This window comes from Streptacidiphilus cavernicola (assembly GCF_042510955.1).
Classification (GTDB): Bacteria; Actinomycetota; Actinomycetes; order Streptomycetales; family Streptomycetaceae; genus Streptacidiphilus; species Streptacidiphilus cavernicola.
Window position 1 is genome coordinate 56,808 of the sequence record NZ_JBHFAB010000026.1, and the last position, 54,294, is coordinate 111,101.

Here is a 54,294-nt window from a genome sequence, read left to right on the forward strand (position 1 = left end):
GCGATCATGGAGGAGCTGCGCGACAGCTCCCAGCTGATCGTGATCACCCATCAGAAACTGACGATGGAGTGCGCCGACGCGCTCTACGGCGTCTCCATGCGCGGCGACGGCATCTCCCAGGTGATCAGCCAGCGACTGCGGGACGAGCCCCGGAAGCCGCCGCGCCGCATCCTCCCCGCGCAACAGGCCCAGCCGCCCGCACCGCCCCAGCCGACAGAACCCGAGCCCCCGCACGACCAGCAGCCGGCTCAGTCGTCCAACGAGTAGGCCGCCGCCTGCAGTCCGTAGAGCTCGGCGTAGCGGCCGTTCAGGGCCATCAGCGTCGCGTGGTCGCCGGACTCCGCCAGCCGTCCCCGGTGCAGGACCAGGATCAGGTCCGCGCCGGTCACGGTCGAGAAGCGGTGCGACACGATCACCGTCACCGCCCCGGTCCGCGCCCCGAGTTCCGCCGCGCGAGCCATGTACCGCTCGAAGATGGCCTGCTCGCTGACCGCGTCCAGCGAGGCGGTGGGCTCGTCCAGGACGAACAGCAGCGGGTCGGGCCGCATCGAGGCGCGGGCCAGCGCCGCCCGCTGCCACTGGCCCTCGGACAGCTCCACGCCGCCGAGTTCGCGGCCGAGCTGGGTGTCCAGGCCGTCCGGCAGCCCGGCCACGATGCCCTCCGCGTCCGCGGCCCGCACCGCGGCCTCGACCGCGGCCCGGTCCTCCAGCCGGGCCACGTCGCCGAGGCCGACAGTGTCCGCGAACGTGGTGCGGAACCGGCCGAAGTCCTGGAAGGCGGCGCTGGACCGGGCCCGCCAGGCCTCGGTGTCGATGCCCGCCAACGGGACCCCGTCCACCAGCACCGTGCCGCTGTCCGGCCGGTAGAACTTCGCCAGCAGCTTCACCAGGGTGGTCTTGCCAGAGCCGTACTCGCCCACCACCGCGACCACGGACCCGGCCGGGAGCCGGGCGCTGAAGTCCGCCAGGGCCGGCTGCCCGGTGCCGGGGTAGGTGTAGCCGACGCCGGTCAGCGTGATGCCGTCGCGCAGCACCGCCGGGGGAGCGGCCCCGCCGCCGGCCCCGGCCCGCGCCGCGGCGGCGTAGTCCCGCAGCCACAGGTACGGCTCGACGATCCGGGCCGAGGCCGCGGTCGCGGCGGTGGCCGTGACCACGCCCTGCAGGCTCTGCCGCACCGTTGCCGCGACGGTGACGGTCAGCACCAGGTCGCCGACCGTGCCCTCGCCGCGCGAGGTGCGGTGGGCGACCAGTGCCAGCGCGGCGGTGAACCCGGCGGCGAACACCGTCCAGCCGCCCAGCCCCCATGCCGCCGCCCGGAACGCGGCACCGGCCCGCAGCCGCACCACCGCGTCCCAGCCCGCCGCCTGACGGTCAATCAGCCCGTCGGCGCTGCCGGTGGTCAGCACCTCCTTGGCGGTGGCCGGCTGCACCGCCAGGTCCAGCAGGTGCTGCTGCAACCGGTACTCCTCGGCGGTCTCCACCTCGGTGGTCCGCACCGCGCGCTGACCCCGGTGATCGGCCCAGGTCGGCGCCGCCGCCAGCGGCAGCAGCAGGAGCAGCCAGGGGTTGACCGCGCCGAGCAGCAGCAGGGTCACTCCGAGCCGCAGCACCCCGGCCACCGTCCGCGCCGCGCTCCACGGCGCGGCGGCCAGCTCGGCGGTGGACGAGCGGACCAGGGTCACCCGGTCCAGGAAGTCACTGCGCTCCAGGTGCTCCAGACCCTCCAGGGCGGCGATCTCGTGGTGCACCCGGGGGTGCAGCACCAGCCGTCCCAGCCGGTCGTTGGTGGTGTTGGTGAGCCGGCTGACCAGGGTGGTCAGCGAGGCGCTCAGCGCGTACGCCACCCCGGCGCAGACGGCGGCGGCCACCGCGGCCGGCGCCGCGCCCCGGATCGTCGCGTCCACGGCCGCCTTCAGGCTGAGCCCGGTCGCCGCCACCACCAGCACCGATCCGGCCAGGGCGGCCAGCGAGGCGGCGGTGAGGCCGGGCAGCTCGCGCCGGCTCAGCACCATCAGCTCCCACCACAGCCGCAGCGTGCGGCGGGCCCCGGGCGCCCCGCCCGCGCTACCTGCCCCGTCTGCCCCGCTGACACCGTCGGACGTCATTCGGTCACCCCCGCCGCGGCGAACCGCTCCGCCTGCACCGTGAACAGGTCGGCGTAGCCGCCGCCCCGCGCCATCAGCTCCTCGTGCGTCCCTGACTCGGTGATCCGGCCGCCGTCCAGCAGCACGATCCGGTCGGCCCGACGGACCGTCGACAGCCGGTGCGAGATCAGCACCACGCTGGTTCGGCCGCGGTGCTCGGCCAGCCGCCGGAACACCTCGAACTCGGTGCGGACGTCCAGGTGCGCGGTCGGCTCGTCCAGCACCAGCAGCTGCGCCCCGGTCCTGACCGCGTACAGGGCGCGGGTCAGCACCAGCTGCTGCCACTGGCCGCCGGACAGGTCCACCCCGCCGGTGCGGGAGCGGGCCAGCGGGGTGTCCCAGCCGTCCGGGAGCCGCGCCAGCACCGGCGCGAAGCCGGCGTCGCGCGCGGCCAGGTCCAGCGCGGCGCGGTCGTGCGCCGCGCCCAGGACCACGTTGTCGGCGGCGGAGAGCTGGTAGCGGACGAAGTCCTGGAACACCACCGCGATCCGGGACCGCCAGGACCCGGTGTTCCGCGCCGTCAGTTCGGCGCCGTCGACCGTGATCCGGCCGGACGTCGGCCGGTAGAGCCCGGACAGCAGTTTGATCAGCGTCGACTTGCCCGCGCCGTTCAACCCGACCACGGCCAGCAGCTCGCCGGGCCTGATCTCCAGGTCGAGCCGGTCCAGCACGGCACGCGCGCCGCCCGGATAGCCGAACCCCACCTGTTCGAAACGCACCAACGGCGGCCCGCCCCCGGCCGGCTGACGCGGCGACGGCAGCGCGCCCCGGTCCGGCAGCGCCGCGGCCTCGCCGCCCAGCGTCCCGCGCAGGCGGTCGTACCCGGCCAGCGCGCTGTTGGCGCCGGTGATCTGCAGCAGTTCACCACCCGAGCCCAGGGCCTGGACCAGCGACCACCCCGCCGCCAGCACCGCCGTCTGCACCGCGACCGTGCTGTGCCCGTGCACCGCGCTCCAGGTCACCGCGGTGTACGCGGGCACCAGCCCGGCCGACACCAGCAGCAGCGGCAGCCACTCGCCCCGGGCGATCCGCAGCATCACGGTCCACAGCGGGGCGTTGGCCACGTCGATGTGCCGCTGCAGCCGCCGCACCAGCCAGTCGGCCAGGCCGAACACCCGGATGTCCTTGCCCTCGCTCGGCGACACCACCGCCTGCCGCCAGACGTCCGCGTGCAGCTCCTCCCGGTCGGCGAAGCGCCAGGTCTCGTTGACCGCCACGCCCTGCCGGAACCGCAGGTAGCCGCAGGCCCCGGCCGGGACCAGCAGCACCGGCAGCAGCCACCAGGCGTAGCCGGCCAGCACCGCGCAGGAGGCCACCGCCCCGGCCAGCGCCGCCAGCCGCCGCAGCGCCGCGACCGCGCCCAGCCCGACGGTGCGGTCCGGGCCGCGGTCCGGATCGCCGATGGCGCCGCGCACGGCGGCCTGCACCTCGGGGGTCTCCAGTGCGCCGACCGTGGGCCCGGCCAGCACCAGCCGGGCGATCCGGGCCCGCTGCGCGCCGTCCACCCGGGACCTGGCCAGGTACTCCAGCGGCGTGGCGGCGGCGTCGCCGAGGTGGCCGAGCAGCAACACGCCGCCGAACAGCGCCAGCGGCAGCAGCGCGGCGTCGAACAGGGTGCTGCCGGTGGCCGCGGTGTCGAGCCGCGACACCAGCAGCGCGAGCACCGCGGCGGTGGCGGCCGGGGTGACCGAGCCCAGCAGCAGCGCCGACGCGTAGCCGAGCAGCACCGCGGGCCCCGCCTCGCGCAGCATCCGCAGCAGCTGGAGCCGACGGGCCGCGGCGGTGCCAATCGAGGTGATCATGACAGTGATGATGCCGCGGGCGCCGGAAGCGGTTCCACCGAATTCCGCCCCGCCGGGGGCCCGGTTCTGCCTGCTTCTCCCGTACTCGCACACCCGTCCCTGATACTGGGAGGCGTCATGGAATACATCATCATTGCCGTAGTCATCGCCGTCGTCCTCCTCGGAGCCGCCACCGGCCTCGTCGTCACCGGCAGGCGCCGCAAGGAGCTGCCGCCGAAGGCCGCTCCGACGCAGGTCGCGCCGCCGCGGGCCGAGCCGGCCGCCGAACCGGGAGCCGAACCCGCCGCCGAGCCCCGACCGGAACCGGCGGCCGAGGCCCCGGCCGCCGAGGCCCCCGCCGCACCCGTGCTGGACGTGCCCGAGCCGACCGCCGGACGCCTGGTCCGGCTCCGCTCCCGGCTGGCGCGCTCGCAGAACACCATGGGCAAGGGCCTGCTCGCCCTGCTCTCCCGGGACCACCTCGACGAGGACACCTGGGAGGAGATCGAGGAACTGCTGCTGGTCGCCGACGTCGGGGTGGCGCCGACCCAGGAGCTGGTCGAGCGGCTGCGCTCGCGGGTCAAGGTGCTGGGCACCCGCTCGCAGGAGGAGCTGACCGCGCTGCTCCGCGAGGAGCTGACCACCCTGGTCGACCCGACCATGGACCGCACCCTGCACACCGCCCGGCACGCCGAGGAGGAGCCGCCGCGCCCCGCGGTGGTGCTGGTGGTCGGCGTCAACGGCGTCGGCAAGACCACCACCAGCGGCAAGCTGGCCCGGGTGCTGGTCGCCGACGGCCGTACGGTGCTGCTCGGCGCGGCCGACACCTTCCGGGCCGCCGCCGCGGACCAGTTGCAGACCTGGGGCGAGCGGGTCGGCGCCCGTACCGTCCGCGGCCCCGAGGGCGGCGACCCGGCCTCGGTGGCCTTCGAGGCGGTCAAGCAGGGGATCGCCGAGGGCGCGGACACCGTGCTGGTGGACACCGCCGGGCGGCTGCACACCAAGACCGGCCTGATGGACGAGCTGGGCAAGGTCAAGCGGGTGGTGGAGAAGCACGGCTCGGTGGACGAGGTGCTGCTGGTGCTGGACGCCACCACCGGCCAGAACGGCCTGGTGCAGGCGAAGGTCTTCGCCGACGTGGTGGACATCACCGGCATCGTGCTGACCAAGCTGGACGGCACCGCCAAGGGCGGCATCGTGGTCGCGGTGCAGCGCCAGCTGGGCGTCCCGGTGAAGCTGATCGGCCTGGGCGAGGGCGCGGACGACCTGGCGCCGTTCGACCCCGCGGGCTTCGTGGACGCGCTGATCGGCTGAGCCGCCCGGAACGAACGGCCGAGGGCCGGGACCACCACTCACTCACGTGAGTGAGTGCCTTGTCCCGGTCCTCGGCCGTTGCGCTGTGCCTTTGGTCGCCCTCGGCCGACACCCCAGCCGTCGCCCTGCGCCTACGCTCCAGTCGTTCCCCTGCGGCGGAGCCGCGTCAGCGCCGCCCGACCAGCTCCGCCACGCCCCCGTGGCACGCGTACGCCAGTGCGCCGAGCAGCAGCCTGGCCTCCGGCGGGCGGCTCGCGGTCTCCGCGCCGGGGCGGCGCAGCCAGCGGGTCAGCGGCGTCGGCGGCGCGGGGACGGACGAGCCGACGCCGTGGCAGGCCAGGTCGAGCTCCGCGTCGTCCCAGCCGGTCTTGTAGAGCAGCTCGGGCAGGGCCTCCGCGGTGTGCGGCGCGACCAGGAACAGGGCCCGGTCGCCGGGGCCCGCCAGCACCGGGCCCGGCCGGACGCCCATCCGCTCCATCCGCACCAGCGCGCGGCAGCCGACGTCCTCGGGCACGTCGAGCGCGTCGAAGCCCAGGCCGGTGACCAGGCGCAGCTCGGAGCCGGCCAGGGCCACCGTCCACCCCCAGCGCCGGGTGTACTCGGCAGCCGTCTGGCACCGGGTGGCGTGGGCGCGCCCACGCGGGCCGAGCGACCGGCCGCTGAAGATCGGGTTGCCGAACAGGATGTCCAAGTCCACTCACCACCAACCGAAATCGAGTACCGATGGTTACGCCGCGGAGCGCGGAAAGGCGTACGGGCTCCCTGCGGGGCGCGTCGCCGATGCTTTCGCGCCCCCTGATGGGGTGAGATTCCCGGATCCCGTTGCCGGACCGTCGGGATTGCGCGAGGCTCGCCCTGAGATCCAGATCAAGTGAAGCGCGCCGAAGAAGCCCGAAGTTCACTCGCAGGGGTGGCGAAAGGTGGCGTTTCTGAGGCTCGACTCCCTCGTACGGCGGAATCCGCGCTACGTTCGCACCGCAAGCAACGGGCCTGAAGCCAACGATCGTGCACCCAAAGATCTCTGACGGTGTGAAAGATCTGTGTGCAAGATCCGTGCCAGCATAATCCAATATTTTTTGGACGGCATCGGGCCGTCCCGGGATGGGGGCGTTCCGGTGGGTGAGAAGCAACCCAATGAGCAGCTGGCGACGTGGTTCGTCAGGAGCGGTTGGTCGAAGGGCGAGTTGGCTCGCCAGGTCAACCGGCGGGCCCGGCAGATCGGCGCCAGCCACATCAGTACCGACACCTCACGCGTGCGCCGCTGGCTGGACGGCGAGAGCCCGCGGGAGCCGATCCCCAAGATCCTCTCGGACCTCTTCTCGGAGCGCTTCGGCTCCCTGGTGACGATCGAGGACCTCGGCCTCAAGGCGGTCCCCAACCTCGCCCCGGGCTCGGGGGTGGACCTCCCCTGGAACGGCAGCCAGACGGTCCAGCTGATCTCCGACTACTCGCGCAGCGACCTGATGCTCAACCGTCGCGGCTTCCTCGGCACCTCGCTGGCGCTGACCGCGGGCTCCGCGCTGATCGAGCCGATGCAGCGCTGGCTCGCCCCGGCCCCGGCCTCCGGCGGGCTGCCGACCGGCGCCCTCGCCACCGCCCGCGGCGGCCGCCCGCCGACCGGCCGGATCTCCCCGCCGGAGCTGGCCCTGCTGGAGTCCACGGTCCGGATGTTCCGCCAGTGGGACGCCCAGAACGGCGGCGGCCTGCGCCGGAAGGCCGTGGTCGGCCAGCTGCACGAGGTCTGCGACCTGCTCCAGGAGACCTACCCGGCCGACGTCACCCGCCGCCTGTTCCAGACCACCGCCCAGCTGGCGCACCTGGCCGGGTGGATGTCCTACGACATAGGGATGCACCCCAGCGCGCAGAAGTACTACGTGCTGGCGCTGCACGCGGCCAAGGAGGCCGGCGACCGCCCCTTCGGCGCGCTGATCCTCTCCGACATGTGCCGGCAGATGATCCACCTCAACCGCAGTTCCGACGCCCTGGAGCTGGTGCACCTCGCCCAGTACGGCAGCCGCGACACCGCCACCGCCAGGACCAGCGCCCTGATGCACGCGCTGGAGGCCCGCGCCTACGCCAACCTCGGCGAGGTCAACAAGTGCTACCGGGCGGCCCGGCTGGCCGAGGACTCCTTCACGGACATCAGCGTCCCGCTGGAGCAGGAGCCGGACTGGATCACCTTCTTCTCCGAGGCCGAGCTCAACGCCGAGAACGCGCACTCCTACCGCGACCTGAGCTACCACGCGGGCCGCAGCGAGGTGTACGCGCTGCAGGCGCAGCCGGTGATGGAGCGCGCGGTGGAGCTGTTCGCCCAGGACCCGGACCACCAGCGCTCCTACGCGCTGAACCTGATCGGCATGTCCAGCGTCCACCTGCTGCAGAAGCAGCCGGAGGAGGCGGCGGCGTCCGCGCAGCAGGCCCTGGAGATCGCCATCCGGATCCGCTCCGAGCGGGTCAACACCCGGGTCCGCAAGACCACGGCCGCGGCGACGGACGAGTTCCGCGGGGTGGCCGAGGTGATCGAGCTGCGCGACCGGGTCAAGCAGGAACTGCCGGAGTACACCCGCAACCAGGCCGTGTGAGGCGGTTTCCAGCCATCGCCTGAACACGGACAAACGAGACTCCGACCGCGGAAACCCTCGAAACTCGGCTCCCCCATGCCAGTTCCGCGGGTCGGTTTCCGCGGTCGGTCACGTTCCGCCGCTCCGGCATCGCAGGGCGTCAGGGTAGCGGTGCGTACCCGCTCCGGTTCCCCTGTTCACGGGCGCGTAACACTGCCGTCAGCTTCGTCACTGCCGCGAAACACGCTCACCGATCGGCCGAAACCGCCCTCGGTCAATCTCCTCATCAACAGCCGACGCTTCCGGGGGCACGGGACGGATACCCGGAAGACGGAGCGGCCCAACACTCGAGGAGACGCCGAATGCCTAGCGGCTTCAGCGGCGGGGACACCGCTTTTGTACTCATAAGCGCGGCATTGGTCATGTTGATGACGCCGGGCCTCGCGTTCTTCTACGGCGGCATGGTCCGCGTGAAGAGCGCCCTGAACATGCTGATCATGAGCTTCCTCGCCCTCGGGATCGTCACGGTCCTGTGGGTGCTGTACGGCTACTCGCTCAGCTTCGGCACCGACTCGTTCCACGGCCTCATCGGCAACCTGCACATGTTCGGCATGCGCAACATCGGCATGAACGAACTCAGCGGGAGCATCCCGGTCTTCGCCTTCGCCGCCTTCCAGTTGATGTTCGCCGTCATCACCCCGGCCCTCATCAGCGGCGCGATCGCCGACCGTGCCAAGTTCTCGGCCTGGGCGCTGTTCCTGGCGCTCTGGGTCACCATCGTCTACTTCCCGGTCGCGCACTGGGTCTTCTACTTCAACGGCGGCCAGGGCGGCTGGCTCGGCGACCGGATGCACGTGCTGGACTTCGCCGGCGGGACGGCGGTCCACCTCAACGCCGGTATGGCGGGTCTGGCGCTGGCCTTCGTGCTGGGCAAGCGGATCGGCTTCAAGAAGGACCCGATGCGTCCGCACAGCCTGCCGCTGGTGATGCTGGGCTCCGGTCTGCTGTGGTTCGGCTGGTTCGGCTTCAACGCCGGCTCCGCCCTGGCGGCGAACGGCCTGGCCGGCATCGCCTTCATGAACACCCAGATCGCCACCGGCGCGGCCATGATCGGCTGGCTGGCCTACGAGAAGATCAGGCACGGCTCGTTCACCACGCTGGGCGCCGCCTCCGGCGCGGTCACCGGCCTGGTCGCGATCACCCCGGCCTGTGCCTTCATCAGCCCGCTGGGCTCGATCGGCCTCGGCCTGTTCTGCGGCGCGCTCTGCGCCTGGGCGGTCAGCCTCAAGTACCGCTTCGGCTTCGACGACTCGCTCGACGTGGTCGGCGTCCACGCGGTCGGCGGCGCCACCGGCGCCCTGCTGATCGGCCTGCTCTCGACCGGCCACGCCGGCTCCTCCTACGCCGGCCTGTTCTACGGCGGCGGCTTCACCCAGCTCGGCCGGCAGGCCCTGGGCGTCGTGGTGGTCGGCGCGTACTCCTTCGTCCTCGCCTACGTCATCGGCAAGATCATCGACAAGACGATGGGCTTCCGGGTCTCCGAGGACGTCGAGGTCGCGGGCATCGACCAGGCGGAGCACGCCGAGTCCGCCTACGACTTCAGCGCCGTGGGCGCCGCGCTCTCCAAGGCGCTGGTACCGGCCGGCGGGGTGGCCCAGGACGACGAGGCGACGTCGGACGCCGACGCGGGAACGAAGGTCGAGGCATGAAGCTCATCACCGCAGTCATCAAGCCCCACCGCCTGGACGACGTGAAGGAGGCCCTGCAGGCCTTCGGGGTCCACGGACTCACCGTCACCGAGGCCAGCGGCTACGGTCGGCAGCGCGGCCACACCGAGGTCTACCGGGGTGCGGAGTACACCGTGGACCTGGTGCCCAAGGTCCGGGTCGAGATCCTCGCCGAGGACGACGACGCGGAAGGCCTGATCGACGTCCTGGTCAAGGCCGCCCGCACCGGCAAGATCGGGGACGGCAAGGTCTGGAGCGTCCCGGTGGAGACCACCGTCCGGGTGCGCACCGGCGAACGCGGTCCGGACGCGCTGTAGGGAACAATCTCATCTCGTAAAGGGGCGGGGGAGTCGGGCTCACACCCGACTCCCCATTCCGGCGTTCTTCATTCAGGGGAGCAGCGTTGACGGATCGGCAGCAGGCGACGCCCGGCCAGGACTCCAGCGACCCGGCCTCCGAACCCAGCGGCTACGCCGCCCAGCGGCTGCATCTGCTGCGCGAGGACGGCAGGGTCGGCGCGGCCCGTCGCACCGCCCTGTCCGAGCTCACCGACCGCTGGCTCTCCGGGCTTTTCTCCACCGCGGCGGACGGCCTCGGCGGGGTCGCCCTGGTCGCGGTCGGCGGCTACGGGCGCGGCGAGCTGTCCCCGCGCAGCGACCTCGACCTGCTGCTGCTGCACGACGGCGGCGCCAGGGGCCGGGCGGTGCCCGCGCTGGCCGAGCAGATCTGGTACCCGGTCTGGGACAACGGCATCGCCCTAGACCACTCGGTCCGCGACCTGCCCACCGCGCGCAGGATGGCCGCCGAGGACCTCAAGGTCCAGCTGGGCCTGCTGGACGCGCGCCACATCGCCGGCGACCCCGGCCTCACCACCGGGCTGCGCTCGGCGATCCTGGCGGACTGGCGGGCCGACGCCGTCAAACGCCTGCCCGAGCTGCACGAGATGGGCCGGGACCGGGCCGAGCGGCACGGCGAGCTGGGCTTCCTGCTGGAGCCCGACCTCAAGGAGGCCCGCGGCGGGCTGCGCGACCTCACCGCACTGGACGCGGTCGCCGCCTCCTGGATCGCCGACGCGCCGCGGACCGGCCTGGCCGAGGCGGCGGCGAAGCTCCGCGACGTCCGGGACACCCTGCACCTGGTCACTGGACGCGCCACCGACCGGCTCAGCCTGCAGGAGCAGGACCAGGTCGCGCTGGAGCTGGGCGTGCTGGACGCCGACATCCTGCTGCGCCAGGTCTACGAGGCGGCCCGCACCGTCGCCTACGCCTCGGACGTCACCTGGCGCGAGGTGGACCGGGTGCTCCGGGCCCGCAGCGGCGGCCGGGTCCGCCGCACCGTCAGGTTCGGCTTCGGGTCGAGCACCGCCACCCGCAATGTCGCGGCCAGGGGCGGGGTGGAGCGCAGCCCGCTGGCCGAGGGCGTGGTGGAGCAGGACGGCGAGGCGGTGCTGGCGCACGCGGCCCGACCGGCCGCCGACCCGGTGCTGCCGCTGCGCGCCGCCGCGGCAGCGGCCCAGGCGGACCTGCCGCTGGCCCCGGCCACCGTGCGCCGGCTGGCGGCGGAGACCCGGCCGCTGCCGGTGCCCTGGCCGGACGAGGCCAGGGACCAGCTGGTCACCCTGCTCGGCGCGGGCGAGAGCGCGGTCGCGGTGTGGGAGGCGCTGGAGGCCGAGGGCCTGATCGCCCGGATGCTCCCGGACTGGGACCGGGTCCGCTGCCGTCCGCAGCGCAACGCGGTGCACCGCTGGACCGTGGACCGGCACCTGGTCGAGACGGCGGTACGGGCCGCCGCGATGACCCGCCGGGTGGCCCGTCCCGACCTGCTGCTGGTCGCCGCGCTGCTGCACGACATCGGCAAGGGCTGGCCGGGGGACCACTCCGAGGCCGGTGAGGTGATCACCCGGGACGTCGCGGCCCGGCTCGGCTTCCCCAAGCCGGACGTGGAGGTGCTGGCGCTGCTGGTCCGGCACCACCTGCTGCTGGTGGAGACCGCGACCAGACGCGACCTGGACGACCCGGCCACCGTCGCCGCGATCACCTCGGTGGTCGGCGGCACCGGCGTGCTGGAGCTGCTGCACGCGCTCACCGAGGCCGACGCGCTGGCCACCGGGCCCGCCGCCTGGAGCAGTTGGCGGGCCGCCCTGGTCGCCGACCTGGCCGAGCGGGCCGCCGCGGCGCTGGACGGCGCGCACGGGACGCCGGAGGCGGCGACCCCCGAGCCGTCCGCGGAGGAGGAGCGGCTGGCCGTCGAGGCGGCCAGGACCGGCGGCCCGGTGCTGTCGGTGCACGCCGAGGCCGAGCGCCCGGCCGAGCCGGGCGCCGAGCCGATGGGGGTCACCCTCACCCTGGCCCTGCCGGACCGCCCCGGGGTGCTGCCGACCGTGGCCGGGGTGCTGGCACTGCACCGGCTGACGGTACGGGCGGCGGCGATCCGCGAGCTCGACCCGATCGGCGCGGGCCCGGTGCTCGCGCTGACCTGGCAGGTCGCGGCCGAGTTCGGCGAGGTCCCGGAGGCCGCGCGGCTGCGCGCGGACATCCGCCGGGCCCTGGACGGCGGCATGGACGTCACCCGCAGGCTGGCCGAGCGGGACGCCGCGGCCCCGCGCCGCCGCGGCATCGCCGCCCCGCCGCCGCGGGTCACCGTGGCGCCCGGCGGCTCGGCCAGCGCGACCGTGCTGGAGGTCCGCGCGCACGACGCCCCCGGGCTGCTGCACCGGATCGGCCGGGCGCTGGAGGACACCGGGGTCCGGGTCCGCACCGCGCGGATCTCCACCCTGGGCGCCGACGCCGTCGACGCCTTCTACGTCACCGGACCGGACGAACTGCCGCTGTCGCCGCTGCGCGCCGCCGAGGTGGCCCGCGCGGTGGAGCTGGCGCTGTCCTGACCCGGGCCGGGGCCGCCCCGCACCCGGGCCGAGGCTGTGCTGACCCGGGTGGAGCCTCTACCGGGTACGGGCGGATACCCTGGAGGGCGACGACCCATCCGTTCCCGAGCCACGAGGACCCGCGACCGACGTGTTCGACACCCTTTCCGACCGCCTCGCAGCGACGTTCAAGAACCTCCGTGGCAAGGGCCGGCTGTCCGAGGCGGACATCGACGCCACCTGCCGCGAGATCCGCATCGCCCTGCTGGAGGCGGATGTCGCGCTCCCGGCCGTGCGGGCGTTCATCAAGCAGGTCAAGGACCGCGCGCTCGGTGCCGAGGTCTCCGGTGCGCTGAACCCGGCCCAGCAGGTCATCAAGATCGTCAACGACGAGCTGGTGAGCATCCTCGGCGGGGAGACCCGGCGGCTGCGCTACGCCAAGACCGGCCCGACCGTGATCATGCTGGCCGGCCTCCAGGGTGCGGGCAAGACCACCCTGGCCGGAAAGCTGGGCCACTGGCTCAAGGAGCAGAAGCACACCCCGCTGCTGGTGGCCTGCGACCTGCAGCGCCCCAACGCGGTCACCCAGCTCGGCGTGGTCGCCGAGCGGGCCGGGGTGGCGATCTACGCCCCCGAGCCGGGCAACGGCGTCGGCGACCCGGTCAAGGTCGCCGAGGACTCGATCGAGTACGCCAAGCAGAAGCAGTACGACGTGGTCATCGTCGACACCGCCGGACGCCTGGGCATCGACGAGGAGCTGATGCGGCAGGCCGCCGACATCCGCGCCGCGGTCGACCCGGACGAGGTCCTCTTCGTCGTCGACGCCATGATCGGCCAGGACGCGGTCACCACCGCGCAGGCCTTCCTCGAAGGCGTCGACTTCACCGGTGTGGTGCTCTCCAAGCTGGACGGCGACGCCCGAGGCGGCGCGGCGCTGTCGGTGGCGCACCTCACCGGCCGTCAGATCATGTTCGCCTCCAACGGCGAGAAGCTGACCGACTTCGACGCCTTCCACCCGGACCGGATGGCCTCGCGCATCCTCGGCATGGGCGACATCCTCAGCCTGATCGAGACCGCCGAGAAGACCTTCAGCCAGGACGAGGCCGCCAAGATGGCCTCCAAGCTGGCCAGCAAGGGCGGCAAGGAGTTCGGCCTCGGCGACTTCCTGTCCCAGCTGGAGCAGGTCTCCAAGATGGGCTCGTTGTCCAAGCTGCTCGGGATGATGCCCGGCATGGGGCAGATGCGGGAGCAGATCAACAGCATTGACGACCGGGACGTGGCCCGGGTCGGCGCGATCATCAAGTCGATGACACCGGCCGAGCGGGACGACCCCAAGCTGATCAACGGCTCCCGCCGGGCCCGGATCGCCAAGGGCTCCGGGGTGCACGTCTCCGAGGTCAGCAGCCTGGTCGAGCGCTTCTTCGAGGCCCGCAAGATGATGTCGGCGATGGCCGGCGGCCGGGGCATCCCCGGGATGCCGGGCATGCCCGGCTCGGGCGGCGGGGGCGCCCGCAAGGCCAAGCAGCAGAAGCAGGCCAAGGGCAAGCAGAAGTCCGGCAACCCGCTGAAGCGCGCCGCCGAGCAGAAGGCCGCGCTGGAGCGCAAGGCCGAGGGTCCGGCCGCCGGCTCCAGCCCGTTCGGCCCCGGCGCGGGCAAGCTCCCGGAGGACTTCGAGCTCCCCAAGGAGTTCAAGGACCTCATCTGAGGCGCCCCACTCGCATGCGCCATGATGTGCGCATGCGAGTGGAGATCCGTACCCCCAGACTGTCCGACGCTCCCACCTACGCGGCGGCGGTGCGCCGTTCCACCGAGCACGTCGGCCGGTGGAACCCGCTGGAGCCGGACGGCCTGGTGGACCTGGTCCGCCGTCAGGGCGAGACCCTGCGCACCTACCTGGTCTTCGACATCGAGGACGGCGGCCTGGTCGGCTGCTGCAACGTGGCCAACATCGTCCGCGGCCGCTTCCGCAACGGCAGCCTGGGGTACAACTCCTACCTCCCCTACAACGGCACCGGCCGGATGACCGAGGGGATGCGGCTGGTGCTGGACCGCTGCTTCGCCGCGGAGAGCGACGGCGGCCTGGACCTGCACCGGCTGGAGATCAACGTCCAGCCGGCGAACGAGCCCTCGATCGCGATGGCGAAGCGGCTCGGCTTCCGGCACGAGGGCTACACCCCGCGGATGCTGTTCCTGCAGGACGCCTGGCGCGACCACGAGCGCTACGCCCTCACCGCCGAGGAATGGCCCGGCCTCTAAAGGCGTACTCGGTGGCGCGCACGGTGGATTGACGGATCATATGTCCGTATTGTCACAAAGGTGACTACTCCCGTGCCGCCCCGCGAGAACCCGGACCAGCTGTGGCGGTCGGAGGGCACCCCGCCGTCGCCGCCCCCGACACCACCGCCGAACCGGGGGCCCCGCGGCGGCTGGCTGCGGATGCTGCTCACCGCGCTGGTCGTGTTCGTGCTGGTCGACCTGCTGCTGAACCTGTTCAGCGGGGCCGGCAGCACCAGCATCACCTACACCGAGTTCACCAAGCAGCTGACCGCGGGTCACGTCTCCGAGATCTACGCCAAGGGCGACAGCATCCAGGGCAAGCTCAAGGAGGCCCAGCCCAAGCCGGACGACGGCAAGGGCAGCTACACCGACTTCAGCACCCAGCGGCCGGTGTTCGCCGACGACGGGCTCTGGAGCACGCTGACCGCCCAGGGCGTCGTGGTGGACGCCCGCCCGGTGGTCCAGGAGCGCAGCTTCCTGGTCAACCTGCTGCTCTCGCTGGCGCCGATGCTGCTGCTGGTGGTGCTCTGGCTGGTGATCGCCAGGCGGATGGGCGCGGGCGGCGGGATGGCCGGGCTCGGCCGCAAGGCCCCGCCCAAGCCGGTCGCCCTGGACGGCCCCGGCGCCCGGCGCACCACCTTCGCCGACGTGGCCGGGATCGACGAGGTCAAGGCCGAGCTGACCGAGGTGGTCGACTTCCTGGAGCGGCCCGACGCCTACCGCAGGATGGGCGCCAAGATGCCCCGCGGCGTCCTGCTCGCGGGCCCGCCGGGGACCGGCAAGACCCTGCTGGCCCGAGCCGTCGCGGGAGAGGCCGGGGTGCCGTTCTTCTCGGCCTCCGCCTCCGAGTTCATCGAGATGATCGTCGGCGTCGGCGCCTCCCGGGTCCGCGAGCTGTTCGCCGAGGCCCGCAAGGTCGCCCCGGCGATCGTCTTCATCGACGAGATCGACACCATCGGCCGGACCCGCGGCAGCGGCGGCGGCATGGGCGGCCACGACGAGCGCGAGCAGACGCTCAATCAGATCCTCACCGAGATGGACGGCTTCTCCGGCTCCGAGGGCGTGGTCGTGCTGGCCGCCACCAACCGCGCCGAGGTGCTGGACAAGGCCCTGCTGCGGCCGGGCCGGTTCGACCGCACGGTCACCGTCAGCCCGCCCGACCGGGACGGCCGCGAGGCCATCCTGAAGATCCACACCAGGGACGTCCCGCTGGCCGAGGGCGTCGACCTGGCCCAGGTCGCGCGGACCACCCCCGGGATGACCGGCGCCGAGCTGGCCAACCTCGCCAACGAGGCCGCGCTGCTGGCGGTGAAGCACGACCGGGCCGAGGTCGGCCCGCGCGAGTTCGCCGAAGCCCTGGAGAAGGTCCAGCTGGGCGCGGTCCGCTCGCTGGTGATGCCGGAGGAGGAGCGCCGCAGGACCGCGTACCACGAGTCGGGGCACGCGCTGCTGGGGATGCTGCAGCCCGGCGCCGACCCGGTCCGCAAGATCACCATCGTGCCGCGCGGACGCGCCCTCGGCGTCACCCTGTCCACCCCGGACGCGGACCGCTACGCCTACACCGAGGAGTACCTGCGCGGCCGGATCATCGGCGCGCTCGGCGGGATGGCCGCCGAGCAGGTGGTCTACGGCGTGATCACCACCGGCGCGGAGAGCGACCTGGAGCAGGTCACCGGCATCGCCCGGGGCATGGCCGGCCGCTGGGGGATGAGCAGCGTGGTCGGCAGGCTCACCGCCGTCCCCGCCGACACCCAGGGCGCGTACGGCCTCTCCGCCGCCCCGGCCACCCTGGACGCGGTGGACGGCGAGGCCCGCCGCATCGTCGCCGAGTGCTACGAGGAGGCCTGCCGCAAGCTCACCGAGCACCGCCCCCGGCTGGACGCGCTGGCCGACGCGCTGATGGAGCACGAGACCCTGGACGAGGAGCACGCCTACCGCGCGGCCGGGCTGCCCCGCGCCGCGAAGACCCTGTGAGCCTCAGCGCAGCCGGGGCCGCTCGGCCACGGTGTAGCGGAAGACGTTGAGCATCCGGACCGAGCCGTCGTCGCGCCGGTAGGGGTGCAGCGCCTCGGTGACCTCCTTCTCCACCTGGCGCTGGCCGGAGTAGTCCGCCGCCGCGTCGAAGACGCCCATGGACAGCAGGCCGCGGACGGCGCTCTCCAGGTCCGGGTAGGCGAACGGGCAGAGCACCCGCCCGCCGCCGCCGAGCCGCAGTCCGGCCCGCGCGACCATCTGCTCCACCGCGCCGGGCACGCTCAGCGCGAACGGCGCGTAGGGACCGCGCCTGAGCGGGTCCGCGAGCCGGCGCGCGATCCCCAGCACCGGGGCGCTCTCGCAGCGCTCCGGCGGGCCCCAGGTGGCCAGCGCGACATGCCCGCCGGGCAGGGTCAGCCGGGCCGCGTCGCGGACCAGGGCCTGCGGATCGGCGGTGCAGGAGAGGTGCTCGAACGCGGTCACCAACGAGTGCGCCGCGGGGCCGCCGCCCGCCGGGCCGCCGCCCGCGGAGCCGCCGCCCGCCGAACCGCCCGGTCCGCCGCCGCGGCCGGTGCCGTCGCCGCTGTCGGCCAGCTCCCGGTAGACGTCGGCCATCACCCGCAGTGAGCGGTCCTGGGCCAGCGAGCGCAGCTCCGCCTCCGGTTCCAGGCCGACCACCTCCGCGCCGCGCGCCGCGGCCAGCAGCAGGGCCAGTCCCGACCGGCAGCCGAGGCCGAGCACGCTGGTCGCGGGCCCGACTTCGAGCCGGGCGTACACCGCCTCGTAGAGCGGGACCAGCATCCGCTCCTGGATCTCGGCCCAGTCCCTGGCCCGCTGCCGCGCCCGGGACCGCCCTGCCGTACCACCGTCCGTGCCCATGACGGCACTCACCGTAGTGCCTGCCATCGATGCGGAAGCCATCACCCGGGCCCCTTCGATCCGATCCCGTCGCGGGGCGTGAGGGACGCCCGCGCTGAGTCACGCCGGGTCGCGGAGCGGTCGCGCTCCGTTCCCGGCAGGGTCCAGCCAACTCCGACTGCGGCCGGGAGTCCAGAGCCCGAAGGTATTGATTCGGATTCGCGCCCGTGCGCCCCGTACCATCAGCGCATGGCAAAAGCTCCCGTTCTCACCCCCCAGGCGGACGATTTCCCGCGCTGGTACCAGGATCTGATCAGCAAGGCCGAGTTGGCCGACAACGGTCCGGTGCGCGGCACCATGGTCATCCGACCGTACGGCTACGCGCTGTGGGAGCGGATGCAGCAGGAGATGGACGCGCGGATCAAGAAGGCGGGCGCGCAGAACGCCTACTTCCCGATGTTCATCCCGCAGTCCTACCTCACCCGCGAGGCCGAGCACGTCGAGGGCTTCGCGCCCGAGCTCGCGGTGGTCACCCACGGCGGCGGCAAGGAACTGGACGAGCCGGTCGTGGTCCGGCCCACCTCCGAGACCATCATCAACGAGTACTTCTCCAAGTGGGTGCAGAGCCACCGCGACCTGCCCCTGCTGATCAACCAGTGGGCCAACGTGGTCCGCTGGGAGCTGCGTCCCCGCGTCTTCCTGCGCACCACCGAGTTCCTCTGGCAGGAGGGCCACACCGCCCACGCCACGTACGAGGACGCCCGCGCCTACGCGTCGATGATCCACACCGACGTCTACGGCGACTTCATGACCAATGTGCTCGGCATCGACGTGGTGCTCGGGCGCAAGACCGCCAAGGAGCGGTTCGCCGGGGCGATCAACACGCTCACCCTGGAATCGATGATGGGCGACGGCAAGGCGCTGCAGATGGGCACCAGCCACGAGCTGGGCCAGAACTTCGCCAAGGCGTTCAACACCCAGTTCCTGTCCAACGGCAGCGAGCGCGAGTACGTCTGGCAGACCTCCTGGGGCTCCTCGACCCGGATGGTCGGCGGCCTGATCATGTCGCACGGCGACGACAACGGCCTCCGGGTGCCGCCGCGGCTCGCGGCCACCCAGGTCGTGGTGCTGGCGATCAAGGGCGACGAGCCGGTGATCGCCAAGGTCCGCGAGATCGGCGCCGCGCTGGAGGCGGCCGGGGTCCGGGTGGTCGTGGACGACCGCACCGACACCCCGTTCGGCCGCCGCGCGGTGGACTGGGAGCTCAAGGGCGTCCCGCTGCGGATCGAGGTCGGCCCGCGCGACCTGGAGGCCGGCACCGCCATGCTGGCCCGGCGCATCGCCGGCGGCAAGGAGCCGGTCTCGGTGGACGCGCTGGCGGCGATCGTCCCCGGCCTGCTGGAGGAGGACCAGGCGCTGCTGCTGCGCCAGTCCCGGGAGCGCCGGGAGTCCCGTACCGCGGAGGTCGCCAACCTCGACGAGGCGGTCGAGGCGGCGGCCACCGGCTGGGGCCGGATGCCCTGGGCCGATCTCGGCCCGGAGGGCGAGCGCAAGCTCGCCGAGCAGGGCGTCTCGGTCCGCTGCATCGTCGCCGAGGACGGCTCGGTTCCGGCGACGGACGACCAGCCGGGCAACATCGCGATCGTCGCGCGGGCCTACTGACCCCGGTTCATCTCACCGGTTGAGACGCCGAGCAGACAAGTTGCGTAGGAAAACCGGTTCACCAAACCTTCACGGAACTGGTGGACCGGTTTTCCGGTTTCCGGTTTGAAACCCAAAGACCTTCGCTGACCAGCAAGATGACTGACCGTCAGGGAATCGTGGCGGATCGTCGCGGTCCGCGCCCGGCCGGGGTGCTCTATGCGCGTCCACGACAACCTCTTGAAACCGGAACATCCGGGAGCGCTCCCTCGTTGGCGTAGCGTGAGCACGACACAACAACCACTGGTCCTCGCGGCCGAGCTGGCCCTCGCCTGGGGCGACATCCAGCGCTACCACTCCGACCTGCCCAGTCTCGCGGCCCCGGAATCGCTGATCGGCGAGTCCTCTTCGGCCTGCGGTACCGAGCTGGGCTTCGAGCGCCTGCTGCACGAGGCTGCCCACGGGCTCGCCGCCGCGCGCGGCATCCGTGACACCTCGCGTGCAGGGCGCTACCACAACCGTCGCTTCCTGGCCCTCGCCGACGAACTCGGCCTGGACCACTCCGCCGATCCGCATCCGAGCAGCGGCTTCTCGCTGGTCACGATGCGTGCGGAAACCCGCGAACGGTACTCCGACACGATCAGCAGGCTGCAGCTCGCCCTCGGCGCGCACGCCGCCGCCACCAGCGGACCGGTCCAGGACCGGGCCCGCAGCTTCCGCGGACCGGCCACCAGGCACGGCTCCTCCGGCGGTGGCGTCCGGGTCAAGGCCGTCTGCGACTGCGGGCGCAACGTCCGGGTGGTCCCCTCGGTGCTGGCCCAGGCCGCCATCGTCTGCGGCAACTGCGGACAGCCGTTCCGGATCGCCGAGGTCCCGCCGCGCGGCTAGCGGGCGTCGGTCCGGTTCCGTAGGGGGCAGCGGCGGCAATCCGCCCTGCCGTCCTATGGCACAATGGACAGCTGAGTACTCGGCAGCCGAGCAGGACCCCTCTCTCCTCCGGCTGACGTGTCCGTCGAGCAGCCTGCAGCCGCAACCCCACGTGGAATGCGCGGCTGCTCACCCACGTCAAATCCAGGAGAACCACTCCCGTGGCAGTCAAGATCAAGCTGAAGCGTCTCGGCAAGATTCGCTCCCCGCACTACCGCATCGTCGTCGCCGACGCCCGCACCAAGCGTGACGGTCGGGCGATCGAGGAGATCGGCATCTACCAGCCGACCTACGACCCCTCGGTCATCAAGGTCGACAACGAGCGCGCGCAGTACTGGCTGAGTGTCGGCGCCCAGCCGACCGAGGCCGTGCTCGCGATCCTCAAGCTGACCGGCGACTGGCAGCAGTTCAAGGGCGAGCCCGCCCCGGCGCCGCTCAAGGTCGCCGAGCCCAAGGTCACGGACTTCTCGCACCTGTTCGCGAAGGCCGTTGCCGGCTTCGAGGACTCCACCACCGGTGTCGCGATCACCCCGAAGGCCAAGAAGTCGGACAAGAAGGACGAGGCCGACGCCGCTCCGGCCGACGCTGCCGCGTCCACCGAGTCCTGATCATGCTCGAGGAAGCCCTCGAGCACCTGGTGAAGGGCATCGTCGAGAACCCGGACGAGGTCCAGGTGCGTTCGCGAGAACTGCGCCGGGGCCGCATCCTCGAGGTGCGGGTGCACCCCGAGGACCTCGGCAAGGTCATCGGCCGAGGCGGTCGCACGGCGCGCGCACTGCGCACCGTGGTCACCGCTCTCGGCGGTCGCAGTGTCCGCGTCGACCTGGTCGACGTGGACGGCGTGCGATAAGCCACAGGTACAGAGCCTTGGGCACCACCTCGGGGCCGGTCGGGACACTCGTCCCGACCGGCCCCGAGTCTTTTCCGAACAGACTTCCAGGACTTCCAGGAGAGAGATCACCGTGCAGCTCGTCGTGGCCAGGATCGGCCGTGCCCATGGCATCAAGGGGCAGGTGACGGTGGAGGTGCGCACCGACGAGCCGGAGACCCGGCTCGCCCCCGGCGCCCCGCTGCTGACCGACCCGGCCAGCGCCGGACCGCTCACCGTCGCGGACGCGCGCTGGCACAGCGGCCGGCTGCTGCTGAGCTTCCGCGGGGTCACCGACCGCACCGGCGCCGAGGCCCTGCGCGGCACCCTGCTGATCGCCGAGGTCGACCCGGAGCAGACCCCGGAGGACCCGGCCGAGTTCTACGACCACCAGCTGATCGGCCTGGCCGTGGTCCTCGCCGACGGCACCGCGGTCGGCGAGCTGACCTCGATCGCCCACCTCCCGGCCCAGGACCTGCTGACGGTCACCCGCCCGGACGGCGGCGAGGTGCTGGTGCCGTTCGTCACCGAGATCGTCCCGGAGATCGACCTCAAGCGGCGGCGCGCGGTGCTCACCCCGCCGCCGGGGCTGCTGGACCCGGCCGCCGCGGTGGTCGACTCGGTGCGCGACGACGCGTCCGACGACGGTGAGTCCGACGACGGCGCCGCTGCCGCCGACCCGTCCGCCGACGAGTCCGAGTAGGAGCGGCGGCCGTGCGGATCGACGTCGTCACCATCTTTCCCGAGTACCTGGAGCCGCTGAACGTCTCGCTGGTCGGCAAGGCCCGCGCCCGCGGCCTGCTGGACGTCCGGCTGCACGGGCTGCGCGAGCACACCGACGACGTGCACCGCACCGTGGACGACTCCCCGTACGGCGGCGGCCCCGGCATGGTGATGAAGCCCGAGCCCTGGGCCGCGGCGCTGGACGGCGTGCTCGGCTCGGCCGGTCCCGCGGACGGCCCGGCGCCGACCCTGGTGGTGCCCACCCCCAGCGGTCGCCCGTTCACCCAGGAGCTGGCCCAGGAGCTGGCCGGACGCCCCTGGCTGGCCTTCGCCCCGGCCCGGTACGAGGGGATCGACCGCCGGGTGATCGAGGAGGCCGCCGCGCGGATGCCGGTGGTCGAGGTGTCGATCGGCGACTACGTGCTGGCCGGCGGCGAGGTCGCGGTGCTGGTGATCGTGGAGGCGGTGGCCCGGCTGCTGCCCGGTGTGCTCGGCAACGCCGAGTCGCACCAGGACGACTCCTTCGCGCCGGGCCGGATGGCCGACCTGCTGGAGGGCCCGGTGTACACCAAGCCGGCCGAGTGGCGCGGCCGGGCCGTGCCCGAGGTGCTGCTCAGCGGCAACCACGGCAGGATCGCCCGCTGGCGCCGGGAGCAGGCCTTCGCCCGTACCCTCGCCATGCGCCCGGACCTGGTCGGCCGCTGGGAGCGGGGCGCGATGGACAAGCACGACCTGCGCGCCCTGGCCGAGTTGGGCCTGCACTGGGACGAGGACCGCGGGCGATTTCTGCCCACGGCGGTCGATGTGGAACAATAGGCCCTTGCTGCCTGTCCTCGGCCGTCCGTCCACCCCGGTGGTTGCGGTAGGCCCGGTGCCCCTGCCACGGGGGAGACACCGCCAACCGAGCGGCACACCAGCACACCCCTTTTCGGACGACATTCCGCAGGTGGCCCGTGGCGCCTGTGATGGAGACAGATCATGAGCAACCTGCTCACCGCCGTCGACGCGGCTTCGCTGCGTTCCGACATCCCCGCGTTCCGCCCCGGTGACACCGTCAACGTGCACGTCCGCGTCATCGAGGGCAGCCGCTCCCGAGTCCAGCAGTTCAAGGGCGTCGTCATCCGCCGCCAGGGCGACGGCCTGCGCGAGACCTTCACGGTCCGCAAGGTCAGCTTCAACGTCGGCGTGGAGCGCACCTTCCCGGTGCACACCCCGATCGTCGAGAAGATCGAGGTCGTGACCCGCGGCGCGGTCCGTCGCGCCAAGCTGTACTACCTGCGCGACCTGCGCGGCAAGGCCGCCAAGATCAAGGAGAAGCGCGACCGCTGAACATCCCTCACACCGCGGTGACCTAAGCTGCTGCGGCGATGGATACACAGCAAGCGCCCGAGGACCGCGACTGCGCCACCGACCCTGACGGTCGGGAGGCGGAGCCGCGGTCCTCTGCCGTCCGCCGCCTGCTCCGGGACGTACTGCTGCTGGGCGCGGTCTGCGCGCTGGTGCTGGCCCTGGTGAACACCTTCGTGGCGCAGCCGTTCGGCATCCCCAGCGGCTCCATGGAGGGGACGCTGCGGGTCGGAGACCGGGTCGTGGTGAACAAGCTGGCGTATCGATTCGGCGGTCGGCCGCAGCGCGGCGACGTGGTGGTCTTCGACGGCCGGGGCTCCTTCGTCGACGACGGCGGGGAGGAGCAGGGGGACGGCTCGGGCGACGACTTCGTCAAGCGGGTGATCGGGGTGGCCGGGGACACCGTGGTCTGCTGCGATCCGCAGGGGCGGTTGACCGTCGACGGTGTGCCGCTGGACGAGAGCGGGTACCTCTATCCCGGTGACGCTCCCTCGACCGTGCGGTTCTCGATCAAGGTTCCGGCGGACCGCCTCTTCGTCCTCGGCGACCACCGCTCCGACTCCCGCGACTCCCGGGACCACCTGGGCGATCCCGGCGGCGGCTTCGTCCCGGTCGACAAGGTGACCGGAAGGGTCGACTGGGTGGTGTTCCCAGTGGGACGCTGGCGCTCGCTGGACCGTCCGCAGGCTTTCGCGGAGCTGGCGTCGGAACTGCGAAAGGACGCCGGCCGTGGGCACCAGGGGTAGGTCAAGGCAGCCCTCGCCCTCCGCCGCCGGTTCCCCGACCGCCCCGGCGATATCCGCCGAGCGGCTCCGGACCGCCGACGCGGGAGCTCCCGCTGCGACCGGCGACCGTACGCCCGGGGCCCGCGCCGAGCGCGGGCGGGCCGAGCGGCGCCGCGCCGCCAAGCGGGCCAGCCGCCGCCGCAAGCGCTCGCTGCTGCGCGAGATACCGCTGATCGTCGTGGTCGCCCTGGCGATCACGCTGCTGTTGCAGACCTTCCTGGTCCAGGTGTTCTCGATCCCCTCGGGCTCGATGCAGTCCACCATCGGGATCGGCGACCGGGTGGTGGTGAACAAGCTCTCCCCGTGGTTCGGCGCCCAGCCGAAGCGCGGTGACGTGGTGGTCTTCAACGACCCCGACAACTGGCTCAAGGACGACCCGGTGCCCAAGAGCGGCCCGGTGCTGGGGGCGGTGAAGACCGCCTTCACCTTCGTCGGCCTGCTGCCCTCGGACCGCGACCTGATCAAGCGGGTGATCGGCGTCCCCGGCGACACCGTCGCCTGCTGCGACAGCCAGGGTCGGCTGCTGGTCAACGGCAAGCCGCTGGACGAGCCGTACGTGTTCCCCGGCAACCCGCCGTCCCGGATCTCCTTCAAGGTCACCGTGCCGGCCGGGAAGCTCTGGGTGATGGGCGACCACCGCGACGTCTCGGCCGACTCCCGCTACCACATGTCCGACGCGACCGGCGGGTTCGTCCCGGAGAAGGACGTGGTGGGCCGGGCCGTCGCGGTGATCTGGCCGCTGTCGCACTGGCGCACCCTGCCGTCGCAGTCGATCCAGGCGACCGCCGCCGGGCCGCCGGGCGGGGCCGTCGGCGCGGCAGCGCCCCCCGCGCCAGATCAAAGTCTTCGTCAAGTATCGTCCGCAGCGGCCCTGGGACCGCTTCCCGGGGAACTTCCGCTCGTTATGGGTTTGGCTGCGACTCTGTCCCGCACGGCGAGACGTCGATGGGCGCGGCGATTCGAGCGGATGTGAACCGCGCGGACGTGAACCGTATGGCGACTGAGGGAGATGAAGTGGGGGATCTGGTGATCGGGCCCAACTCGGGTGTCGGTGAGCCCGAGGACTCGACGGACCGTACCGTGGAGTCCGTGGACGACACCGGGCGCGGAGACGCCGACAACGACCGGACCGAACGATCGTCGGCCCCGCACAGGGACGACGCGGACGACCTGCTCGACGCCGAGCCCGCGGGTGAGGCAGGCCCGCTCAAGGCGGGGAAGCGGAAGAAGCCGCGCTCCTTCTGGAAGGAGCTGCCGATCCTGGTCGTGGTCGCGCTGGTGCTCGCCCTGCTGATCAAGACCTTCCTGGTGCAGGCGTTCTCGATCCCCTCGGGTTCGATGGAGAACACCCTCCAGGTCGGCGACCGGGTCCTGGTGGACAAGCTCACCCCGCACTTCGGCGACAAGCCCTCGCGCGGCCAGGTCGTCGTCTTCCACGACCCCGGCAACTGGCTCTCCGACGAGCCGACCGCCCCGCAGAGCAGCAACTCGGTGATCCGGGGCCTGCAGGACGTGCTCAGCTGGATCGGCCTGATGCCGTCGGCGAACGAGAAGGACCTGATCAAGCGGGTCATCGCGGTCGGCGGGGACACCGTCAGCTGCAACGGCACCGGGCCGGTCTACGTCAACGGCAAGCCGCTGACCGAGCCGTACATCTACCCCGGCGCGACGCCCTGCGGCGACAAGAACTTCGGCCCGTTCAAGGTGCCCGCCAACTCGATCTGGGTGATGGGCGACCACCGCAACGACTCGCTGGACTCGCGCTACCACATGGATGAGCCCGGCGGCGGCTCGGTGCCGGACAGCGACGTGGTCGGCCGCGCCATCGTGGTGGCCTGGCCGATCTCGCACTGGTCCACCCTGCCGATCCCGAGCACCTTCAGCCAGCCCGGCATCACCACCCAGGCCGGCGGCCCGGTCGGCGCGGCCCTGGTCAACGAGCCCGGCGCGGCCGGGCTGATCGGCGCCGTCCCGCTGACCTGGCTGTACCGCAGGGGCCGGCTGCGCAAGCTGCGCCGCTCCGCCGCGGCGGAGCGCCAGGACTGACCGCCTCACCCGGACAAAGCCTTACCCGGAACCGCTTGCGAAGGCCGCAGTACCGACCAGTAATCTGCTGGGACGTCCTGCGGCCTTCGGTCTGCCCAGGTTCGACGTCGGGTCACGGCTGCCGCGGCTGCCAGGTCTGCCACGGCTGAGGAGAGAACCACCATGTCGGTACGACGGCTGCGTCCGGGCGGGCTGCTGCAGGGCCTCGGCATCGCGATCGGGCTGATCGCGATGCTCGGCGGGTTCGCCGTGCTGGCGATCCAGTACCGGCCGTACTCGGTGCCGACCGACTCGATGCAGCCGACCGTGCAGCCCGGCGACACCCTGCTCGCGCACCCGGTCAAGGGCAGCGCGGTCGGCCGCGGCGACATCGTGATCTTCAACGACCCGGTCTGGGGGAACACGGACGAGGTCAAACGGGTGATCGGGGTCGGTGGGGACAAGGTCGCCTGCTGCGACAGCAAGGGCAGGACCACGGTCGACGGCATCCCGCTGACCGAGCCCTACCTGGCCCCCGGCGGCATGCTGACCTCCGCCACGGGCTTCAGCGTCACCGTCCCGGCCGGGCGGCTGTTCCTGATGGGCGACAACCGCGCGGTCTCCCTCGACTCCCGCTCCCACCTGGACGTCCTCGACGGGACGGTGCCCGACTCCGCAGTGGTCGCCAGGGTCGAGGGGAGGGTCTGGCCGCTGGGCCGGGCCGGGACGATCGCCCGCACCAGCGCCCTCGACGCCGTCCCCGGCCCCGATGCCACCGCCCACGGCCCGCTGGCGGCGCTGGTCTGCGCGGTCGTCGGCGGGGCCGCCCTGGTGTTGCTGACCGCGGCTGTGGGTACGGTCGGAGGACGCTTGCGGAAACTCCGCAGGCAGTGAACGCGAGGAGGCGCGGATGACGGTGCTGCGCCGCAGGGCCGCCCGGGTGCTGCTGCTCGACCCGGCCGACCGGATCCTGCTGCTGCACGGCTTCGATCCGCTGGTGCCGGGACGGGACTGGTGGTTCACCCCCGGCGGGGGAGTGGAACCGGGCGAGGAGCTCGCCGACGCGGCCCGGCGCGAGGTCGCCGAGGAGACCGGGATCAGGGACGTCGCCCTCGGTCCGCTGGTCGCCCGCCGGGCCACCGCCTTCAGCTTCGACGGCCGCGACTTCGACCAGGATGAGTGGTACTTCCTGGGCAGGACCGGCACCACGGCACTGGACCCGTCCGGCCAGACCGAGCTGGAACTGCGCACCGTGGACCAGCTGCGCTGGTGGACCTCGGCCGAGCTGGCGGCCACCGCCGAGACCGTCTACCCGGAGGGCCTCGGCCCGCTGCTGACCGCCCTGCTCGACGGCGAACCGCCGGACCCTCCGGTACGGCTACCGAGCCCCACCCAGTGGTCCACAATGGACCAACGTACGCACAGCTGAGGGGAACGTGGGGATGAGTGCCGAGGACCTCGAAAAGTACGAGACCGAGATGGAGCTCAAGCTCTACCGGGAGTACCGCGACGTCGTCGGGCTGTTCAAGTTCGTGATCGAGACCGAGCGCCGCTTCTACCTCACCAACGACTACGAGCTGCAGGTGCACTCGGTCCAGGGCGAGGTGTTCTTTGAGGTGTCCATGGCTGATGCCTGGGTCTGGGACATGTACCGACCGGCTCGCTTCGTCCGCAAGGTCAGGGTGCTGACCTTCAAGGACGTCAACGTGGAGGAGCTCGCCAAGAGCGACCTGGAGCTGCCCTCCGACGAGGCCGGCTTCGGACCCTGACCGGCGGTCGCACGGTCAGCTGTCAATGCTCCGCCGCCCGGTTCACCCCTCCGGGCGGCGGAGTTTTCCACACCCCCCGAGCTGTCCACAGCCGACCCTGAGCCGCTGGCCCGACGCCCCCCGACCCGGCAGATTGCCGAGCGGAGGTGATCGTGGTGACCGCACGCACACAGGCCCTCGGCCGCTACGGCGAGGACGCCGCAGCCCGCCATCTCGCCGCGGCCGGGCTCACCGTCCTGGAGCGCAACTGGCGCTGCCGCCAGGGCGAGCTGGACATCGTCGCGCTGGACGGCGACACCCTCGCCGTCTGCGAGGTCAAAACCCGTACCGAACACGGCTTCCAGGCCCCGTCCGAGGCGGTCGACGCGGCCAAGGCGGCCCGGCTGGCCCTGCTCGCCGCCCGCTGGCTGGACGAGCGCTGGCAGGCCCCGCCACCGCCGGGCGGGGTGCGGATCGACCTGGTCAGCGTGGTGCACACGGCCCGCGGCGCGGCCCGGGTCGAGCACCTGCCCGGGGCGGTGGGCTGAGATGGCCTTCGCCCACACCGGCTCGGTCGCGCTGCTCGGCGTCGACGGCGTGGTGGTCGAGGTCCAGGCCGACCTGGAGCCCGGCGTCGCCGCGTTCACCATCGTCGGGCTGCCGGACAAGGCCCTCAGCGAGGCCAGGGACCGGGTCCGCGCCGCCGTGGTCAACTCCGGCGAGAAGTGGCCGCAGCGCAAGCTCACCGTCGGCCTCTCGCCCGCCTCGGTGCCCAAGAGCGGCAGCGGCTTCGACCTCGCCATCGCCTGCGCGGTACTCGCCGCGGCCGAGCGGCTCGACCCCGCCGCCATCGCGCGACTGCTGCTGATCGGCGAGCTGGGGCTGGACGGCCGGGTCCGCCCGGTGCGCGGGGTGCTCCCCGCCGTGCTGGCCGCCGCGGACGCCGGGTACGACCAGGTCGTGGTCCCCCGGCAGACCGCGGCCGAGGCCGGGCTGGTGCCCGGCGTCACGGTCCACGGCGTGCAGACGCTCCGTCAGCTGATCACTCTGCTCACCGGGGTGCCCCTGGCCGAGGACGAGCCCGAACCCGCCGTCCCCGGCCTGCCGGACCATGCCCTGGCCGGCCTCTCGCTGCCCGGCCTCGGCGTCCGCGGCCGGGCCGACGAGGCCGACCTCCGCGACCTCGCCGACGTGGCCGGCCAGTACGAGGCCCGCCGCGCCCTGGAGATCGCCGCCGCGGGCGGACACCACCTGTTCCTGAAGGGCCCGCCGGGAGCGGGAAAGACCATGCTCGCCGAGCGCCTCCCCGGCATCCTGCCGCCGCTCGGCCCGGACGAGGCGCTGGAGGTCACCGCCGTGCACTCGATCGCCGGGCTGCTCCCACCCGGACGCCCGCTGGTCAGGTCCGCGCCCTACTGCGCCCCGCACCACTCGACCACGATGCCCGCCATCGTCGGCGGCGGCAGCGGACTGCCGCGCCCCGGCGCGGTCTCCCTGGCCCACCGCGGCGTGCTGTTCCTGGACGAGGCACCGGAGTTCCCGGTCCGGGTGCTGGACGCGCTGCGGCAGCCGCTGGAGTCCGGCGAGGTGGTGGTCGCCCGTGCGGCGGGCTCGCTGCGGCTGCCCGCGAGGTTCCTGCTGCTGCTCGCCGCGAACCCCTGCCCGTGCGGCCGCTGGTCGCGGCGCGGCGACAGCTGCGAGTGCACGCCGAGCATGGTCACCCGCTACCAGAACCGGCTGTCGGGACCGCTGCTCGACCGGGTCGACCTCCGGGTGGAGGTCGACGCCGTCACCCGGCTGGAACTGATGGACCGCGACGCCACCGCCGAGACCACCGCGGTGGTCGCCGCGCGGGTCCTGGCCGCCAGGGAACGGGCCGCCGCCCGGCTCAGGGACACCCCCTGGCGCACCAACGGCGAGGTCCCCGGCCATGAGCTGCGCACCAGGTGGCGGCTCGCGCCCGGCGCGCTCCAGGACGCCGAGCGGGACATGGAGCGCGGCCTGCTCACCGCCCGCGGCCTGGACCGGGTCCTGCGCGTCGCCTGGACCACCGCGGACCTCGCCGCCCGCGACAGCCCGGACCGCGACCACGTCCGCACCGCCCTCGCCCTCCGCACCGGCTTCACCCGAGGAGCGGCCCTACCGGGCCACTGAGGCCGACTGCGACCAGCGGCCGGCCCCCTTCCCCGGCTGGCCGCTGCCCCCTCCCCGGCCTGCGGCTGACCCTTCCCGGTCGGCCGCCGCCCCTCCGCACCCCGGCCAGCTGCTGACCCCTCCCCGGGCAGCCGCTGGCCGGTCGCTGAACCCCAGCCCCGTCCCCGTCCCCACCACCCGAGGCAGACCCTTGCTGACCGACGACCCCCGCACCACCACCGTGCTGGACCCCGACCCCGCTGCGCTGGACTCAGCTGCGCTGGACCCCACCGGGCCGGACCTTGCTGATGTGGACTCCGCCGGGGCGGACCCCGCCGCGCCGCAGGGCAACGGGCCGGACGCCACCCGGCGCAGCCCAGAGCCCGCCGCCGAGCCGCCGCCCGCCTCCGCACCCGTACCTGCACTCGCCCCCGCCCCCGCACCCACCCCCGCCTTCGCGCCCACCCCCGCCCCCGCACCCACCCCCGCCTTCGCCGCCGCGCCGGACGCCGAGCGGGTGGCGAGGGCCGCGCTCAGCCGCATGGTCGAGCCCGGGGACGAGGGCGCCTGGCAGCTGCTGCAGCAGTACGGGCCGGTCGAGACCGCCGAGCGGCTCACCCAGGGCCGCGACCTCCCGGCCGCACTGCGCCGCAGAGCCGAGGGTTACCGGGCCCGCACCGCGGCCATCGCCCCGGCCGACGACCTGGAACAGGCCCGACGCTTCGGCGTCCGCCTGGTCTGCCCCGGCGACCTGGACTGGCCGAGCCAGCTCGACGACCTGGGCCCGGCCCGCCCGATCGCACTCTGGGTCCGCGGCAGCGCCTCCCTGCGCCTGTTGGCACTGCGCTCCGTCGCCATGGTCGGGGCCAGGGCCTGCACCGCCTACGGCGCCCACGTCGCCGGCGAACTCGGCGCCGACCTCGCCGACAGCGCCTGGGTGGTGGTCTCCGGCGGTGCCTACGGCATCGACGCCGCCGCGCACCGCGGCGCCCTCGCCGCGACCGGCGTCACCATCGGAGTCCTGGCCTGCGGCGTCGACCAGATCTACCCCGCGGCCACGCCACCCTGCTCGCACGGATCGCCGAACAGGGCCTTCTGGTCAGCGAACTCCCGCTCGGCGCCCACCCCACCAAGCCCCGCTTCCTGCTCCGCAACCGGCTGATCGCCGCGCTCACCCGCGGGACGGTCGTGGTCGAGGCCGCCCGCCGCAGCGGCGCGCTGAGCACCGCGCGTCGTGCCAGGGACCTGAACCGCCTGGTGATGGGGGTTCCCGGCCCGGTCACCAGCGAACTCTCGTCCGGGGTGCACGCGTTGCTCCGCTCCGGCGCGGCCCTGGTCACCGACGCCGCCGAGGTGGTCGAGCTGGTCGGCGGCATCGGCGCCGACCTGGCCCCGACGCGCCGGGGGCCGATGCTTCCTCGCGACGCGCTCAGCGGCGACACGCTGCAGGTGCTGGAGGGCATCCCGGCGGGCCCGCTCGGCGCGCCGGTGGAACGGTTGGTCCGGGCCTGCGGCCTGGCCGCCGACGCGGTGCTGCAACGCCTCTACGAGCTGGGCTCGCTGGGGCTGGTGGAGCGCTGCGGCTCGCACTGGCGGCTCGCCTGAACCCCGGCGCGTCGTGATCACGAGCCCGCCGCGGCCCACCTGATCGAGCGAGCGCCCGTTGTGCATAGCAGTCAGAGACCACTCGGTCACGCTACGCTCACAACCGCTCGGCCGAACGCGGCCGATGGATCAGCAGAACGGCACAAGACGACGAATGCGCATGTACTCAAGCTTCCCCGGGGACGAGCCCCGCGCCACCGACGAGCGCCCGCGGCCGGGTCGCGCACGGCGGGTGGCGTCCCAGGGCGAAGCCCAGTACATCCCCGGGGCCCGTTCCCGCACCCGCGCGGCGCCCGCCGTCCCGCAGACCCCGCCGCCAACCGCCCTCCCGCCAGCCGCCCCGCCGTCGGCCGCCCTCCCGTCAACCGCGCTCCCGCCGACCACCCCGCCGACCGCGCCCACGGCACACGTCCCCCCGGCCGCCCTCCCCGCTCCGACCGGCGCGGTCGGCCTGGCCAGGACGGTGCCGGCGCCCGCGTCCGCCCCGGACGGCAGCACCAAGGCGTCCCCGCCCTCCCGGCGGGCCCTGGACGACCTCTGGCGGGCCTACAAGGCGCACGGTGACCCGCGGCTCCGTGAGCAACTGATCCTGCACTACTCGCCGCTGGTCAAGTACGTCGCGGGCCGGGTCGGGGTGGGCCTGCCCGCCAACGTCGAACAGGCGGACTTCGTCTCCTCCGGGGTGTTCGGACTGATCGACGCCATCGAGAAGTTCGACCCGGAACGCGCGATCAAGTTCGAGACCTACGCCATCAGCCGCATCCGCGGCGCGATCATCGACGAACTGCGCGCCCTCGACTGGATCCCCCGCTCGGTGCGGCAGAAGGCCCGCGCGGTCGAGCGGGCCTACGCCACGCTGGAGGTCACCCTCAAGCGGACCCCGCACGACCCCGAGGTCGCTGCGGAGATGGGCATCCCGCTGGAGGATCTGCACACCATCTTCAGCCAGCTCTCGCTGGCCAACGTGGTCGCCCTGGACGAACTGCTGCACCCGGGCGGGGAGAGCGGCGACCGGGTCAGCCTGCTGGACACGCTGGAGGACACCGCCGCGGACAATCCGGTGGAGGTGGCCGAGGGCCGCGAGCTGCGCCGACTGCTGGCCAGGGCCATCAACACCCTCCCGGACCGGGAGAAGACCGTGGTCAGCCTCTACTACTACGAGGGCCTGACCCTGGCCGAGATCGGCCAGGTGCTGGGCGTGACCGAGAGCCGGGTCAGCCAGATCCACACCAAGGCCGTCCTGCAACTCCGCGCCAAACTCTCCGACGCCCGCTGACCCCTCCGCGCTGCCCCAGCTCCCCCGTACAGTCGCAGGCCCTAAACTGTCGCCGTGCCGAAGATCCGCGCCGCCACTCTGGCCCAGCACCGCCGACTCCAGCGCGAGGCCCTGCTCGACGCCGCCCGCGCGCTGCTCGCCGAGGGCGGGATGGAGGCGCTGACCTTTCCCGCCCTCGCCGCGCGAACCGGGTTGGCCCGCTCGTCCGTCTACGAGTACTTCCGCTCCCGCGCCGCCGTGGTCGAGGAGTTGTGCGCGGTGGACTTCCCGGTCTGGGCCGCGGAGATCGCCGACGCGGTCGCGCTCGCCGCGACGCCGCAGCAGCGGGTCGAGGCGTATGTCCGGGCCCAGCTGGCACTGGCCGGCGACCATCGCCACCGGGCCCTGGCCGCGATCTCCGCGGGGGAGTTGGACGACGCCGCCCGGGAGCGGATCCGGGCCTCGCACGGGCAGTTCGTCGGCCTGGTGGTCAGCGCGTTGGCCGAGTTGGGCCACCAGCAGCCGGGGTTGACCGCGGTGCTGCTGCAGGGCGTGGTCCAGGCAGCGGTCAAGCGGCTGGAGCTGGGCGCGGCGGAGGACGCGACCGCCGTCACCGAGGCCACCGTCGCCATGGTGCTACGCGGTGTGACGGACGCCCCCACGCACTGAGCCTCCACCCACAGCGCCCCCGCCGCCCGAGCCCCCGTCTCCCGAGCCCCCGCCGCCGGGGCCCGCAGCGGCAGCAGGCGGACCCGTCCCGGCCCCAGCAGGGCCAGCGGATCGAGGTAGCGGCGCCCCCGCAGCAGCCCCCAGTGCAGACAGCTCACCGGGCAGTGCCCGCCCGCTGCCCCGGCCCGCGCCGCCGCCTCGACCGTGCCGAGCACCTGCCCGGCCGTGACCTCCGCCCCCTTCGGCAGCACCGCCCGCACCGGTTGGTAGGTGGTGCGCAGCGGCGGCTCCCCGGTACCGGGATGGGTGACCGTCACCACGCCGACCCCGGCGATCACCCCGACGAAGGACACCGTCCCGCCCCGCGCCGCACGGACCGGAGCGCCGACCCGCGCGGCCAGATCCACCCCCCGGTGCCCGGCCGCCCACGGTACCGGCGGCGGATCGAACCGCCGCAGCACGTCCGCCCACGCCGCCCCACCGGCCACGGGCCAGACCCCGGACACCAACGACGGCCCAGGCTCAGGCTCAGTCACAGCAACAGCGACAGCCGCCCGCGCCCGCTGCCCCGGTGGTCCGAGTACGGTCATGGCCGTGGCCAACAGCAGGCCGAGGGCCAGCAGCAGCACCCGCCCGCGGTCGTGCAGCGGCGGTCGGGACGGGAAGTTCGCCGGGTTCAGTGCGTTCATGGCCCCGACTCTGCCCGCCCCGAGCACCCCACCGGGCTTGCCGGGTCAGGCCTGTGGACAACCAGGGGGCTGTGCACAACTCCGTCACCCGGGAGGGTGGCCTCCGGGCGCCCCGGGCGGAGGTCGCCCGGGGTCCGGCGATTCCCGTACACTTCACTCGCGGCCCGGCGTGCTGGGTCGACTTCGCACGCCCTGCCACCGGTGTTTCGGCTCGTTCCCGCCGCCCGGTGAAGTGCCACTCGGTCCGTCAAGGCCCGGCACGGTCAGGGCGTCAGGCGCGGCAGCCTCCCGGTCGCCGCGGACAACCGAGAAACCTAGGAGTACGGCCATGGCCGTCGTCACGATGCGGGAGCTGCTGGAAAGCGGCGTCCACTTCGGTCACCAGACCCGCCGCTGGAACCCGAAGATGAAGCGCTTCATCTTCACGGAGCGCAACGGCATCTACATCATCGACCTGCTGCAGTCGCTGAACTACATCGACCGCGCCTTCGAGTTCGTCAAGGAGACGGTCGCCCACGGCGGCAGCGTCCTCTTCGTCGGCACCAAGAAGCAGGCCCAGGAGGCCATCGCCGAGCAGGCCACGCGCGTGGGCATGCCCTACGTCAACCAGCGCTGGCTCGGTGGCATGCTCACCAACTTCCAGACCGTCTACAAGCGCCTTCAGCGGATGAAGGAGCTCGGCGAGATCGACTTCACCGACGTTCCCGGCTCCGGTCTCACCAAGAAGGAGCTCCTGGTCCTGGAGCGCGAGCACACCAAGCTCGAGAAGACCCTCGGCGGTATCCGCGACATGCAGCGCGTGCCGTCCGCGGTGTGGATCGTCGACACCAAGAAGGAGCACATCGCCGTCGGCGAGGCTCGCAAGCTGAAGATCCCGGTGGTCGCGATCCTCGACACCAACTGCGACCCCGACGAGGTCGACTACAAGATCCCCGGCAACGACGACGCCATCCGCTCGGTCACCCTGCTGACCCGCGTGATCGCCGACGCCGTGGCCGAGGGTCTGATGGCCCGTTCCGGTGCCGCCAAGGGCGACGCCAAGGTCGACTCGGCCGCCGACCAGCCGCTGGCCGACTGGGAGCGCGAGCTGCTCGTCGAGGGCGAGAAGAAGGCTGACGAGGCCCCCGCCGCCGACGCTCCGGCCGAGGCCGCCGCCGAGGCTCCGGCCACCGAGACCGTCGCCGCCGAGGCTGTCGCCGAGGTCGAGGCTCCGGTCGAGGCCGCTGCCGAGGTCGAGGCCCCCGCCGCCGAGGCCGACCAGGCCTGACGGCTGCTCTGGGCGAGGGGTACGGCGGCAAGCGCCGGCGTACCCCTCGCATCGTGTCGGGCGTCCGGTCCCTCAGAAGGGGAGCGGACGCCCGGACCGACCACCTCACCCCGACACACGCGAGAAGAGACTGAAGAGAGATGGCGAACACCACCGCCGCGGACGTCAAGAAGCTCCGTGAGCTCACCGGCGCCGGAATGATGGACTGCAAGAAGGCGCTGGACGAGGCCGAGGGCAACGTCGACAAGGCCGTCGAGCTGCTCCGTATCAAGGGCCAGAAGGGCGTTGCCAAGCGCGAGGGCCGCGACGCCTCCAACGGCGCCGTCGTCTCCCTGCTCGAGGGCGGCACCTCCGGCGTCCTGGTCGAGCTGAACTGCGAGACCGACTTCGTCGCCAAGGGCGGCCGCTTCGTGGAGGTCGCCAACGCGCTGGCCGCCCACGTCGCCGCCACCTCCCCGGCCGACCTGGACGTCGCGCTGGCCAGCGAGATCAAGCCCGGCCAGACCGTCCAGCAGTTCGTGGACGAGGCCAACGCGGGCCTGGGCGAGAAGATCGTCTTCCGCCGCTTCGCCCAGTTCACCGGTGGCGCGTACGTCTCGGCGTACATGCACCGCACCGACCCCGACCTGCCGCCGGCCATCGGCGTGCTGGTCGAGCTCGACCAGGAGAACGCGGAGATCGCCAAGGACGTCGCGCAGCACATCGCCGCCTTCGCCCCGAAGTTCCTCTCCCGCGAGGAGATCCCGGCCGAGGCGCTGGAGAACGAGCGCCGCATCGCCGAGGCCACCGCGCGCGAGGAGGGCAAGCCCGAGGCTGCCCTGCCGCGCATCGTCGAGGGCCGGGTCTCGGGCTTCGTCAAGGAGAACGCGGTCCTGGAGCAGGCGTTCGCCAAGGACAGCAAGAAGACCGTCCAGAAGGTTCTGGACGAGGCCGGCGTCAAGCTGGTCCGCTTCGCCCGCTTCCGCGTCGGCGCCTGACCCCGGACTCGTTCCGGAGGTCTGCGGTGGGCGTCCGATCGGGGCGCCCGCCCATACGATGTGAGTCGTGAAGACGACGAGGAGGCCATTGCCGTGGAGGTATCCGTTCCGGTGCCCGCGGTAGTGGCCTCCTCTCGTACGCGTGCTCGCACCAGTTCATGCACCAGCAGGAGGAGTCGATGCAGATGACCGCCGAAGCCGCCGAAGAGGGCCCGCGTCGCCGCGTGCTGCTCAAGCTTTCCGGTGAGGCGTTCGCCGGCGGGGGCGGTCTGGGTGTCGACCCCGACGTCGTCCACGCCATCGCCAGGGAGATCGCCACCGTGGTCCGCGGCGGCACCCAGGTGGCCATCGTCATCGGCGGCGGCAACTTCTTCCGGGGGGCCGAACTGCAGCAGCGCGGCATGGACCGGGCCCGCTCCGACTACATGGGCATGCTGGGCACCGTGATGAACTGCCTGGCGCTGCAGGACTTCCTGATGAAGGAAGGCATCGAGACCCGGGTCCAGACCGCCATCACCATGGGCCAGGTCGCCGAGCCGTACCTGCCGCTGCGCGCGGTGCGCCACCTGGAGAAGGGCCGGGTCGTGATCTTCGGCGCGGGGATGGGCATGCCCTACTTCTCCACCGACACCACCGCCGTGCAGCGCGCCCTGGAGGTCCACGCCGAGGTGCTGCTGATGGGGAAGAACGGGGTCGACGGGGTCTACGACTCCGACCCCAAGTCCAACCCGGACGCGGTCAAGTTCGACACCCTGGAATACTCCGAGGTGATCGCGCGGGACCTCAAGGTCGCGGACCTCACGGCGATCACGCTCTGCAAGGACAACGACCTTCCCATCCTGGTCTTCGAACTGCTCGCGGAGGGCAATATCGCCCGCGCCGTGCGCAGTGAGAAGATCGGCACGTTGATCTGCGGGGAATCGGCCCAGGGCTGACTCTCCGTTACCCACACGCGTACGCAGTGCCCGCACCGCAGGAGTCGAGACCGGGTAGCACCGGACAGGAGCACATGGTGATTGAAGAGACCCTCCTTGAGGCCGAGGAGAAGATGGAGAAGGCCGTCGCCGTCGCCAAGGACGACTTCGCCGCGATCCGTACCGGCCGTGCGCACCCGGCGATGTTCAGCAAGATCGTCGCTGAGTACTACGGCGCGGTGACCCCGATCAACCAGCTGGCGTCGTTCTCGGTGCCGGAGCCCCGGATGGCGATCGTCTCGCCGTTCGACAAGTCCTCGCTCCGGGTGATCGAGGAAGCCATCCGCAACTCGGACCTGGGCGTCAACCCGTCCAACGACGGTTCGATCATCCGGGTGAACTTCCCGCAGCTCACCGAGGAGCGCCGGCGCGAGTACATCAAGGTCGCCCGCACCAAGGGCGAGGACGCCAAGATCTCCATCCGCGCGGTGCGCCGCAAGGCCAAGGAGATCCTGGACAAGCTGAGCAAGGACGGCGAGGCGGGCGAGGACGAGGTGCGCCGCGCCGAGAAGGAGCTCGAAGACGTCACCGCGCGCTATGTCGTGCAGGTGGACGAACTCCTCAAGCACAAGGAAGCCGAGCTCCTCGAGGTCTGATGAACGATGACTCCTTCTGGGGGCCCGCTTCTGGTGACAGCAGCGCCGCGGCCCGAGCGCAGGGCCACGGGATACCCGCTGAGGGAGTGCTTCCGGGGCACCCGGGCCTGCCCGGGTCCGCCGAGGACGCCGCGGCCACCACGCTGATGCCGCCCGTGGTCGACGGACCGGTTCCTCCCCACTGGGGGGGACCGGCCCTCGGCCAGTCGCAGCAGTCCCCGCTGCGTTCCGGGGCCGGTATGGCGCAGACTCACCCCATGGCCACCCAGCATTCAGCACCGGAACGTTTCTCCGGACAGGTGCCCGATTCCGGACCGGGTGTCCAGGAGCCGGCCGCCACCCGCCTCAGCGGGCCGCTGTTCCGCGACGACCCCGAGGCGCCGCCGATGTCCCAGCAAGCACCGTTCCCCGACCCCTCGGCCGACGGCCCGGCCCCGGCGGCCCCTCCGGCCGCCCCGAAGGGCGGCCGTGACCTGCGCGCCGCCATCGGCGTCGGGCTCGGCCTCGGCGTGGTCGTGGTGGTCTCGCTCTTCATCGTGAAGTGGCTGTTCGTCGGGGTGGTCGCGGCAGTCGTGGTGATCGGCATGTGGGAGCTGACCAGCCGGCTCGCGGAGACCAAGGGCATCGCCGTGCCCAGGCCGCCGCTGGCGGTCGGCGGGGTCGGCATGCTGGTCGCCGCCTACCTCGGCGGCCCTGAAGCGGCCCTGGTAGCGCTGGCGCTGACCTGCCTGGCGGTCCTGGTCTGGCGGATGAGCGAACCGCCCGAGGACTACCTGCGGGACGTCACGGCCGGCATCTTCACCGCCTTCTACGTCCCGTTCCTGGCCACCTTCGTGATGCTGATGCTGGCCGCGGACGACGGCCCGCGCCGGGTGGTGCTGTTCCTGGTGCTGACGGTGTGCAGCGACACCGGCGCGTACGCGGCCGGCTCGCGCTTCGGCAAGCACAAGCTCGCGCCGCGGATCAGCCCCGGCAAGACCCGCGAGGGCCTGGTCGGCGCGGTGCTGCTGTGCATGCTGGCGGGCGCTCTCGGGATGAAGCTGATGATCGATCAGGGGCAGTGGTGGCAGGGCCTGGTCCTCGGCGCCTGCGTCGCGGTCAGCGCCACCCTGGGCGACCTCGGCGAGTCGATGATCAAGCGCGACCTCGGCATCAAGGACATGGGCACGCTGCTCCCCGGCCACGGCGGCCTGATGGACCGGCTGGACTCGCTGCTGCCCACCGCCCCGGTGGTCTGGCTGGTCCTGGTCGGCTTCGTCGGAGCCGGCTGACCCCGGCCGACCTGCTCGGATCGACGACGAGGCCCGGCCCCGCAGGGTGCCGGGCCTCACCCGTTCGGGCCACCGGCGCCGACCTGCGACACTGGAGGCATCATGCCTAAGCCCATCCCCGGTGAACTCACCTTCGTCGCGCCGCGTGGCGCCAAGCCTCCGCGGCATCTCGCCGACCTGACCGCCGCCGAGCGCCGGGAGGCGGTCGTCGAGCTGGGCGAGAAGCCGTTCCGCGCGGACCAGCTCTCGCGCCAGTACTTCTCCCGGCTGGCCGCGGCCCCGGACGAGTGGACCGACATCCCCGCCGCCTCCCGGACCAAGCTGGCCGAGGGCCTGCTGCCCGAGCTGATGTCCGTGGTCCGCAACGTCTCCTGCGACGACGACGCCACCCGCAAGACGCTGTGGAAACTCTTCGACGGGGTGCTGGTCGAGTCGGTGCTGATGCGCTACCCCGACCGGGTGACCATGTGCATCAGCTCACAGGCCGGCTGCGGGATGAACTGCCCGTTCTGCGCCACCGGCCAGGCCGGGCTGACCCGGAACCTCTCCACCGCCGAGATCGTGGAGCAGATCGCCGCCGGGATGCGGTCGATCAAGAACGGCGAGTTCGGCGCGGACGCCTCCGGCGAGGCCGGTGCGGTGCGGCTGAGCAATGTGGTCTTCATGGGCATGGGCGAGCCGCTGGCCAACTACAAGCGGGTGATCGCCGCGATCCGCCGGCTCACCGACCCGGCACCGGGAGGCTTCGGCCTGTCCCAGCGCGGCATCACCGTCTCCACGGTCGGCCTGGTCCCGGCGATCAACCGGCTCGCCGACGAGGAGATGAGCGTCCGGCTCGCGGTCTCGCTGCACGCGCCGGACGACGAGCTGCGGGACACCCTGGTCCCGGTGAACACCCGCTGGCGGGTCGCCGAGGTGCTGGACGCGGCCTGGGCCTACGCCGAGCGCTCGGGCCGCCGGATCTCCATCGAGTACGCGCTGATCAAGGACATCAACGACCAGGCCTGGCGGGCCGACCTGCTCGGCCGGCTGCTCAAGAACCACCGGGCGCACGTCAACCTGATCCCGCTGAACCCCACCCCCGGCTCCAAGTGGACCGCCTCGCGCCCGGAGGACGAGCGCGAGTTCGTCCGCCAGCTGAAGCTGCACGGCGTGCCGGTGACCGTCCGCGACACCCGCGGCCAGGAGATCGACGGCGCCTGCGGCCAGCTCGCCGCGGCCGGCTGACGCAGCCGACCCGCTCGGCCGGGGTCACCCGTCCGTCCGGCAGGCGTCAGCGGTGGAACGCCGCCGCGGTCAACACTGCCGCGCCGGCGCCCGCGCCCAGCAGGACCGTGACTCCGGCCAGGGTGCGCAGCGCCCAGGAGCGCCGATGGACGCTGCCCGCCGCGCCCATCCGGGGCAGTGCGGCGTAGGCGGCGCGCCGGGTGACGGCCACCTCGGCCAGCCGGGTGGCCAGCGCGGCGAGCACGCAGACCGCCAGCAGCACGGTTTCGATCAGGGCCGGCGTCCCGGCCGAGCGGTGCTGGTCGCCCAGCCGGTACAGGGCGACCCCGCCCACCGCGGCGCTGGTCGCCAGCACCCCCAGCGGCGTGCCGAGCCGCCAGGAGTCGGCCTGCAGCCCGCGCCCGGCCAGCAGTCGTACCGCCCGGGGCCGTCCCAGCGCGAGCAGCCAGCCGGCCGCGAACAGCAGCAGCGGCAGTGCCGCGGCGATCCCGACCAGGCCCAGCACCCAGCCGGTCCGCACCGCGGCGTCGCCCTTGGCGTGCAGCCCGGCGACCAGGACGGCGGCGCCGGCCGCGGGCAGCGCCAGCGCCGCCGCCAGGTACGGGACGCTCGGCCGCGGCTGCGGCAGGTCGGTGCCGTCGCCCGGCAGCAGGTCGGCGGGGCGTACCGCGGCGGCCGCGGCCAGTCCGCCGAGCAGCGGCACGGTCGCCAGCAGGGTGGTGGTGCCCGCGGTCGGCAGCCCGGCCGGGAGGCCGAGGGCCGGGTCGAGCCGGGTGCCGGGCAGCAGTTCCAGCCAGTGCGCCCGCAGCACCAGGAACCCGGCCAGCGCCAGCAGCGCGCCGACGGTGCAGGCCAGCGCGGTCTCCCCGGCCAGCAGCAGTCGCAGCCTGGCCGGACCCGCGCCCGCGGCGACCAGCCCGGAGACCCGCTCCTGCCGCTGCCGCGGCAGCGCGCGGGCGCAGGCCGCGGCGAGGTAGCCGAGCGCGGCCAGCGCGGGCAGGCACCAGAGCAGCCGGTCCACGGCGGCGTTCGAGCCGGCCGGGGCGGACAGCGCCCGGCCCAGCGCGCGCAGCAGCAGCGCGGTGACCACGGCCGCGGTCAGCGCGGTGAGCAGCCAGCGGAGCAGGTCGGCGCCGCGGTAGCCGCGGGCTAGACGGAGGTAGGCGAGCACTGCTCCACACTCTCCTCGGGTGCCTCGTCGACGGAGTGCGCGGCGGACGCGCCGTCGCCGGGCGTGTCGTCGGCCTCGGGCCGGGCCGCCCGCACGTTCATCGCCGGGCGGGTGAGCACCGGCGCGGAGAGCCGGCCGTCGGCCATGGTGGCGACCCGGTCGGCGTAGCGGGCCAGGGCGGGGTCGTTGGTCGCCAGGACCAGGGTGATCCGGTGCGAGCGGGAGGCGGTGACCAGTATCCGCAGCACCTGGTCCCGGGCCGCGCGGTGCAGCGGCGCGGTGGGCTCGTCCGCGAAGACCACGGTGGGGCGGTGGGCCAGGGCGCGGGCCACGGCGATCCGCTGCCGCTGCTCCTGGCGCAGGTCGGCCGGGCGCAGCCGGGCGCAGTCGGCGACGTCGAGGCGCTCCAGCCATTCGGCCGCGGCGAGGGTGGCCGCCCGGCGCGGCGCCCCGGACAGCAGCAGTGGCAGCGCGACGTTCTCACGCGCCGTCAGTTCCGGCACCAGCTGCGGTTCGGGGCCGACGTAGCCGAAGCGCTCGCGGCGCAGCCGCTCCCTGGCGGCCCGGCCGAGGGTGTGCACCGGGGCACTGTTGAACCAGACCTCGCCCTGGTCGGCCGGGGTGAGCCCGCTGAGGCAGTCCAGCAGGGTGCTCTTGCCGCTCCCGCGCGGGCCGGCCACGGCCAGTACCTCGCCCTCGCGCACCCCCAGGGAGACGCCGCGCAGCGCGGGCGTGCCGCAGTGGGTCTTCACCAGGGCCCGTGCCCACAGCACGTCGTTGTCCGGCGGGGCGATGGTCACTGCCGTCCTCCAGGTCGTGATGGTGGCTCACAGACTAGAACGAGTGATCAGCGTACGGGACACCACTGGGCGGCCCCGACATATGGGTGTCGGAGCCGCCCAGTGGCGGAGGGTGCGTCAGGAAGCTGCTTACATGCGGTTCCAGGCCTCGGTGAGGACGGTGCGCAGGATGCCCTCGATCTCGTCGAACGTCGACTGGTCGGCGATCAGCGGCGGCGAGAGCTGGATGACCGGGTCCCCGCGGTCGTCGGCGCGGCAGTACAGGCCGTTCTCGAACAGCGCCTTGGAGACGTAGCCGTAGAGGATCCGCTCGCACTCGTCGTCGTTGAAGGACTCCTTGGTGACCTTGTCCTTGACCAGCTCGATGCCGTAGAAGAAGCCGTTGCCGCGGACGTCGCCGACGATCGGCAGGTCGTGCAGCTTCTCCAGGGTGGCCCGGAAGGCGTCCTCGTTGGCGAGGACGTGCTTGTTCAGGCCCTCGCGCTCGAAGATGTCGAGGTTGGCCAGCGCCACCGCGGAGGACACCGGGTGCCCGCCGAAGGTGTAGCCGTGCAGGAAGGTGTTGTCGCCCTTGTAGAACGGCTCGGCGATCCGGTCCGAGATGATCGCGGCGCCGATCGGGGAGTAGCCCGAGGTCATGCCCTTGGCGCAGGTGATGATGTCGGGGACGTAGTCGAACTTGTCGCAGGCGAACATGGTGCCGAGGCGGCCGAAAGCGCAGATGGTCTCGTCCGAGACCAGCAGCACGTTGTACTGGTCGCAGATCTCGCGGACCCGCTGGAAGTACCCGGGCGGCGGCGGGAAGCAGCCGCCGGCGTTCTGCACCGGCTCCAGGAAGACGCAGGCCACCGTCTCCGGGCCCTCGAACAGGATCTCCTGCTCGATCTGGTCGGCGCACCAGCGGCCGTAGGCCTCCGGGTCGTCGCCGAACAGCGGGGCGCGGTAGATGTTGGTGTTGGGGACCTTGTGGGCGCCCGGGACCAGCGGCTCGAACGGGGCCTTCAGGGCGGGCAGGCCGGTGATCGACAGGGCGCCCTGCGGGGTGCCGTGGTAGGCCACCGCGCGGGAGATCACCTTGTACTTGGTGTGCTCGCCGGTCAGCTTGAAGTACTGCTTGGCCAGCTTCCACGCGGTCTCGACGGCCTCGCCGCCGCCGGTGGTGAAGAAGACCTTGTTGAGGTCGCCGGGGGCGTAGTTCGCCAGCCGCTCGGCGAGCTCGACCGCGCTGGGGTGCGCGTAGCTCCAGATCGGGAAGAAGGCGAGCTTCTCGGCCTGCTTGCGGGCCACCTCGGCCAGCTCGGCGCGGCCGTGCCCGGCCTGCACCACGAACAGGCCGGCCAGGCCGTCCAGGTACTTGCGGCCGTTGGAGTCCCAGATGTACGCACCCTCGCCGCGGACGATGGTGGGAACCGGGTTGTTCTCGTACGACGACATCCGGGTGAAGTGCATCCACAGATGGTCGTAGGCGGTCTTCGAAAGGTCCTTGGTGGCCGGGTCGGCGCTCATCGGGTACCCCAGGTGTAGGTCTGTTTCCGTAGCTTCAGGTAAACGAAGCTTTCGGTTCTCCGCACGCCGGGAAGCGCGCGGATTCGCTTGTTGATCAGTTCGAGGAGGTGCTCGTCGTCCTCGCAGACCAGCTCGGCCAGCAGGTCGAACGAGCCTGCGGTGACGACGACGTAGTCCACCTCGTCCATGGCGGCCAGGGCGTCCGCGACCGGCTCCATGTCGCCTTCGACCGTGATGCCGACCATCGCCTGCCGGGTGAACCCGACGGTCAGCGGGTCGGTCACCGCCACGATCTGCATGACGCCCTGGTCGAGGAGCTTCTGGACCCGCTGGCGCACGGCGGCCTCGGACAGGCCGACGGCCTTGCCGATGCTGGCGTACGGCCTTCGGCCGTCCTCCTGGAGCTGCTCGATGATCGCCTTGGAGACGGAGTCGAGGGGAACGCTGCCGTTCCGGTCACGGTTGGCCACGAGCGCAACACTGCCCTATCGAGCGACTGTACGCAAGGGATTCCGTCGCGATCGTAGGAAAATCGTGCTGATTCCATTGTTGTTCGGCCGCCTACCTGCCGATAACCGCTGTTGCGGGGCTAGGCTGAGTACTGCCGGGTTCGCCGGCGAGCTGGAAACCGAGGAGAGGTCCCCGTGAGCGAGCTTCAGACGCTGCGCAACTACATCAACGGCGCGTTCACCGACGCCGCCGACGGCCGTACCACCGAGGTCGTCGACCCGACCACCGGCGAGGCGTACGCCACCGCGCCGCTCTCCGCCGAGGCCGACGTGGACGCGGCGATGGCCGCTGCCGCCGCCGCGTTCGAGGGCTGGCGGGACAGCACCCCCTCGGTACGCCAGCTGGCCCTGCTGAAGATCGCCGACGCGGTCGAGGCGCGGGCCGAGGAACTGGTCGCGGTCGAGTCCAGGAACACCGGCAAGCCGCTGGGGATGACCGCCTCGGAAGAGGTCCCGCCGATGGTCGACCAGATCCGCTTCTTCGCGGGCGCGGCCCGGCTGCTGGAGGGCAAGTCCGGCGGCGAGTACATGGAGGGGCTGACCTCCTTCGTCCGCCGCGAGCCGGTCGGCGTCTGCGCCCAGGTCGCGCCGTGGAACTACCCGATGATGATGGCGGTGTGGAAGTTCGCCCCGGCCATCGCGGCCGGCAACACGGTCGTGCTCAAGCCGTCCGACACCACCCCCGCCTCGACCGTGCTGCTCGCCCAGATCATGGGCGAGATCCTGCCCCCCGGCGTCTTCAACGTGGTCTGCGGCGACCGTGAGACCGGACGGCTGATGGTCGAGCACCCGACGCCCGCGATGGCCTCCATCACCGGCTCGGTCCGGGCCGGCATGCAGGTCGCCGCCTCCGCCGCCAAGGACGTCAAGCGGGTGCACCTGGAGCTGGGCGGCAAGGCCCCGGTCGTGGTCTTCGAGGACGCCGACATCGCCGCCGCGGTCGAGGGCATCTCGGTGGCCGGCTACTTCAACGCCGGCCAGGACTGCACCGCCGCCACCCGGGTGCTGGTGCACCAGGACATCCACGACGAGTTCGTGGCCGCGCTGGCCAAGGCCGCCGCCGACACCAAGACCGGGCAGCCGGACGACGAGGACGTGCTCTACGGCCCGCTCAACAACGCCAACCAGCTCGCCCAGGTGACCGGCTTCATCGAGCGCCTCCCGGCGCACGCCAAGGTCGAGGCGGGCGGCCACCGGGTCGGCGAGGTCGGCTACTTCTACGCCCCGACCGTGGTCTCCGGACTGGTCCAGGACGACGAGATCATCCAGAACGAGGTCTTCGGCCCGGTGATCACGGTCCAGAAGTTCGCCACCGAGGCGGAGGCGGTCAGCAACGCCAACGGCGTCGACTACGCACTCGCCTCCTCGGTCTGGACCAAGGACCACAGCCGGGCGATGCGGCTGGCCAAGAAGCTCGACTTCGGCTGCGTCTGGATCAACACCCACATCCCGCTGGTCGCCGAGATGCCGCACGGCGGCTTCAAGAAGTCCGGCTACGGCAAGGACCTCTCCGCCTACGGCTTCGAGGACTACACCCGGATCAAGCACGTGATGACGTCGCTGGGGGAGTGACGGCACACCAGGAGGGCCCGGACGCGTCGCGCGTCCGGGCCCTCCTCGCGTCCGCGCGGCTACCGCCGCACCGCGTCCAGGGCCAGCAGCGCGACGTGCAGCGACAGGCACGACTCGACCTGGTCCAGGTCCACCCCGAGCACCCGCTCCACCTTGTGCAGCCGGTCGTAGAAGGACGGCCGGGACAGGTGCGCCGCGTCCGCCGCGGCGGACTTGTTGCGGCCCTGCTCCAGGTAGACCCGCAGCATCTGGATCAGCTGGCTGCCGTGCTCCGCGTCGTACGCCAGCAGCGGGCCCAGCTCGCGCTCCACGTACGTCTGCAGCCGGGCGTCGTCCCGCAGCAGGTGCAGCAGGCCGCGCAGCCGGACGTCCGGCAGCCGGTAGTACGAGGCCGAGCGGGCGCCGGACGCGGGCGCGTCGTGCAGCGCCGCGTCCGCCACCTGGGTGGCCTCGACCAGGGTGCGCCGGGCGTCCCGCACCGCGCCGACCGACGAGCCCACCGCGATCACCGGCTCCGGCTGCTCCGCCTCCAGCAGCAGCCGCCGCAGCGAGGAGGCGAAGCCGTCCAGCGCGGTGTGCTCGTCGTCGCGCGGGCCCAGCGACACCAGCAGCCCCACCGCCTCGTCGTCCAGCGCGCCGACCAGCGCGGTCAGCCGCTTCTCGCGGACCGCCGCTGCCGCCGTCTCGGTGAAGTCACGCAGCCGGGCCTGCGCCTCCAGCGCCGCCGGGGCGCTGCCGTGCCGCTGCCGCAGCACCACCCCGACCAGCCGCCGCCCCTCCAGCGGGACGCCCAGCGCCGAGGCCCGCAGCGCCACGTCGGAGACCGTCACCGCATGGGTCAGGATGCCGGAGAGCAGGGTGCGGTGGGTCTGCCGCTCCAGGCTCTCCCGGTCCCTGACCAGCAGCCGGTTCAGCGCCAACGTGGCCGCGGCCCGCTCCAGCAGCATGGTGTGCCGGTGCGACGCCTGCTCGGGCGCCACGTCTTCCTGGGCCGAGCTGGGCGCGCCGAGCAGCAGCAGCCGCCCCCAGTCGTGCCCGCGCGCTCCCACCGCGGTCACCAGCCAGCCGGTGCGCGGGTCGTGCCCGGTCCTGCCCTTGGCCCTGACCCCGCGCGAGCGCGACTCCCAGCCCGCCAGCAGCACCTGGGCGTCCTGCCCGCCGGTGTCGTACGCCAGCACCTGGTGCGAGAGGTTCTCCAGCACCACCGGGGCCCCGGCCATCCGGGACACCTGCTGCACCACCTCGACCGGCTCCGCGCCCTCCACCGCCAGCTCGTTGAAGGTCTGGTGGATCTCCTCGGACGAGCGCAGCTCCTCCAACTGGGCGTTCACCACCAGCGCGTGCACCGCCTCGGTCACCGCGACGAAGCGCAGCTCCCGGCGCAGCACGACCAGCGGCAGCCCGCGCTGCTCGGCGGCGTGCACCAGGGCGCGCGGCAGGTTGTCGAAGTAGCGCCGCCCGAACTCCACCACCAGCCCGGCCACGCCCACGTCGGCCAGCTCCCGGACGTAGCGGGCCAGGCCCTCCCGGTCCTCGGGCAGGGCGATCCCGGTGGTCAGGATCAGCTCGCCGCCCTGCAGCGTCCCGGCGATGTCGGCCAGCTCGCTGACGTGCACCCAGCGCACCGGTCGCTCCAGGTGCTCCCGGCCGGCCACGACCTCCGGCAGACCGCGGCTGACCACGTCCAGATCGAGGACGCGGGCGACGGTGGGGAACAACAGGGCCTCCTGGTGCAGCGGTGGGGATCCCTTCATAGTGTCAGCCGAAATCGACATGCGGGCAACGAGGTGTCGGATTTTCAGCTGTTGGCAGGATGTAATGCCGTTAACGATCTGCCTTGCGGACTGTTGCTTGCCGGGCCCGTCCGAACCGGGGCATCGTACGCAGAGTGGGCACCCGCGTACCCGCCCCGCCCTGAACGCACGTCGCTGGAGGAACACATGGACCGGTCCGTCGTCGGCACCCGCTTCGAGGCCGGGGCCCAGTACCTCGCCGGAGCGCTGCGCGAGGGCACGGGTGAGGAGACCTTCGACGTCGTCAACCCGGCCGACGGCAGCCTCGTCCAGCGGGTGCGGCTCGCCTCCACCGCGGACGTGGACGACGCCGTGGCCGCCGCCCGCGCCGCCTTCCCCGAGTGGTCCCGGTCCACCCCCGGCGCCCGCTCCGACGCGCTGACCCGGCTGTCCGGCATCCTGGCCGAGCGCGCCGAGGACTTCGCCCGGGTCGAGAGCGCGCAGACCGGCAAGCCGATCAAGCTCAGCAGCGAGTTCGACGTCCCCGGCACGGTCGACAACACCGCCTTCTTCGCCGGGGCCGCCCGCAACCTGGAGGGCAAGGCCACCGGGGAGTTCTCCGGCGACCACACCTCCTCGATCCGGCGCGAGCCGATCGGCGTGGTCGGCTCCATCTCGCCGTGGAACTACCCGCTGCAGATGGCGGGTTGGAAGATCCTGCCGGCCATCGCGGCGGGCAACACCATCGTCCTCAAGCCGGCCGAGCTGACCCCGCTGACCTCGCTGATGTTCGCCCAGGCCTGCACCGACGCCGGCATCCCGGACGGCGTGGTCAACGTGGTCACCGGCGCGGGACGGGTGGCCGGGGAGTACCTGGTCGGACACCCCGGCGTCTCCATGGTCTCCTTCACCGGCTCCACCGGGGTCGGCAAGCGGGTCGGCGAGGTCGCCGTCCAAGGCGTCAAGCGCACCCACCTGGAGCTGGGCGGCAAGGCCCCGTTCGTGGTCTTCGACGACGCCGACCTGGAAGCCGCCGTGCACGGCGCGGTCGCCGCCTCGCTGATCAACACCGGCCAGGACTGCACCGCCGCCACCCGGGCCTACGTCCAGCGCCCGCTGTTCGACGCCTTCGTCGAGGGCGTCGCCGAGCTGTTCGAGCAGATCCGGCTGGGCGACCCGTTCAACCCGCAGACCGACCTCGGCCCGCTGATCTCGCTGCGCCAGCGCGACAGCGTGGCCGGCTTCGTCGAGCGGGCCCGCGGCTACGGCGCCACCGTCGCGGCCGGCGGCTACGCCCCGGAGAAGGGCCACGACGGCACCGACCTCACCCTCGGCGCGTACTACCGGCCGACGCTGATCACCGGCGTCGCCCAGGACGCCGAGGTGGTGCAGAGCGAGATCTTCGGCCCGGTGCTGGTCGCGCTGCCGTTCGACAGCGACGAGGACGGCCTGCGGCTCGCCAACGACACCCCGTACGGGCTGGCCGCCTCCGCCTGGACCCGGGAACTCTACCGCTCGCTGCGCGCCACCCGGGAGATCCAGGCCGGCTGCGTCTGGGTCAACGACCACATCCCGATCATCAGCGAGATGCCGCACGGCGGTTACAAGGCCTCCGGCTACGGCAAGGACATGTCGCAGTACTCGCTGGACGAGTACACGCAGGTCAAGCATGTGATGCAGGACATCACCGCGGTGTCCCGCAAGGACTGGCACCGCACCGTCTTCGGCGACCGCTGACCGACCGCTGACCTGGTTCCCCGACGTCCCCGACGTCCCCGACCCCTCCGCACCACCCCTCCAACCGCACCCGAGGGTGCATCAGAGAGCAGTGAGACTATGGATTCGGCCCATTCCCTTGCCGACGTCCAGTACACCTCCTTCTGGCTGTCCGACCCGGCCCGGCCCGAAGCCCTTCCCGCCCTCGTCGGCGACACCAGCTGCGACCTGCTGGTGGTCGGCGGCGGCTACTCCGGCCTGTGGACCGCGCTGATCGCCAAGGAGCGCGAGCCGGACCGGGACGTGGTCCTGGTCGAGGGCCAGGAGGTCGGCTGGGCCGCCTCCGGCCGGAACGGCGGCTTCTGCGCGGCCAGCCTCACCCACGGCTTCTTCAACGGCCTGGAGCGCTGGCCCGACGAGATCCGCACCCTGGAACGCCTCGGCCACGAGAACCTCCAGGCCATCGAGGACGCGGTCGAACGCTACGGCATCGACTGCGACTGGGAGCGCACCGGCGAACTCGACGTCGCCACCGAGCCCTACCAGGTCGAGGAACTGCGCGAGGGCGCGGCGACCATGGCCGAGTACGGCGTGGACGCCGAGTTCCTGGACGGCGAGGCCATCCGCGCCCAGGTCGACTCGCCGACCTTCCTGGCCGGGCTCTGGGACAAGGACGGCGTGGCCATGGTCCACCCGGCCAAGCTGGCCTGGGGCCTCAAGCGCGCCTGCCTGGAGCTGGGCGTCCGGATCTTCGAGCACACCCCCGCCTCCGAACTCGCCGAGAGCGGCGCCGGCATGGCCGTCCGCACCCCCTACGGGCGGGTGTTCGCCGGGCATGTCGCGCTGGGCACCAACATCTTCCCCAACCTGGTGAAGCGGGTCCGCCCGTTCCTGGCCCCGGTCTACGACTTCGCGCTGATGACCGAGCCGCTGACGGACGAACAGCTGGCCTCGATCGGCTGGAAGAACCGCCAGGGCCTGGGCGACTGCGCCAACCAGTTCCACTACTTCCGGATCTCCGCCGACAACCGCATCCTCTGGGGCGGCTACGACGCGGTCTACCACTACGGCGGGCAGGTCCGCGCCGAGTACGACCACCGCCCGGAGACCTACGAGAAGCTGGCCCGGCACTTCTTCACCGCGTTCCCGCAGCTGGAAGGCCTGAAGTTCAGCCACGCCTGGGGCGGCGCGATCGACACCTGCAGCCGCTTCTCGGCCTTCTTCGGCACCGCCCACAAGGGGAAGGTCTCCTACGCCCTCGGCTACACCGGCCTCGGCGTCGGCGCCACCCGCTTCGGAGCAGAGGTGATGCTCGACCTGCTGTCCGGCGAGCGCACCGAGCGCACCGAGCTGGAGATGGTCAGGAGCAAGCCGGTCCCGTTCCCGCCGGAGCCGGTGAAGTGGATCGGCATCGGCCTGACCAAGTGGTCGCTGGACCGCGCCGACCACAACGAGGGCAAGCGCAACCTCTGGCTCAAGGCCATGGACGCGGTCGGCCTCGGCTTCGACAGCTGACCCTTCCCCGTCTCCATTCTTTCCCTTCTGCTGTGCCCCGCGGCGTGCACCCTCCTACCGGGTGCGCGCCGCTTTTCGCACCCGTACCCGGCTTCTGCTCCGAGCCGTGGGCCGACGGACTCAGGATGTAGCCCGCATCCGGTGTAAGAGACGGGCCGCAACTCGCTCTCACTTGTTACCAGCGAGTCCGATACGGGGTCGGGCCGCGGGGATACCTGGAGGACGGGGCAGATGGGAAGCATGGAACCGAGGGACGCGGTGGAGTGGCTCAGCGCCGCCGCGGCCGATCCGGAGGCCTGCCGCTGGGAGTGGGAGCGCAGTCCGATCGGCATCGTCCTGCTCCCGGCCGGCCGGCTCTGGGACGTCCTGATAGTCCCGGGGGACCTGGGGCGGATCACCGTCGACGTACTGGTCCGGATGGACGCCGAGCCGGGGCCGGTCCTGGCCGACTTCGGCGACTTCCGGGTCGGCTTCTTCGTGCCGCCGGGCACGGCCGCCCGCTGGGTCGGCACCGGAGTCCGCACCGCGGGCGCGGGCACCTGGCTGGCCGTACCGCACCCGGCGCGGGCCGGGCGCGGACTGCGCTGGCTGGTGCCGCCGGACGGCAGCGGCGCGCTCAACGATCCGGTGATGCTGGAGCTCGCCATGCACGAGGCCGTGGCGCTGCTGACCGGAGGGGCCGACGAGCTGTAAGGACGAATCGGTGTTCCCCGACAACCTGCCGATTGAGACCGGCCCGGTTCCGCAACAGAATGTGTACAGCGCGGCACCCGCTGGTGAGACTCCTGTGCCCCGCCCGGACTCGGAGGCAGACGTTGAGCAAGCACATCACCCACTGGATCGGTGGCACCCTGGTCGCCACCGCCGGCAGCGCCCCGCGCCGCGGTGACATCTTCGACCCGGCGACCGGCAAGGTCACCGGTCAGGTCGACTTCGCCGGCATCGCCGAGGTCGACGCCGCCGTGAGCAGCGCCGCCGGCGCCTTCGCCGCCTGGCGCAACGCCTCGGTCGCCAAGCGCACCACGGTGCTGTTCAACTTCCGCGAGCTGCTGAACGCCCGCAAGGACGAACTCGCCGCGATCATCGTCTCCGAGCACGGCAAGGTGCACTCGGACGCGCTGGGCGAGATCGCCCGCGGCCAGGAGGTCGTCGAGTACGCCTGCGGCATCCCGCAGCTGCTCAAGGGCAGCTTCACCGAGCAGGCCTCGACCGGTGTCGACGTCTACTCGATCCGCCAGGCCCTCGGCCCGGTCGCGATCATCTCGCCGTTCAACTTCCCGGCGATGGTCCCGATGTGGTTCTTCCCGATCGCCGTCGCGGCCGGCAACACCGTGGTCCTCAAGCCGTCCGAGAAGAACCCCTCGGCCGCCCTCTTCATCGCCGAGCTGTGGAAGGAGGCCGGGCTGCCCGACGGCGTCTTCAACGTCGTCCACGGCGACAAGGTCTCGGTCGACCGCCTGCTGGAGCACCCGGACATCAAGTCGGTCTCCTTCGTCGGCTCCACCCCGATCGCCCGCTACGTCTACGAGACCGGCACCCGGTACGGCAAGCGGGTCCAGGCCCTCGGCGGCGCCAAGAACCACATGCTGGTCCTGCCGGACTCGGACCTCGACCTGGCTGCCGACTCCGCGATCAACGCCGGCTTCGGCGCGGCGGGGGAGCGCTGCATGGCGATCTCGGTCCTGGTCGCGGTCGAGCCGATCGCCGACGAGCTGGTCGACAAGATCAAGCAGCGGATGGCCACCCTCAAGGTCGGCCCCGGCTGCAACGGCGACTCCGACATGGGCCCGCTGGTCACCGGCGTGCACCGGGACAAGGTCACCTCCTACCTCGACTCCGGCCTCGCCGACGGCGCCGAGCTGGTCGTGGACGGCCGCAAGCACCCGATCACGGAGGCCGACGCCAACGGCAGCGGGACCGCGGACGGCTTCTGGCTCGGCCCCACCCTCTTCGACCACGTCAAGCCCGGCATGTCGGTCTACAACGACGAGATCTTCGGCCCGGTCCTGTCGGTCGTCCGGGTCTCCTCCTACGAGGAGGGGCTGGAGCTGATCAACAGCAACCCGTACGGCAACGGCACTGCCATCTTCACCAACGACGGCGGAGCGGCCCGCCGCTTCCAGAACGAGGTTGAGGTCGGCATGGTCGGCATCAACGTGCCGATCCCGGTCCCGGTCGCCTACTACTCCTTCGGCGGCTGGAAGGCGTCCCTCTTCGGTGACAGCCACGCCTACGGCGAGGACGGCGTCCACTTCTTCACCCGCGGCAAGGCCGTCACCTCACGCTGGCTCGACCCCAGCCACGGCGGCCTCAACCTGGGCTTCCCGACCAACGCCTGAGGTACTCCGGGTTTCCTGAGGTACTCCGGGGTTTGCGGTCCGGCCCGTCGGCGACGCTCACGTCGCCGACGGGCCGGACCCTTTTCCGGGGAAGGGACCGGGAGCGGATCGGCCGCGGATGGGTGCGGATTGGGTGATGACGGCCCCGACCGTGAAGACTGGCCCGATGCGGAAAAGCACAGCGCCCACCGCGGCGCAGCTGGAGGCGGCGAAGACCGCGACGATTCCCGATGTGGCCGGACCGGGACTGCGGGTGCTGTTCTGCGGCATCAACCCCGGACTCTGGTCCGGTGCCACCGGCCGGCACTTCGCCCGCCCCGGCAACCGGTTCTGGCCGGCCCTGCATCGATCCGGTTTCACCCCACGGCAGTTCGATCCCGAGGAGCAGGAACAGCTGGTCGCACTGGGCCTGGGCATCACCAACGTCGTGGCCAGGACCACCGCCAAGGCCGACGAACTGACCGCGGAGGAGTACCGCGCGGGCGGCGAGGCCCTGGTGGAACGGGTGGAGCGACTGCGCCCCCGGGCTCTGGCCGTACTCGGGATCGGCGCCTACCGCACCGCCTTCGGACGACCCCGTACGACCGTGGGCCCGCAGGCCGACGGCATCGGCGACACGGAGGTGTGGGTCCTGCCCAACCCCAGCGGTCTGAACGCGCACTACACCCTGGACGGCATCGCGGAGGAATTCCGCCGACTGCGGGTGGCGGTGTCCCACGACGCGCCGGTTTGACCTGGGCCGAGCGAGCGCGTAGTGTCCTTCGAGTTGCCCCGTGAGCGTGTGGGTGCAACAAAATCCCTGATCAGACAGCGTGGAGTTGTTTTGTCATGCCGTTTATCGGGAAATCGGCGGATTTGGCTTGTGGAGCTGGAATCCGCTAAGGTTTGAAACAGAACGAAGAACGAAGCGCCCGGAGGGTCCCGGTGAGGGTCCTGAAGGAAGTGTCCGTTCCTTGAGAACTCAACAGCGTGCCAAAAGTCAACGCCAAATGTTTCATTTGGCAGTAACTGTTTTACATAGCGAGGACGCAGTGCACGGGATCACCTATTCCGGTGGTTGCTGTGCCGCTCTTTGTGTGTCACTTTGACATTCACGGAGAGTTTGATCCTGGCTCAGGACGAACGCTGGCGGCGTGCTTAACACATGCAAGTCGAACGGTGAAGCCCTTCGGGGTGGATCAGTGGCGAACGGGTGAGTAACACGTGG

Annotated in this window: 47 protein-coding genes, 1 rRNA gene and 2 pseudogenes (1 of these 50 cut by a window edge); 40 read left to right on the forward strand and 10 right to left on the reverse strand. The window is 72.3% G+C overall.

Going from position 1 to position 54,294, the window contains the following annotated elements; all coding sequences use genetic code 11:
* Positions 1-267: the 3' portion of a chromosome segregation SMC family protein gene (locus ACEZDE_RS27895; RefSeq protein WP_380541660.1), read on the forward strand. The gene continues 3,666 nt to the left of window position 1, outside the view; the window shows 267 of its 3,933 coding nt (coding positions 3,667-3,933); its start codon lies off the left edge, out of view; it ends in the stop codon at positions 265-267.
* Here the strand turns inward: ACEZDE_RS27895 and ACEZDE_RS27900 are convergent.
* Complete coding sequence (locus tag ACEZDE_RS27900) at positions 249-2,105, reverse strand: ATP-binding cassette domain-containing protein (protein WP_380541663.1); 1,857 nt, start codon at positions 2,103-2,105, stop codon at positions 249-251. The two genes, ACEZDE_RS27895 and ACEZDE_RS27900, sit on opposite strands and share 19 nt — an antisense overlap.
* Positions 2,102-3,946: an ABC transporter ATP-binding protein gene (locus ACEZDE_RS27905; RefSeq protein ID WP_380541666.1), complete on the reverse strand. Its 1,845-nt coding sequence runs from the start codon at positions 3,944-3,946 to the stop codon at positions 2,102-2,104. Before ACEZDE_RS27905 ends, ACEZDE_RS27900 begins: the two co-directional genes overlap by 4 nt.
* A 117-nt stretch (positions 3,947-4,063) precedes the next feature.
* On the opposite strand from ACEZDE_RS27905, the gene ftsY reads away from it, so the two are divergent.
* Complete coding sequence (gene ftsY, locus ACEZDE_RS27910) at positions 4,064-5,239, forward strand: signal recognition particle-docking protein FtsY (RefSeq protein WP_380541670.1); 1,176 nt, start codon at positions 4,064-4,066, stop codon at positions 5,237-5,239.
* A gap of 166 nt (positions 5,240-5,405) precedes the next feature.
* On the opposite strand, the gene ACEZDE_RS27915 is transcribed toward ftsY, so the two are convergent.
* The gene (locus ACEZDE_RS27915; RefSeq protein WP_380541673.1) at positions 5,406-5,930 is read right to left on the reverse strand and encodes a DNA primase; all 525 of its coding nucleotides are present in this window, start codon (positions 5,928-5,930) and stop codon (positions 5,406-5,408) included.
* A 424-nt stretch (positions 5,931-6,354) separates the two neighbouring features.
* Here ACEZDE_RS27915 and nsdA point away from each other — a divergent pair, with 424 nt between their 5' ends.
* The 7 genes from nsdA to ftsH all read left to right on the forward strand — a co-directional run bounded on the left by nsdA (position 6,355) and on the right by ftsH (position 16,641).
* The gene (gene nsdA, locus ACEZDE_RS27920) at positions 6,355-7,821 is read left to right on the forward strand and encodes a transcriptional repressor NsdA (RefSeq protein ID WP_380541676.1); all 1,467 of its coding nucleotides are present in this window, start codon (positions 6,355-6,357) and stop codon (positions 7,819-7,821) included.
* 341 nt (positions 7,822-8,162) lie between these two features.
* Positions 8,163-9,509: an ammonium transporter gene (locus ACEZDE_RS27925; protein ID WP_380541679.1), complete on the forward strand. Its 1,347-nt coding sequence runs from the start codon at positions 8,163-8,165 to the stop codon at positions 9,507-9,509.
* Positions 9,506-9,844, forward strand: coding sequence for a P-II family nitrogen regulator (locus ACEZDE_RS27930; protein WP_380541682.1), 339 nt, complete (start codon positions 9,506-9,508; stop codon positions 9,842-9,844). Before ACEZDE_RS27925 ends, ACEZDE_RS27930 begins: the two co-directional genes overlap by 4 nt.
* A gap of 86 nt (positions 9,845-9,930) precedes the next feature.
* Positions 9,931-12,411, forward strand: coding sequence for a [protein-PII] uridylyltransferase (locus tag ACEZDE_RS27935; protein ID WP_380541685.1), 2,481 nt, complete (start codon positions 9,931-9,933; stop codon positions 12,409-12,411).
* Positions 12,412-12,541: 130 nt separating this feature from the next.
* Complete coding sequence (gene ffh / locus ACEZDE_RS27940; protein ID WP_380541688.1) at positions 12,542-14,095, forward strand: signal recognition particle protein; 1,554 nt, start codon at positions 12,542-12,544, stop codon at positions 14,093-14,095.
* 32 nt (positions 14,096-14,127) lie between these two features.
* Positions 14,128-14,646: a GNAT family N-acetyltransferase gene (locus ACEZDE_RS27945; protein ID WP_380541691.1), complete on the forward strand. Its 519-nt coding sequence runs from the start codon at positions 14,128-14,130 to the stop codon at positions 14,644-14,646.
* Positions 14,647-14,706: 60 nt separating this feature from the next.
* Positions 14,707-16,641 (forward strand): ATP-dependent zinc metalloprotease FtsH, encoded by a 1,935-nt coding sequence (ftsH, locus tag ACEZDE_RS27950; protein WP_380541695.1) that lies wholly within the window; start codon positions 14,707-14,709, stop codon positions 16,639-16,641.
* Between the two features lie 3 nt (positions 16,642-16,644).
* Here the strand turns inward: ftsH and ACEZDE_RS27955 are convergent, their stop codons facing one another.
* Entirely contained in the window at positions 16,645-17,520 is an 876-nt protein-coding gene (locus ACEZDE_RS27955) for a class I SAM-dependent methyltransferase (RefSeq protein ID WP_380541698.1), read from the reverse strand.
* A 228-nt stretch (positions 17,521-17,748) separates the two neighbouring features.
* Here ACEZDE_RS27955 and proS point away from each other — a divergent pair, with 228 nt between their 5' ends.
* From proS to ACEZDE_RS28045, 18 genes and pseudogenes are all read left to right on the forward strand, one after another.
* Positions 17,749-19,161, forward strand: a complete 1,413-nt coding sequence (gene proS, locus ACEZDE_RS27960) for a proline--tRNA ligase (RefSeq protein ID WP_380541701.1) — start codon at positions 17,749-17,751, stop codon at positions 19,159-19,161.
* Positions 19,162-19,422: 261 nt separating this feature from the next.
* Positions 19,423-20,028 (forward strand): hypothetical protein, encoded by a 606-nt coding sequence (locus ACEZDE_RS27965; protein WP_380541704.1) that lies wholly within the window; start codon positions 19,423-19,425, stop codon positions 20,026-20,028.
* A gap of 200 nt (positions 20,029-20,228) precedes the next feature.
* On the forward strand, positions 20,229-20,675 hold the full coding sequence (gene rpsP, locus ACEZDE_RS27970; protein ID WP_380541707.1) for a 30S ribosomal protein S16: 447 nt from the start codon (positions 20,229-20,231) through the stop codon (positions 20,673-20,675).
* Positions 20,676-20,677: 2 nt separating this feature from the next.
* Positions 20,678-20,917 carry an RNA-binding protein gene (locus ACEZDE_RS27975; RefSeq protein ID WP_030263860.1) on the forward strand — a complete coding sequence of 80 codons (240 nt, stop codon included), beginning with the start codon at positions 20,678-20,680 and terminating at the stop codon, positions 20,915-20,917.
* Between the two features lie 112 nt (positions 20,918-21,029).
* A complete protein-coding gene (gene rimM, locus ACEZDE_RS27980; RefSeq protein ID WP_380541710.1) occupies positions 21,030-21,638 on the forward strand; it encodes a ribosome maturation factor RimM in 609 nt (202 codons plus the stop codon).
* Positions 21,639-21,649: 11 nt separating this feature from the next.
* Complete coding sequence (gene trmD / locus ACEZDE_RS27985) at positions 21,650-22,474, forward strand: tRNA (guanosine(37)-N1)-methyltransferase TrmD (RefSeq protein ID WP_380541713.1); 825 nt, start codon at positions 21,650-21,652, stop codon at positions 22,472-22,474.
* A gap of 162 nt (positions 22,475-22,636) precedes the next feature.
* The gene (gene rplS / locus ACEZDE_RS27990) at positions 22,637-22,987 is read left to right on the forward strand and encodes a 50S ribosomal protein L19 (protein WP_380541716.1); all 351 of its coding nucleotides are present in this window, start codon (positions 22,637-22,639) and stop codon (positions 22,985-22,987) included.
* A gap of 38 nt (positions 22,988-23,025) precedes the next feature.
* Positions 23,026-23,751: a signal peptidase I gene (gene lepB, locus ACEZDE_RS27995; protein ID WP_380541719.1), complete on the forward strand. Its 726-nt coding sequence runs from the start codon at positions 23,026-23,028 to the stop codon at positions 23,749-23,751.
* The gene (lepB, locus tag ACEZDE_RS28000) at positions 23,735-24,763 is read left to right on the forward strand and encodes a signal peptidase I (protein ID WP_380541722.1); all 1,029 of its coding nucleotides are present in this window, start codon (positions 23,735-23,737) and stop codon (positions 24,761-24,763) included. The genes lepB (ACEZDE_RS27995) and lepB (ACEZDE_RS28000) overlap by 17 nt, the downstream gene beginning before the upstream one ends.
* A gap of 41 nt (positions 24,764-24,804) precedes the next feature.
* Positions 24,805-25,836 (forward strand): signal peptidase I, encoded by a 1,032-nt coding sequence (lepB, locus tag ACEZDE_RS28005; protein WP_380541725.1) that lies wholly within the window; start codon positions 24,805-24,807, stop codon positions 25,834-25,836.
* 162 nt (positions 25,837-25,998) lie between these two features.
* Complete coding sequence (lepB, locus tag ACEZDE_RS28010; RefSeq protein WP_380541728.1) at positions 25,999-26,709, forward strand: signal peptidase I; 711 nt, start codon at positions 25,999-26,001, stop codon at positions 26,707-26,709.
* 16 nt (positions 26,710-26,725) lie between these two features.
* Positions 26,726-27,244 (forward strand): NUDIX hydrolase, encoded by a 519-nt coding sequence (locus tag ACEZDE_RS28015; protein WP_380541731.1) that lies wholly within the window; start codon positions 26,726-26,728, stop codon positions 27,242-27,244.
* 13 nt (positions 27,245-27,257) lie between these two features.
* Complete coding sequence (locus tag ACEZDE_RS28020; RefSeq protein WP_034090139.1) at positions 27,258-27,584, forward strand: DUF2469 domain-containing protein; 327 nt, start codon at positions 27,258-27,260, stop codon at positions 27,582-27,584.
* Positions 27,585-27,739: 155 nt separating this feature from the next.
* Positions 27,740-28,111 carry a YraN family protein gene (locus ACEZDE_RS28025; protein WP_380541734.1) on the forward strand — a complete coding sequence of 124 codons (372 nt, stop codon included), beginning with the start codon at positions 27,740-27,742 and terminating at the stop codon, positions 28,109-28,111.
* Position 28,112: 1 nt separating this feature from the next.
* The gene (locus tag ACEZDE_RS28030) at positions 28,113-29,717 is read left to right on the forward strand and encodes a YifB family Mg chelatase-like AAA ATPase (protein WP_380541737.1); all 1,605 of its coding nucleotides are present in this window, start codon (positions 28,113-28,115) and stop codon (positions 29,715-29,717) included.
* A 520-nt stretch (positions 29,718-30,237) separates the two neighbouring features.
* Positions 30,238-31,301 (forward strand): annotated as a pseudogene (gene dprA / locus ACEZDE_RS28035) (DNA-processing protein DprA).
* Between the two features lie 526 nt (positions 31,302-31,827).
* A complete protein-coding gene (gene whiG, locus ACEZDE_RS28040) occupies positions 31,828-32,577 on the forward strand; it encodes an RNA polymerase sigma factor WhiG (protein ID WP_380541790.1) in 750 nt (249 codons plus the stop codon).
* Positions 32,578-32,655: 78 nt separating this feature from the next.
* Complete coding sequence (locus ACEZDE_RS28045; RefSeq protein ID WP_380541793.1) at positions 32,656-33,225, forward strand: TetR/AcrR family transcriptional regulator; 570 nt, start codon at positions 32,656-32,658, stop codon at positions 33,223-33,225.
* 119 nt (positions 33,226-33,344) lie between these two features.
* On the opposite strand, the pseudogene ACEZDE_RS28050 reads toward ACEZDE_RS28045, so the two are convergent.
* A pseudogene (locus ACEZDE_RS28050) lies at positions 33,345-33,914 on the reverse strand (peptidoglycan DD-metalloendopeptidase family protein); the annotation flags it as partial.
* A gap of 328 nt (positions 33,915-34,242) precedes the next feature.
* Between ACEZDE_RS28050 and rpsB the strand changes: the two are divergent.
* From rpsB to rlmN, 6 genes are all read left to right on the forward strand, one after another.
* Complete coding sequence (gene rpsB / locus ACEZDE_RS28055) at positions 34,243-35,181, forward strand: 30S ribosomal protein S2 (protein ID WP_380541740.1); 939 nt, start codon at positions 34,243-34,245, stop codon at positions 35,179-35,181.
* 140 nt (positions 35,182-35,321) lie between these two features.
* Entirely contained in the window at positions 35,322-36,158 is an 837-nt protein-coding gene (gene tsf / locus ACEZDE_RS28060; protein WP_380541743.1) for a translation elongation factor Ts, read from the forward strand.
* A 179-nt stretch (positions 36,159-36,337) separates the two neighbouring features.
* Positions 36,338-37,093, forward strand: coding sequence for a UMP kinase (pyrH, locus tag ACEZDE_RS28065; protein WP_380541796.1), 756 nt, complete (start codon positions 36,338-36,340; stop codon positions 37,091-37,093).
* 77 nt (positions 37,094-37,170) lie between these two features.
* A complete protein-coding gene (gene frr, locus ACEZDE_RS28070; RefSeq protein ID WP_380541799.1) occupies positions 37,171-37,728 on the forward strand; it encodes a ribosome recycling factor in 558 nt (185 codons plus the stop codon).
* Between the two features lie 146 nt (positions 37,729-37,874).
* The gene (locus ACEZDE_RS28075) at positions 37,875-38,999 is read left to right on the forward strand and encodes a phosphatidate cytidylyltransferase (RefSeq protein WP_380541802.1); all 1,125 of its coding nucleotides are present in this window, start codon (positions 37,875-37,877) and stop codon (positions 38,997-38,999) included.
* Positions 39,000-39,101: 102 nt separating this feature from the next.
* The gene (rlmN, locus tag ACEZDE_RS28080) at positions 39,102-40,226 is read left to right on the forward strand and encodes a 23S rRNA (adenine(2503)-C(2))-methyltransferase RlmN (RefSeq protein ID WP_380541746.1); all 1,125 of its coding nucleotides are present in this window, start codon (positions 39,102-39,104) and stop codon (positions 40,224-40,226) included.
* Positions 40,227-40,272: 46 nt separating this feature from the next.
* On the opposite strand, the gene ACEZDE_RS28085 is transcribed toward rlmN, so the two are convergent.
* The 4 genes from ACEZDE_RS28085 to ACEZDE_RS28100 form a co-directional block, all read right to left on the reverse strand.
* A complete protein-coding gene (locus ACEZDE_RS28085) occupies positions 40,273-41,397 on the reverse strand; it encodes a hypothetical protein (protein ID WP_380541749.1) in 1,125 nt (374 codons plus the stop codon).
* Positions 41,376-42,197 (reverse strand): ABC transporter ATP-binding protein, encoded by an 822-nt coding sequence (locus ACEZDE_RS28090; RefSeq protein WP_380541751.1) that lies wholly within the window; start codon positions 42,195-42,197, stop codon positions 41,376-41,378. The genes ACEZDE_RS28085 and ACEZDE_RS28090 overlap by 22 nt, the downstream gene beginning before the upstream one ends.
* Positions 42,198-42,326: 129 nt before the next feature.
* Positions 42,327-43,703, reverse strand: coding sequence for an aspartate aminotransferase family protein (locus tag ACEZDE_RS28095; RefSeq protein ID WP_380541754.1), 1,377 nt, complete (start codon positions 43,701-43,703; stop codon positions 42,327-42,329).
* A complete protein-coding gene (locus tag ACEZDE_RS28100) occupies positions 43,700-44,173 on the reverse strand; it encodes an Lrp/AsnC family transcriptional regulator (protein ID WP_380541757.1) in 474 nt (157 codons plus the stop codon). Before ACEZDE_RS28100 ends, ACEZDE_RS28095 begins: the two co-directional genes overlap by 4 nt.
* A 174-nt stretch (positions 44,174-44,347) precedes the next feature.
* Between ACEZDE_RS28100 and ACEZDE_RS28105 the strand changes: the two genes are divergently transcribed.
* Positions 44,348-45,784, forward strand: a complete 1,437-nt coding sequence (locus ACEZDE_RS28105; RefSeq protein WP_380541760.1) for a gamma-aminobutyraldehyde dehydrogenase — start codon at positions 44,348-44,350, stop codon at positions 45,782-45,784.
* 59 nt (positions 45,785-45,843) lie between these two features.
* On the opposite strand, the gene ACEZDE_RS28110 is transcribed toward ACEZDE_RS28105, so the two are convergent.
* The gene (locus ACEZDE_RS28110) at positions 45,844-47,502 is read right to left on the reverse strand and encodes a PucR family transcriptional regulator (RefSeq protein WP_449341718.1); all 1,659 of its coding nucleotides are present in this window, start codon (positions 47,500-47,502) and stop codon (positions 45,844-45,846) included.
* A 222-nt stretch (positions 47,503-47,724) separates the two neighbouring features.
* Between ACEZDE_RS28110 and ACEZDE_RS28115 the strand changes: the two genes are divergently transcribed.
* The 6 genes from ACEZDE_RS28115 to ACEZDE_RS28140 all read left to right on the forward strand — a co-directional run.
* Entirely contained in the window at positions 47,725-49,254 is a 1,530-nt protein-coding gene (locus ACEZDE_RS28115) for a gamma-aminobutyraldehyde dehydrogenase (protein ID WP_380541766.1), read from the forward strand.
* 99 nt (positions 49,255-49,353) lie between these two features.
* Positions 49,354-50,748 (forward strand): NAD(P)/FAD-dependent oxidoreductase, encoded by a 1,395-nt coding sequence (locus tag ACEZDE_RS28120; RefSeq protein ID WP_380541769.1) that lies wholly within the window; start codon positions 49,354-49,356, stop codon positions 50,746-50,748.
* Positions 50,749-50,979: 231 nt separating this feature from the next.
* On the forward strand, positions 50,980-51,441 hold the full coding sequence (locus ACEZDE_RS28125) for a hypothetical protein (RefSeq protein ID WP_380541772.1): 462 nt from the start codon (positions 50,980-50,982) through the stop codon (positions 51,439-51,441).
* Positions 51,442-51,563: 122 nt separating this feature from the next.
* Positions 51,564-53,087: a CoA-acylating methylmalonate-semialdehyde dehydrogenase gene (locus ACEZDE_RS28130; RefSeq protein WP_380541775.1), complete on the forward strand. Its 1,524-nt coding sequence runs from the start codon at positions 51,564-51,566 to the stop codon at positions 53,085-53,087.
* 166 nt (positions 53,088-53,253) lie between these two features.
* Complete coding sequence (gene mug / locus ACEZDE_RS28135) at positions 53,254-53,820, forward strand: G/U mismatch-specific DNA glycosylase (RefSeq protein WP_380541778.1); 567 nt, start codon at positions 53,254-53,256, stop codon at positions 53,818-53,820.
* A 357-nt stretch (positions 53,821-54,177) separates the two neighbouring features.
* Positions 54,178-54,294, forward strand: a 16S ribosomal RNA gene (locus ACEZDE_RS28140); the annotation flags it as partial.

Coding starts and splice junctions, on each gene's coding strand:
- proS (WP_380541701.1), top strand. CDS start 17,749: ATGGCAAAAGCTCCCGTTCTCACCCCCCAGGCGGACGATTTCCCGCGC.
- ACEZDE_RS27945 (WP_380541691.1), top strand. CDS start 14,128: ATGCGAGTGGAGATCCGTACCCCCAGACTGTCCGACGCTCCCACCTAC.
- ACEZDE_RS28125 (WP_380541772.1), top strand. CDS start 50,980: ATGGGAAGCATGGAACCGAGGGACGCGGTGGAGTGGCTCAGCGCCGCC.
- ACEZDE_RS27930 (WP_380541682.1), top strand. CDS start 9,506: ATGAAGCTCATCACCGCAGTCATCAAGCCCCACCGCCTGGACGACGTG.
- ACEZDE_RS27905 (WP_380541666.1), bottom strand. CDS start 3,946: ATGATCACCTCGATTGGCACCGCCGCGGCCCGTCGGCTCCAGCTGCTG.
- mug (WP_380541778.1), top strand. CDS start 53,254: ATGCGGAAAAGCACAGCGCCCACCGCGGCGCAGCTGGAGGCGGCGAAG.
- ACEZDE_RS28020 (WP_034090139.1), top strand. CDS start 27,258: ATGAGTGCCGAGGACCTCGAAAAGTACGAGACCGAGATGGAGCTCAAG.
- ACEZDE_RS27925 (WP_380541679.1), top strand. CDS start 8,163: ATGCCTAGCGGCTTCAGCGGCGGGGACACCGCTTTTGTACTCATAAGC.
- pyrH (WP_380541796.1), top strand. CDS start 36,338: ATGCAGATGACCGCCGAAGCCGCCGAAGAGGGCCCGCGTCGCCGCGTG.
- rpsB (WP_380541740.1), top strand. CDS start 34,243: ATGGCCGTCGTCACGATGCGGGAGCTGCTGGAAAGCGGCGTCCACTTC.
- ACEZDE_RS28015 (WP_380541731.1), top strand. CDS start 26,726: ATGACGGTGCTGCGCCGCAGGGCCGCCCGGGTGCTGCTGCTCGACCCG.
- ACEZDE_RS28030 (WP_380541737.1), top strand. CDS start 28,113: ATGGCCTTCGCCCACACCGGCTCGGTCGCGCTGCTCGGCGTCGACGGC.
- ACEZDE_RS28075 (WP_380541802.1), top strand. CDS start 37,875: ATGCCGCCCGTGGTCGACGGACCGGTTCCTCCCCACTGGGGGGGACCG.
- ACEZDE_RS27975 (WP_030263860.1), top strand. CDS start 20,678: ATGCTCGAGGAAGCCCTCGAGCACCTGGTGAAGGGCATCGTCGAGAAC.
- tsf (WP_380541743.1), top strand. CDS start 35,322: ATGGCGAACACCACCGCCGCGGACGTCAAGAAGCTCCGTGAGCTCACC.
- lepB (WP_380541719.1), top strand. CDS start 23,026: ATGGATACACAGCAAGCGCCCGAGGACCGCGACTGCGCCACCGACCCT.
- rplS (WP_380541716.1), top strand. CDS start 22,637: ATGAGCAACCTGCTCACCGCCGTCGACGCGGCTTCGCTGCGTTCCGAC.
- ACEZDE_RS27900 (WP_380541663.1), bottom strand. CDS start 2,105: ATGACGTCCGACGGTGTCAGCGGGGCAGACGGGGCAGGTAGCGCGGGC.
- ACEZDE_RS28120 (WP_380541769.1), top strand. CDS start 49,354: ATGGATTCGGCCCATTCCCTTGCCGACGTCCAGTACACCTCCTTCTGG.
- ACEZDE_RS28095 (WP_380541754.1), bottom strand. CDS start 43,703: ATGAGCGCCGACCCGGCCACCAAGGACCTTTCGAAGACCGCCTACGAC.
- ACEZDE_RS28115 (WP_380541766.1), top strand. CDS start 47,725: ATGGACCGGTCCGTCGTCGGCACCCGCTTCGAGGCCGGGGCCCAGTAC.
- lepB (WP_380541728.1), top strand. CDS start 25,999: ATGTCGGTACGACGGCTGCGTCCGGGCGGGCTGCTGCAGGGCCTCGGC.
- rlmN (WP_380541746.1), top strand. CDS start 39,102: ATGCCTAAGCCCATCCCCGGTGAACTCACCTTCGTCGCGCCGCGTGGC.
- ftsY (WP_380541670.1), top strand. CDS start 4,064: ATGGAATACATCATCATTGCCGTAGTCATCGCCGTCGTCCTCCTCGGA.
- ACEZDE_RS27955 (WP_380541698.1), bottom strand. CDS start 17,520: ATGGGCACGGACGGTGGTACGGCAGGGCGGTCCCGGGCGCGGCAGCGG.